The sequence below is a fragment of the Lactiplantibacillus modestisalitolerans genome, assembly GCF_005405425.1.
GTDB lineage: Bacteria > Bacillota > Bacilli > Lactobacillales > Lactobacillaceae > Lactiplantibacillus > Lactiplantibacillus modestisalitolerans.
This window is the reverse complement of the sequence record NZ_BJEA01000019.1, coordinates 1-54,608: the sequence shown is the minus strand read 5'-3', so window position 1 is coordinate 54,608 and position 54,608 is coordinate 1. Positions and strand designations below refer to the sequence as shown.

The 54,608-nt window shown below is 49.0% G+C and carries 47 protein-coding genes, 1 pseudogene and 1 riboswitch; of the genes and pseudogenes, 9 read left to right on the top strand and 39 right to left on the bottom strand.

From position 1 onward, the window contains the following. Positions 1-492 precede the first annotated feature (492 nt). The 12 genes from lysS to pth form a co-directional block, all read right to left on the bottom strand. Positions 493-1,989, bottom strand: a complete 1,497-nt coding sequence (gene lysS / locus FFM79_RS11005; protein WP_137643528.1) for a lysine--tRNA ligase — start codon at positions 1,987-1,989, stop codon at positions 493-495. A gap of 105 nt (positions 1,990-2,094) precedes the next feature. After that, positions 2,095-3,096, bottom strand: a complete 1,002-nt coding sequence (gene dusB / locus FFM79_RS11000) for a tRNA dihydrouridine synthase DusB (protein ID WP_137643527.1) — start codon at positions 3,094-3,096, stop codon at positions 2,095-2,097. Beyond that, positions 3,096-3,983, bottom strand: coding sequence for an Hsp33 family molecular chaperone HslO (hslO, locus tag FFM79_RS10995; RefSeq protein WP_137643526.1), 888 nt, complete (start codon positions 3,981-3,983; stop codon positions 3,096-3,098). Before hslO ends, dusB begins: the two co-directional genes overlap by 1 nt. Before the next feature lie 134 nt (positions 3,984-4,117). Beyond that, the gene (gene ftsH, locus FFM79_RS10990; protein WP_137643525.1) at positions 4,118-6,340 is read right to left on the bottom strand and encodes an ATP-dependent zinc metalloprotease FtsH; all 2,223 of its coding nucleotides are present in this window, start codon (positions 6,338-6,340) and stop codon (positions 4,118-4,120) included. Between the two features lie 100 nt (positions 6,341-6,440). Beyond that, positions 6,441-6,980 carry a hypoxanthine phosphoribosyltransferase gene (gene hpt, locus FFM79_RS10985; protein WP_137643524.1) on the bottom strand — a complete coding sequence of 180 codons (540 nt, stop codon included), beginning with the start codon at positions 6,978-6,980 and terminating at the stop codon, positions 6,441-6,443. A gap of 19 nt (positions 6,981-6,999) precedes the next feature. Further along, positions 7,000-8,319, bottom strand: coding sequence for a tRNA lysidine(34) synthetase TilS (tilS, locus tag FFM79_RS10980; RefSeq protein WP_225424444.1), 1,320 nt, complete (start codon positions 8,317-8,319; stop codon positions 7,000-7,002). Positions 8,320-8,491: 172 nt separating this feature from the next. After that, positions 8,492-9,022: a S1 domain-containing RNA-binding protein gene (locus FFM79_RS10975; protein ID WP_137643522.1), complete on the bottom strand. Its 531-nt coding sequence runs from the start codon at positions 9,020-9,022 to the stop codon at positions 8,492-8,494. Positions 9,023-9,146: 124 nt separating this feature from the next. Continuing rightward, complete coding sequence (locus FFM79_RS10970) at positions 9,147-9,545, bottom strand: FtsB family cell division protein (RefSeq protein WP_137643521.1); 399 nt, start codon at positions 9,543-9,545, stop codon at positions 9,147-9,149. 133 nt (positions 9,546-9,678) lie between these two features. Continuing rightward, entirely contained in the window at positions 9,679-9,960 is a 282-nt protein-coding gene (locus FFM79_RS10965; protein ID WP_170177450.1) for an RNA-binding S4 domain-containing protein, read from the bottom strand. A gap of 2 nt (positions 9,961-9,962) precedes the next feature. After that, positions 9,963-11,567, bottom strand: coding sequence for a polysaccharide biosynthesis protein (locus FFM79_RS10960; RefSeq protein WP_137643519.1), 1,605 nt, complete (start codon positions 11,565-11,567; stop codon positions 9,963-9,965). A gap of 19 nt (positions 11,568-11,586) precedes the next feature. After that, on the bottom strand, positions 11,587-15,120 hold the full coding sequence (gene mfd, locus FFM79_RS10955; RefSeq protein WP_137643518.1) for a transcription-repair coupling factor: 3,534 nt from the start codon (positions 15,118-15,120) through the stop codon (positions 11,587-11,589). Between the two features lie 14 nt (positions 15,121-15,134). Further along, a complete protein-coding gene (gene pth / locus FFM79_RS10950) occupies positions 15,135-15,692 on the bottom strand; it encodes an aminoacyl-tRNA hydrolase (RefSeq protein ID WP_137643517.1) in 558 nt (185 codons plus the stop codon). A gap of 343 nt (positions 15,693-16,035) precedes the next feature. Here pth and FFM79_RS10945 point away from each other — a divergent pair, with 343 nt between their 5' ends. The 3 genes from FFM79_RS10945 (at position 16,036) to cbpA (ending at position 19,944) form a co-directional block, all read left to right on the top strand. Beyond that, positions 16,036-16,995, top strand: a complete 960-nt coding sequence (locus tag FFM79_RS10945; protein ID WP_137643516.1) for an L-lactate dehydrogenase — start codon at positions 16,036-16,038, stop codon at positions 16,993-16,995. Positions 16,996-17,755: 760 nt separating this feature from the next. After that, positions 17,756-19,150 carry a L,D-transpeptidase family protein gene (locus FFM79_RS10940; RefSeq protein ID WP_137643515.1) on the top strand — a complete coding sequence of 465 codons (1,395 nt, stop codon included), beginning with the start codon at positions 17,756-17,758 and terminating at the stop codon, positions 19,148-19,150. 155 nt (positions 19,151-19,305) lie between these two features. Then, on the top strand, positions 19,306-19,944 hold the full coding sequence (cbpA, locus tag FFM79_RS10935; RefSeq protein ID WP_137643514.1) for a cyclic di-AMP binding protein CbpA: 639 nt from the start codon (positions 19,306-19,308) through the stop codon (positions 19,942-19,944). 134 nt (positions 19,945-20,078) lie between these two features. Here the strand turns inward: cbpA and FFM79_RS10930 are convergent, their stop codons facing one another. From FFM79_RS10930 to FFM79_RS10885, 10 genes are all read right to left on the bottom strand, one after another. Then, positions 20,079-20,597 carry a QueT transporter family protein gene (locus FFM79_RS10930; protein WP_137643513.1) on the bottom strand — a complete coding sequence of 173 codons (519 nt, stop codon included), beginning with the start codon at positions 20,595-20,597 and terminating at the stop codon, positions 20,079-20,081. A 7-nt stretch (positions 20,598-20,604) separates the two neighbouring features. Further along, positions 20,605-20,649: riboswitch (PreQ1 riboswitch) on the bottom strand. A gap of 206 nt (positions 20,650-20,855) precedes the next feature. Further along, positions 20,856-21,254 carry a type II toxin-antitoxin system PemK/MazF family toxin gene (locus tag FFM79_RS10925; RefSeq protein WP_137643512.1) on the bottom strand — a complete coding sequence of 133 codons (399 nt, stop codon included), beginning with the start codon at positions 21,252-21,254 and terminating at the stop codon, positions 20,856-20,858. A gap of 370 nt (positions 21,255-21,624) precedes the next feature. Continuing rightward, positions 21,625-22,752, bottom strand: a complete 1,128-nt coding sequence (gene alr / locus FFM79_RS10920) for an alanine racemase (protein WP_137643532.1) — start codon at positions 22,750-22,752, stop codon at positions 21,625-21,627. Next, a complete protein-coding gene (gene acpS, locus FFM79_RS10915) occupies positions 22,752-23,114 on the bottom strand; it encodes a holo-ACP synthase (RefSeq protein ID WP_137643511.1) in 363 nt (120 codons plus the stop codon). The genes alr and acpS overlap by 1 nt, the downstream gene beginning before the upstream one ends. 618 nt (positions 23,115-23,732) lie before the next feature. Next, a complete protein-coding gene (cshA, locus tag FFM79_RS10910; protein WP_137643510.1) occupies positions 23,733-25,307 on the bottom strand; it encodes a degradosome RNA helicase CshA in 1,575 nt (524 codons plus the stop codon). 253 nt (positions 25,308-25,560) lie between these two features. Beyond that, positions 25,561-26,949, bottom strand: coding sequence for a UDP-N-acetylmuramoyl-tripeptide--D-alanyl-D-alanine ligase (locus FFM79_RS10905; protein ID WP_137643531.1), 1,389 nt, complete (start codon positions 26,947-26,949; stop codon positions 25,561-25,563). A 335-nt stretch (positions 26,950-27,284) separates the two neighbouring features. After that, positions 27,285-28,073, bottom strand: coding sequence for a hypothetical protein (locus FFM79_RS10900; RefSeq protein ID WP_170177448.1), 789 nt, complete (start codon positions 28,071-28,073; stop codon positions 27,285-27,287). Positions 28,074-28,142: 69 nt separating this feature from the next. Continuing rightward, positions 28,143-29,039 carry a zinc metalloprotease HtpX gene (htpX, locus tag FFM79_RS10895; protein WP_137643508.1) on the bottom strand — a complete coding sequence of 299 codons (897 nt, stop codon included), beginning with the start codon at positions 29,037-29,039 and terminating at the stop codon, positions 28,143-28,145. Positions 29,040-29,056: 17 nt separating this feature from the next. Continuing rightward, the gene (locus tag FFM79_RS10890) at positions 29,057-29,611 is read right to left on the bottom strand and encodes a LemA family protein (RefSeq protein WP_137643507.1); all 555 of its coding nucleotides are present in this window, start codon (positions 29,609-29,611) and stop codon (positions 29,057-29,059) included. A 114-nt stretch (positions 29,612-29,725) separates the two neighbouring features. After that, on the bottom strand, positions 29,726-30,439 hold the full coding sequence (locus FFM79_RS10885; RefSeq protein ID WP_137643506.1) for a class A sortase: 714 nt from the start codon (positions 30,437-30,439) through the stop codon (positions 29,726-29,728). Positions 30,440-30,625: 186 nt separating this feature from the next. On the opposite strand from FFM79_RS10885, the gene FFM79_RS10880 reads away from it, so the two are divergent. The 3 genes from FFM79_RS10880 to FFM79_RS10870 all read left to right on the top strand — a co-directional run bounded on the left by FFM79_RS10880 (position 30,626) and on the right by FFM79_RS10870 (position 32,914). Next, positions 30,626-31,771 (top strand): baeRF6 domain-containing protein, encoded by a 1,146-nt coding sequence (locus tag FFM79_RS10880; RefSeq protein WP_225424443.1) that lies wholly within the window; start codon positions 30,626-30,628, stop codon positions 31,769-31,771. A gap of 152 nt (positions 31,772-31,923) precedes the next feature. Continuing rightward, on the top strand, positions 31,924-32,256 hold the full coding sequence (locus tag FFM79_RS10875) for a PadR family transcriptional regulator (RefSeq protein WP_137643505.1): 333 nt from the start codon (positions 31,924-31,926) through the stop codon (positions 32,254-32,256). Continuing rightward, on the top strand, positions 32,249-32,914 hold the full coding sequence (locus FFM79_RS10870) for a DUF1129 domain-containing protein (protein ID WP_137643504.1): 666 nt from the start codon (positions 32,249-32,251) through the stop codon (positions 32,912-32,914). The genes FFM79_RS10875 and FFM79_RS10870 overlap by 8 nt, the downstream gene beginning before the upstream one ends. A 523-nt stretch (positions 32,915-33,437) precedes the next feature. Here the strand turns inward: FFM79_RS10870 and FFM79_RS10865 are convergent. The 6 genes from FFM79_RS10865 to FFM79_RS10840 all read right to left on the bottom strand — a co-directional run bounded on the left by FFM79_RS10865 (position 33,438) and on the right by FFM79_RS10840 (position 39,590). Next, positions 33,438-33,683 carry a type B 50S ribosomal protein L31 gene (locus tag FFM79_RS10865; RefSeq protein ID WP_137643503.1) on the bottom strand — a complete coding sequence of 82 codons (246 nt, stop codon included), beginning with the start codon at positions 33,681-33,683 and terminating at the stop codon, positions 33,438-33,440. 122 nt (positions 33,684-33,805) lie between these two features. After that, positions 33,806-35,098 carry a transcription termination factor Rho gene (rho, locus tag FFM79_RS10860; protein ID WP_137643502.1) on the bottom strand — a complete coding sequence of 431 codons (1,293 nt, stop codon included), beginning with the start codon at positions 35,096-35,098 and terminating at the stop codon, positions 33,806-33,808. 35 nt (positions 35,099-35,133) lie between these two features. Beyond that, complete coding sequence (gene murA, locus FFM79_RS10855) at positions 35,134-36,414, bottom strand: UDP-N-acetylglucosamine 1-carboxyvinyltransferase (protein WP_137643501.1); 1,281 nt, start codon at positions 36,412-36,414, stop codon at positions 35,134-35,136. Positions 36,415-36,707: 293 nt separating this feature from the next. Beyond that, positions 36,708-38,318 (bottom strand): CTP synthase, encoded by a 1,611-nt coding sequence (gene pyrG, locus FFM79_RS10850; protein ID WP_137643500.1) that lies wholly within the window; start codon positions 38,316-38,318, stop codon positions 36,708-36,710. A gap of 175 nt (positions 38,319-38,493) precedes the next feature. Beyond that, positions 38,494-39,105 carry a DNA-directed RNA polymerase subunit delta gene (gene rpoE / locus FFM79_RS10845; protein ID WP_137643499.1) on the bottom strand — a complete coding sequence of 204 codons (612 nt, stop codon included), beginning with the start codon at positions 39,103-39,105 and terminating at the stop codon, positions 38,494-38,496. Between the two features lie 44 nt (positions 39,106-39,149). Then, positions 39,150-39,590 (bottom strand): YwiB family protein, encoded by a 441-nt coding sequence (locus FFM79_RS10840; protein ID WP_137643498.1) that lies wholly within the window; start codon positions 39,588-39,590, stop codon positions 39,150-39,152. 229 nt (positions 39,591-39,819) lie between these two features. Between FFM79_RS10840 and FFM79_RS10835 the strand changes: the two genes are divergently transcribed. From FFM79_RS10835 to yidA, 3 genes are read left to right on the top strand one after another with little or no spacing between them, the layout of a single operon-like run. Further along, the gene (locus tag FFM79_RS10835) at positions 39,820-40,626 is read left to right on the top strand and encodes a lipoate--protein ligase family protein (protein ID WP_225424442.1); all 807 of its coding nucleotides are present in this window, start codon (positions 39,820-39,822) and stop codon (positions 40,624-40,626) included. A 23-nt stretch (positions 40,627-40,649) separates the two neighbouring features. Continuing rightward, the gene (locus tag FFM79_RS10830) at positions 40,650-42,002 is read left to right on the top strand and encodes an HD domain-containing protein (protein ID WP_137643497.1); all 1,353 of its coding nucleotides are present in this window, start codon (positions 40,650-40,652) and stop codon (positions 42,000-42,002) included. Between the two features lie 21 nt (positions 42,003-42,023). Next, complete coding sequence (gene yidA, locus FFM79_RS10825) at positions 42,024-42,833, top strand: sugar-phosphatase (RefSeq protein WP_137643496.1); 810 nt, start codon at positions 42,024-42,026, stop codon at positions 42,831-42,833. 471 nt (positions 42,834-43,304) lie between these two features. Here yidA and FFM79_RS10820 read toward each other — a convergent pair whose 3' ends face one another. The 11 genes and pseudogenes from FFM79_RS10820 to FFM79_RS12860 form a co-directional block, all read right to left on the bottom strand. Continuing rightward, positions 43,305-44,306, bottom strand: coding sequence for a hypothetical protein (locus FFM79_RS10820; protein ID WP_137643495.1), 1,002 nt, complete (start codon positions 44,304-44,306; stop codon positions 43,305-43,307). An 80-nt stretch (positions 44,307-44,386) separates the two neighbouring features. Further along, positions 44,387-45,412, bottom strand: a complete 1,026-nt coding sequence (locus FFM79_RS10815; RefSeq protein ID WP_137643494.1) for a YdcF family protein — start codon at positions 45,410-45,412, stop codon at positions 44,387-44,389. 79 nt (positions 45,413-45,491) lie between these two features. Continuing rightward, on the bottom strand, positions 45,492-46,475 hold the full coding sequence (locus FFM79_RS10810; protein WP_137643493.1) for a ribose-phosphate diphosphokinase: 984 nt from the start codon (positions 46,473-46,475) through the stop codon (positions 45,492-45,494). Between the two features lie 530 nt (positions 46,476-47,005). Then, entirely contained in the window at positions 47,006-48,388 is a 1,383-nt protein-coding gene (gene glmU / locus FFM79_RS10805) for a bifunctional UDP-N-acetylglucosamine diphosphorylase/glucosamine-1-phosphate N-acetyltransferase GlmU (protein WP_137643492.1), read from the bottom strand. Between the two features lie 68 nt (positions 48,389-48,456). Next, on the bottom strand, positions 48,457-49,293 hold the full coding sequence (gene purR, locus FFM79_RS10800) for a pur operon repressor (protein ID WP_137643491.1): 837 nt from the start codon (positions 49,291-49,293) through the stop codon (positions 48,457-48,459). A gap of 444 nt (positions 49,294-49,737) precedes the next feature. Continuing rightward, positions 49,738-50,535, bottom strand: coding sequence for a metal ABC transporter permease (locus FFM79_RS10795; RefSeq protein WP_170177449.1), 798 nt, complete (start codon positions 50,533-50,535; stop codon positions 49,738-49,740). After that, entirely contained in the window at positions 50,528-51,229 is a 702-nt protein-coding gene (locus FFM79_RS10790; RefSeq protein ID WP_137643489.1) for a metal ABC transporter ATP-binding protein, read from the bottom strand. The genes FFM79_RS10795 and FFM79_RS10790 overlap by 8 nt, the downstream gene beginning before the upstream one ends. Positions 51,230-52,004: 775 nt before the next feature. Continuing rightward, positions 52,005-52,949 (bottom strand): alpha/beta hydrolase, encoded by a 945-nt coding sequence (locus tag FFM79_RS10785; RefSeq protein WP_137643488.1) that lies wholly within the window; start codon positions 52,947-52,949, stop codon positions 52,005-52,007. Between the two features lie 147 nt (positions 52,950-53,096). Further along, a complete protein-coding gene (gene ispE, locus FFM79_RS10780) occupies positions 53,097-53,963 on the bottom strand; it encodes a 4-(cytidine 5'-diphospho)-2-C-methyl-D-erythritol kinase (RefSeq protein ID WP_137643487.1) in 867 nt (288 codons plus the stop codon). A 128-nt stretch (positions 53,964-54,091) separates the two neighbouring features. Next, positions 54,092-54,343, bottom strand: coding sequence for a Veg family protein (locus FFM79_RS10775; RefSeq protein WP_137643486.1), 252 nt, complete (start codon positions 54,341-54,343; stop codon positions 54,092-54,094). A gap of 175 nt (positions 54,344-54,518) precedes the next feature. Continuing rightward, positions 54,519-54,608, bottom strand: a pseudogene (locus tag FFM79_RS12860) (IS200/IS605 family transposase); the annotation flags it as partial.

Here is a 54,608-nt window from a genome sequence, read left to right as displayed (position 1 = left end):
TCTCGATTCAAAATCAAGAGACCCTACACATTTGATTCGTCGAAACTTTGTTCAGTTTTCAAAGGTCTAATTTGTTAGTTGATTACCTCAACGCAACTTAATCATCATAACAAGTAGCAACTAATTTGTCAACCACTTTTTATTTTTGATTTTCGTTGAAACGCTCGTGGCAACTGCTTTGTGCGCCTCAACAACGTATATTAATTTACCAATTATCCAGCCAAATTGCAAGCAAAAAATCGTAATTAAAACCAGTCATTATTACCACGTTTAGTCACCACCAATTTTAATGTCCGGAATTTCATAGCAATCAACTCTCAGTAATTGTATTTATCCCCCGTTATCCACTATGCAATCCACAATTTCCTGATTTTAACTTAAATTATAAGCATAACATTCGGAAATGGAGTTTTTAACTTTTTTGAAAATAAATTTAAAAAAGCAGTTTTGAAACCACTTGCATGGTTTCAAAACTGCTTACGCATTCTAATATTAGTCTTCTTCTGGACGCATCGTTGGGAATAATAAAACGTCGCGAATTGAATCAGCATCAGTCATTAACATGACTAAGCGATCAATTCCGATCCCCAGACCACCAGTTGGCGGCATCCCGTATTCTAGGGCTTCGACGAAGTCTTCATCAATATGTTCCGCTTCGTCGTTTCCGGCCGTCCGTTCTGCAGCTTGAGCTTCAAAACGTTCACGCTGATCGATTGGGTCGTTAAGTTCACTAAAGGCATTCGCGTACTCGTTACCTAAAATAAAGAGTTCGAACCGGTCCGTAAACCGCGGATCCTTTTCGTTCTTCTTCGCAAGCGGTGAAATTTCAACTGGGTGCCCGTAGACAAAGGTTGGTTCGTTCAGCGTATCTTCAACGAATTCTTCGAAGAACGCGTTAATGATGTGACCGACCTTCCAGTATGATTCATACTTCACGTGGTGTTCATCCGCCAACTTCCGCGCATCTTCAATTGACATTGGTTGCCAGAAATCGATACCCGTCTTCTCTTTGATTGCGTCTACCATGTGGATTTGCTTAAATGGTTGGTTAAAGTCCACCTTTTGGTCGTGATACGTCACGATACCATCTTCACTAACCGCATTGGCAGCGGCTTTAAAGATGCCTTCGGTTTCTGCCATGACGTCGTGGAAGTCAAAGTAGGCCACGTACGTTTCCATCATTGTAAATTCTGGGTTATGTTCGCGGTCCATCCCTTCGTTCCGGAAAACCCGGCCGATTTCATAAACCTTTTCCATCCCACCGACAATTAGCCGCTTTAAATGTAATTCAAGCGCAATCCGAAGGTATAGGTCAATGTTTAAGGCGTTATGATGCGTTACAAACGGACGCGCCGCCGCACCACCAGCCTGGTTATGCAGCATTGGTGTTTCAACTTCCGTAAATCCTTGGCCATCTAAGTGGTGCCGAATGGCAGAAATAATTTTAGTCCGCTTCAAGAAGCGGTTAAAACTATCCCGGTTCGAAATTAAATCCAAATACCGTTGACGATAAATCTGTTCAACGTTTTGAAGGCCGTGGAACTTATCTGGTAATGGCCGTAACGCCTTTGAAAGGAACGTTAACCCAGTAACCTTTAAAGTTAACTCACCAAAATCAGTCTTAAAGACTTCCCCGGTAATTCCGAGAAAATCCCCAATATCAGAACGTTTAAAAATATGGTAGGTATCTTCACCAACCACGTCTTTACGTACGTATAACTGCATCTTACCCGAGCGGTCCCATAAATCTGCGAAACCAACCTTACCCTTACCACGCTTGGCAAGCATCCGGCCCGCAATCGTTGCGGTTACGCCCTTATCGTTGAGTTCGTCTTTATCCATTTCCCCGTACTTATCTTGTAAGTCCTGGGCGAGGTCGGTCCGTTCAAAACGGTGACCAAAGGGATCGATTCCCTCTTCACGTAGTTCATTCATCTTTTCGCGACGAACTTTAAGTTGATCATTCATCGGTTGTTCTTGTCGTGCCACTAGTGTTCCTCCATTCCTAGCCAGGATCCGCCAAACGGCCCTGACCAATCACTACATGTTAATTTTGACAATCCGTTTCCAAAATTGCAAGTTAATTCTTCATTTTCACGGTCGGGCGTTTAAATACGCCTCCGTTTGGTGCGCAAATTTAGCGAGTAACGCTTGCATGGCCGCCGCGGATTCCGCCTCCATAATTGCCACTTTGGTGCGCGCTGACCGGGGGATTCCCTTTAAATAGTAGGGCGCCTGTTCCCGAAACTCATGGCAGCCACCCCGCTCACCCTTTAAGGCGACCAGTCGTTGTAAATGAGCTTGCGCCGTTTGCATTTTTTCCATCGGCGTCGGTTCCGATAATAATTCACCCGTTGCTAAGTAATGGGTGGTCCGCCTCAGCATCCACGGATTGCCTTCAACCGCCCGGCCAATCATGACCGCATCCGCACCGACTTCTGTCAGCATTCGGCGCGCATCTTCCGGCGTTCGAACGTCGCCGTTCCCCATCAACGGAATCGTGAGGGCGTCCGCAACGCGCTTCAGCACGTCCCAGTCCGCCTGACCACGATACATTTGTTGGCGGGTCCGGCCGTGCATGGCAACCGCCTGAGCACCACCCCGCTGCGCGGCTAACGCATTTTGAACCGCAAGCACGTGTTGATCATCCCAACCAGTCCGCATTTTAACCGTGACTGGTTTTTGAACCGCCGCCGTCACGCTAGCAACCATCTCGTACACTTTGTCCGGAGCTAGTAGCCACTTGGCACCGGCATCCGTCTTCGTGACCTTATTGACCGGACAGCCCATGTTAATATCAATAATATCAGCACTCGTCTGCTGGTCAACAAATTGCGCTGCTTGCACGAGGGTTTCCCGCGAACCACCGTAAATTTGAATACTCATCGGGTGTTCCTTAGGGTCCACGAACATCATTGCCAACGTCTTGGGATTCTGATACATAATACCCCGATCAGAAATCATCTCACAGACCACCAATCCGGCCCCAAAGTCCTTACAAATCACTCGAAACGCCGCGTTGGTAACCCCGGCCATCGGCGCAACGACGACCCGGTTGGGAATCGTAACGTTGCCAATTTGCCACGTCGGCGTCATTAATCCTTACCCGTTGAACGTGCGAGAACTGCTTCTAGCTCCGCTTCACTAAATTGATACTGGTTGCCGCAAAAATGACAAACCGCCGTGGCACCGTGATCCTCGTCAATCATTTCGCGGACTTCGTGCTTTGGCAATGCCATTAACGCCTCAGCAAACCGTTCCTTCGAACAATCACATTCAAACTTGACCGGCATCTTGTCCAAGACTTTAACGTCGTCATCAAATAACAAGTTCAAAATATCTTCCGGCGTTTGACCGTCGCGGAGTGATTTTGACACTAACGGCATTGCTTTGAGCTTCGCTTCCAATTGGTCGATTGCGTCGTCGGTCGCGTTTGGTAGTACTTGCACCAGGAAGCCCCCGGCAACCCCAATCGTATTATCGTCCTCGACGAAAACAGACAAACCAACCGCGGACGGGATTTGTTCCGATTGCGCTAAATAATAGGTGAAATCTTCACCAAGCTCGCCGGAAACCAACCCAACCGTCCCCGTAAAGGGATCGCCAACGCCCTGGTCTTTGGTTACCGATAAAAAGCCTTCGGTCCCAACCGCACCCTTAACGTCAATCTTATGCTGTTCATTCAACGGTAAGTGCACGTGGGGATGTTGTAAGTAGCCCTTAACCGTGCCGTTGGCGTTACCATCAACGACAATCCCACCAACCGGACCATTCCCGTTAATCTTGACCGTCATCCGTTCGTCACCCTTTAATACGGACGACGCCAGGAGTAGGGTTCCGACTAAACTGCGGCCCAATGCGGCGGACGCCGCACTCCAAGTATCATGTCGTCGCTGGGCTTCGGCTACAATGCCGGTCGCATCGACGGCGTACGCCCGAAACATTTCGTTTCCAGCCACGCTCTTTACTAAATAATCTGCCATTAAATCGTTCCTACCTTCTTCATTCAATTCAACTACTCATGGGCTGACCCCATTACGAATTGGGCTCTGTCATATCATACCGCACAAAAAGAGTCGAGACAAAGTCTCGACTCTTAATGACGTATTGATCAACGCTAGGCCTGGCTATCGTGATTCGAATCGTCAGCTGAAGTAGCCGCACTATCGGCTGCTTCGCTTGACGCACTAGTGTCGGTGTCAGCTTCACTGACCGCAGTTGTTTCCGTAGAATCAGCTGAGGTTGCAGTTGCCGAATCCGCACTGGATTCACTTGGGAAACTTGGTTCCGAATCCGCACTCGTTGGTGCCGCTTCAGAGCTAGCTTCATTTGCCAAACTGTGTTGGTGATCCGCTTGCTTTTCAGCTTCGCGGCGTTCTAATTCACGCTTAGATTCTTCAAAGGTGGCCGCTTTTTCACTTGGAAATTCGCTAGCGCTATCCTTCTTCGGCATCTTACCAGTCTTAAATAAACTAATAATTTGCTTTTCATCCAAGGTTTCATATTTCAACAACGCTTCCGCAATCACTTTGTGTTGTTCACGGTGGCTCTGGATAATATCCGTTGCCGTTTGATGTGCTTCAGCAGCTAACCGCCGAATTTCATCATCAATTAATTGCGCCGTATGTTGTGAAAAGGCACTGGAGCCCATTCCTTGTTGATAAGCCGCCTGTTGGTTAGCGTTTTCCAATTCAACCGGTCCAAGCTTCGAGCTCATCCCATACTGGGTAACCATGGCCCGGGCAATTTGAGTTGCCTGTTCAAAGTCATTAGAAGCCCCGGACGATTGGGAATCGAAGATAATTTCTTCGGCAGCCCGGCCACCCATTAAACCAGCCATTTGTTCCTTAGCATCGCGTTTCGACATTAACATTTGGTCTTCACGCGGGAGCATAATTGCGTAACCGCCAGCGCGGCCCCGCGGAACAATGGTTACCTTATGAACAACCCGGGCGTCATTTAAGACTAACCCAACAATCGTATGCCCAGCTTCGTGGTAAGCCACGGTTTCCCGTTCACGCTTACTGATTGTGCGATCATGTTTAGCTGGCCCGGCAATGACCCGGTCTTCCGCTTCATCCAGATCGGAAGCTTCCACCTGCTTCTTATTGCGCCGCGCCGCTAATAACGCCGCTTCGTTCAATAAGTTTTCAAGATCGGCCCCAACGAAACCAGGGGTTTGCTTTGCAATTTCCTTTAAGTCAACGTCGTCGGCTAACGGCTTGTTTTTGGCGTGAACCTTCAAGATGGCTTCACGCCCCTTCACGTCGGGACGCCCAACCAAGATCTTCCGGTCAAAACGACCCGGACGAAGTAAGGCGGGATCCAAAACGTCAGAACGGTTCGTCGCCGCCATCACGATAACACCTTCGTTACCCGTGAACCCATCCATTTCAACCAGCAACTGGTTCAAGGTTTGTTCACGTTCGTCATGGCCGCCACCCATCCCGTTACCACGTTGCCGCCCAACGGCATCGATTTCATCGATAAAGATAATGGAAGGTGCATTCTTCTTGGCCTGTTCAAATAAGTCCCGGACCCGGGAAGCCCCGACCCCAACGAACATTTCAACGAAGTCTGACCCGGAGATCGAGAAGAACGGCACGCCAGCTTCACCGGCAACCGCCTTGGCAAGCAAGGTTTTACCAGTACCAGGAGGCCCCTCTAGGAGTACCCCAGATGGGATCCGGGCGCCAAGTGACACGAACTTACGCGGATCTTTCAAGAATTCGACAACTTCGACCAATTCTTGTTTTTCTTCTTCTTCACCGGCAACGTCGGAGAACCGAACTTTGTTTTGTTTACTATCGGCTGGTTTAGCCTTCGTTTTACCAAAGTTCATGACCCGGTTGTTACCGCCACCTTGACCCGCTTGTCCCATCATCATATAGAATAGGAATACAAAGAGGATCAACGGTGCAATGTACATCAATAACGTGACCCAGATACCGCTAGATTCTTCAGCCTTAGCCGTTAAATTAACGTTGTGTTTGGTCGCTAACTTGGAAACGCGATCCACCGTTGCGTTGTTTTCCAACATGGTCGTTGAAAACGAGGTGGTCTTCGTGGACGCACTCTTGATGCCGAGCGCGTTGGCGGAAGAAACCGTTTGTGCTTTACGGTAGGTACCCGTTACCTTGTAGACGCCGCCACTAGGCTGAATACTAACGTTCTTCACGTTATCTTTGTCTAACTGTTTGACAAATTCACTATAGCGAATATTTTGAGTTTGCGAACTGGAATTATTGCCAAAGAAAAAGTAAATAATTCCCATCAAGCTAAGGAAAACCAAAATATAAAATAAGCTATTGCGAAAGAGCCCATTGCGTCGATTATTCATATGTGCCTCCTTCATCGAAACTTATATATACTATTATTAGCGTAATACTAATCCTTCGATAGTCTAAATAATAGCACATTTGACTATCATTGACCAATCATTAATGCTCGTAAATTGCTGGTTTTAAAATTCCGACATACGGGAGGTTCCGGTAACGTTCTGCATAATCCAGACCATAACCGACGACAAACTCGTTCGGGACTTCGAAGCCGATGTAATCCGCTTTAATATCGACCAAGCGCCCAGCCGGCTTATCCAGTAACGTGCAAACCTTAACTGAATTGACATTCCGTCCCTTCAATAGGTCAATCAAGAACTTCAACGTCCGACCAGTATCAATAATGTCCTCAATAACCAGGACATCGCGACCCGTTACGTCAGCGTCTAAGTCTTTCGTTAATTGAACTTGACCACTTGAAATGGTTTCATTCCCATAACTAGAAAGATTGATAAAATCTAGATCCGCATAAATATCCATCTCACGAATAATATCCGTGGTGAATAAGACGGCACCCTTGAGTACACAAATAATTAGTGGGTTCTTACCAGCATAAGCGGTCGTGAGTTCTTTACCTAACTTTTGTGCAACTTGGTGGATTTGCTCGCGACTATAAAGTACTCGTTCAATGTCGTTGTTCATCTTTTGAGATGTACTCCTTTCAACTCCTGTGTTTTAAAGCCAAAAATACGGTGTGGGCCCCAAACGTCGGTGAGCGGTAACTAAATTTATAGCCGACGACCCATAAAACGGACCCCTGGGCATTCACTAAGACCCTGACTTGGTCCCGCACTTCTACGGGAACCTTTTGATCAATCAAAATTCGACGTACCGGCTGGTGACCGCCGCCTTTCAAGGCTAAGCGGTCACCAGTCTGCCATGGTCGCCAGCTTAAGGGCCAGTCCGTCGCACTAAGGCGAAAAGGCTGGGCTGTGGGCACTGGCGCCTGCGTAAAGAGACCAACCGTATCAGTTGCCGTAATTTTCTGCCATTGGTTTAAGTCTACCATAATTTTTTGACCGGGCATTAACTTTTTAACCCTTTTTTTAGCGGGTGTAAGCGTCACCCGGCCGGCGCGTTTCACCAGCTCATAATCCCGCCCAAGCGGAAGCTGACCGCTGGGATGTTGCGGGTTAACGAGCCAGCGCATCACCGGCGTTAACTTCGTCGCACTAATCAGTTGCGGTTGGCAGTTGATGAGCCACCCCCGCAAAACCGGCCGCTGCCACAACGGCGGCAGTTGTTGCCAGGCCGCTAAATCTAGAGTGGCCCCCGCCGTAACGGTCGGTAATAACGTCGTTACCATTTGACGCTGGGCCGCGTACAAGTCGGTCAACTGCTGCTCATAACTCGCAACGTGCGTCAGCAATTCCGGGTTGACCATCATTAATTCCGGGACTACGCGCTGCCGAATGCGGTTACGGGTCAGGTGGACGTCTTGGTTGGTCGCATCCTCAAAGAACGGCAATTGCTGCACTTGCGCGTACTGTCGAAGCTGGGCCTTTGACCACTTTAACAATGGTCGAACTAACTGCCCGCTTAAGAAAGCACGCTGAACCGCAATCCCCGTTAACTGGTTCAACTCCCCGCCGCGGGCCAGCTTCATCAGGTACGTTTCCACCTGATCGTTGGCGTGGTGCGCGGTCATTAGGGTTTGCGCCTGATAGTCGTGCATCAGCCGGCCGAAAAAGGCGTACCGAAACGCCCGCCCGGCCGCTTCGATACCGGTCTTGGGGTGATCACGTTGTTGCCAGTCCGCCACTTCCAACGTTAAATGTCGCTGCTGGCAATATTTCATTAAAAATGCCACTTCATCCGCACTCTGCGCCCGCAAATGGTGGTTAACGTGCGCCACCACCAACCGCGGCCGCTGCGCCGCCGGCAAGTCTTCCAATAAATGCAATAACGCCATCGAATCGACCCCGGTCGACACCGCCACGATGACCGTTTCCGCCGGGTCCAAAACGTGGTAGCGGGCCAAGACCCGGTTAAACTGCTGAATTGGTGTGATGGTTACCGCCTCCTAACTCCTAGCCTAACTTCCAACAATCTCCGCATCGTCCCGAAACTAAAAAAAGCCCGGCCGCAACTCCGCGTCACGACCGTGCTGATTTTTTTAACTAAATTAATGGCAAATCCTTCCATCGGATGGCTTAGCTCCGCCGACCACCACGGCCGCCGCGCTTGCCTTCAGTATTCCGTTTCAAAGTTGCCAATCGGTCTTCACTTTCTTTTAAGAAGCCCGACATCAGGGAATCGAAATCCTGCTTCTTGTTTTCATGTTGCCGTGATTGGAAGCGGCCCCCGCCGTTTCCGCCACGACTATGGAAGTTATTCGAACGTTCACGATGGTTACCACCGTTTTGATGTTCATTACGTTCTGGCCGCCCGTGGTTATTATGACCTTGATGCGGGTTGTGATGATCATGCCGCCGTTCGCCCTGCGGATGGTCAACGGCTTTTCGAATCGATAAGCCGATCTTACCATCGTTACCAACGGATAACACTTTGACAGTGACTTCATCGCCAACACTCAAAACGTCATGAATATCTTTAACGAACCCATCGGAAACTTCGCTGATGTGTACCAGTCCCGTCTGATTATTGCCCAGGTTCACAAACGCACCAAAATTAGTGATCCCAGAAACCTTACCAGTGACTTTCGTACCTACTTCAATTGCCATAAAAAAAGTTGTTCCTCCTATGAAATAATGGTTTTAGTATAGCATACTTTGTAAATCATCGAGTGACACATTTTAACGACCAACAAAAAGTGGTCTACCCTTAAAAAGCAGACCTTAATCCTAGTTAATTAGCAGTTACGTCCGACGCATTGTCATTTGGTAAGCTATAAACTGTTTCGCCACTCTTCGTATAATCGTACTTAGATCGCAATAATTTTTGTAAGTAATCCTTATTATTGAGTTGCTTGATTTGTCCTTCAAGCTGATCATTTTTTTGCTTTGCTCGGTTAAGATCAACTTGGCTGGTGGCCACCTGCCGATTGACACGTTGCAAATTAGCATGCGTGTTGATCAATTGAAAGCCAAAAAATAAGAGCAACGCGCCAAAAACAGCAATAATCAAGACAAACCGCCGGCGCCGCACCTGACTAACACGCTGTTGTTGCCCACGCTGATCAGTCGCGACTTGCCGGGTATACCCGTTGTCTAATTGTCTAATTTTGCTACGTGAACCGTTCGTCATGCTGGTCCAGTCCTTTCAAGTTGGGTTGCCTAAATTATAACAACTTCCACGGTGGGTGTAAACGAGTACATTTGGTTTATATCAATGTTTATGACCAACTATTTTGACGTAAAGGGTCACACCAACTAACCGGCTAATCGCTAAATGGTTGCCGGTAATCCTCTTTATAAGTCTCGCTAACGATGTCGTACATCAAGGCCGCATCGTTTTTCTTGGTCGTTTCCAACAACTGGGTCACTTTGACCGTTAACGTTTTGTTCCCAAAGGCAATGATCAACTCATCACCCACACTAACGGTACTCGAAGACTTCGCAACTTTACCGTTAATTTGAATACGCCCCTTATCAGCGATTTCTTTGGCGACCGTTCGCCGCTTAATAATTCTCGATACCTTTAAAAATTTATCTAACCGCATACTCATGAATGATTTTCCTTTCCTTTTGCAACTGCCTTAATTAGGCGTTTGCCGTACGGCAGTACCAGCCACTCCCGAATGGAGAAAAGCCGGATCACTACGGCGCCGGCCACGAAGACGACGACACCGACAAACACACCGGCCAACGTATTGAGGCCGGCCATACTCCGGCTGTTAGCCATCACCGGACCCACTAAGGCGCTAATTTGATGATTCGTAAATAGGACGGCTAGGCCCATTGCGCCGCTTAAACTAACTAATTTGATTAAATAACCACTCTCTAATAAGACCTTTTGAAGCATTTCGGGAGAACCAAGCCACATCACCGCAAACATCACGGTCAAGCTGAGAACCGTGACCAGGCTAGCGCCGTTAATGCCGTAGTGCACCACTAGCACGTAATTAAAGAGTAGCTTAGTCGCCAACCCGGCAACGATCCCAACGATCAAGGCCGCGTACTGATCCATACTCTGGAGCACACTGGTATAAGTCGTAATCAGCGCCGCCACTAAAATACTCAGAACGTACACCCGGAGCGCAGTCGTCCCTTCGATCGACCCGAACAATAGCCGGTTGATTTCGGGCATAAGGACCACTAAGCCCACCGTTGCGGCCATCGAAAGTGCCAAGCTCACGTGGACCATTGCCTGCGTCTGCCGCTTAAACTCAATCGCTTTGCGCTTAGCTAACGCATTGGTCAGTGCCGGTAATAGCGTTGCCGAAAACGACGTTGCAATCACTAAGCCGAGTTGAACGAGCGGCTGCCCGCGGTCGTAGACCCCTTTCAGTGATTTGGCAATCTCCACTGGCAAACCTTGCCGCAATAGGCCGCGCATGACGGAAAATGAATCAATCAACTGCAGTAAGATTACGACCGCTGCCACTAAGCACAGCGTGCCACCTTCCACAACGAAGCGCTTAATTAACTTTCGGTAGCTCGGTAACGGCCGGGTTGCGGTTGGCGCCGGTGCCAGCAATTTTTCCAACCCAAAACTCAGAAAAATAACCGACGAACAAATGGCAGCTAACGGGGCCGAAGTCATTGCCCAGGTCCCCATGTGGTAAGCGTCCCAGCCGCGATGCAGGCTAAAGTACGCCGCCATAATAATGACGCCGACCCGCACCACTTGCTCAACCAATTGGGAGACGGCGGTCGGGCCCATCAGGAACTGTCCCTGATAGTAACCCCGGCCACTCGCCAACCATGGCATAAAGAGGAACATCCACGAAACGGCCACGATAATCGGGGCTAGGTTGGGGTCCCCCATTCGGACCGCGATCCAGTGGGCGCCCAACTGAAGACCAATGAAAAATAGCAACGACAGGCCACTCAAAATATGAAAGGCGCGCCGAGTAACCAGCGTCTTGCTAGTGGCATCCGGCTGTTCAGCGACTAATTTCGAAATGAAGTTTGGAAATCCGTTCAGGGCAAAGGTCATTCCAATCCCGTAAATCGGATAAATTTGTTGATAAACGTAAAAACCAGTATTACCAACCATGTTTTGTAACGGAATCCGGTATACCGCACTCAAGATCTTCGCCACTAACGACGAGACGGATAAGATCAAGGCACCCCGGAACATGGTGTTCAGGTGATCTTTTGGCATTGCAAATCCCTTCTACCGATTATTTACTCGGTGCTGCGGCCCGTTGTGCCGGTGTTAGAATTTCTCCTAACTGCGTCACAAACTGAGCCAACTGCTCCAACCAAACGCTTTGTTGCATCCGTGGTTGGATTACTAATTTAACCTTCATTTTATCATCATCAATTCCGACTGTCGCTTTTAATTTCGTTTTTGCCAACGCCTTAAAGATATCTTTAGTATCCAATTTAGCCGTTCCCTGCTTCGAAAGCGTTAAATGTAAGTTATCATCGGTACGCTGAATCTTTTCAATCAAAGCGTCATCCGCTAGCATCTTCAACTTACCAACTGCTAACAAACTTGCCACTTCTTCTGGATAGTCGCCGAAGCGGTCGATTAAGTCAGCCTGCACTTCCAAGTACTGGTCGTTATTTTCTAACTGGCGAATGCGCTTATAGATTTCAATTTTTTGGCGTTCATCCGCAATGTAAGTAGTCGGTAAGTAAGCTTCAACTCCCAACTCAATGGTTGCGTCCGTGCGCACTTTCGCTTGCTGGCCGCGCTTCTTAGCCACGGCTTCGGAGAGCATCTGAGTATATAAGTCGTAACCAACCGAATCGATAAAGCCATGCTGTTGCTTACCAAGTAAGTTTCCGGCCCCGCGAATCGACAAATCGCGCATTGCAATCTTAAAGCCCGACCCCAGTTCGGTGAAGTCCTTGATGGCTTGCAGGCGCTTTTCGCCAACTTCAGTCAGCACCTTGTTTTGCTGGTAGGTAAAGTAGGCGTAGGCTACCCGGCTGCTCCGGCCAATTCGGCCCCGGAGTTGGTAAAGTTGGGACAAGCCCATCCGATCCGCGTTTTCAACGAACAACGTATTGACGTTCGGAATGTCGACCCCCGTTTCAATAATAGTGGTCGTCACCAGCACGTCGTACTCGCCACGGATAAAGTCATACAAAATACCTTCGAGTTGGGACTCGGGCATCTGGCCATCAATGTGGGCGACCGCCGCGTCGGGCACCAACGCCTTGATCTGTGCGACCACTTTATCAATGTCGTGCACGCGGTTATGCAGGTAAAAGACCTGCCCGTTACGTTGCATTTCGCGCTCGATTCCCTCTTTAATAACGCCGAAGTTTTGTTCCATGACGTACGTCTGAATTGGGTAGCGGTTAGTCGGCGGCGTTTCAATCACGGAGAGGTCCCGAACCCCGAGCATTGACATGTGCAGCGTTCGCGGAATCGGTGTCGCCGTCAGGGTCAACACGTCAACACTTGCTTTCAGGGACTTCAGCCGTTCCTTATGCTTAACGCCAAACCGTTGCTCCTCATCAATAATGAGTAATCCGAGGTCAGCGAAGCTAACGTCCTTTGAGAGCAGGCGGTGGGTGCCGACAACAATATCCAGTTCACCATCTTTCAATTGCTGAACGGTTTCCTTCATTTCCTTAGTCGTCCGGAACCGTGAAAGCATCCCGACGTTCACCGGGTAACCTTCAAACCGGTTCAGCATCGTTTCGTAGTGTTGTTGCGCTAAAATTGTTGTTGGAACGAGGAACGCCACCTGCTTACCAGCTTCAATCGCCTTAAAGGCCGCCCGTAACGCCACCTCAGTTTTCCCGTAACCAACGTCACCGACCAATAGGCGGTCCATCGGTTTGGGCCGTTCCATGTCGTGCTTAATTTCATTAATACTGCGCAACTGGTCGGGCGTTTCCGCGTACGGGAATTCATTATCAAAATCATCCTGATAACTATCATCCGCCGGGAACGCGTACCCCTTTTCGGCTTCCCGCTTGGCGTACAAGTCCACCAGTTCGTCCGCGATGTCCTCAATCTTCGCGGCAACCTTGCGCTTAGCCTTCGTCCACTCGGTTCCACCTAATTTATTGATCTTCGGCGTCTTAGACTCCGACGAAACGTACTTTTGCACGAGGTTTAACTGGGTAACCGGAATAAAAATCTTGGCATTGTTCTGATAAGCAATCGTAATGTAGTCCTGATGGACCCCGTCCACTTCCAAGGTTTCCATCCCAACGTACTTCCCAATCCCGTGATTGACGTGAACCACGTAATCCCCCGGTTTGAGATCGGTATAACTCTTTAAGCGCTCCGCATTGGCCAGCGTCTGCCGCCGGGGGCGTTTCTTGGTCACTTTTTTAAACATTTCCTGTTCAGTCACCACTACTAGGTGGCCGTCCGGAAATTCAAACCCGTTTTGCAAGCGCCCCTGCACAATTTGGACGATGCCCGTCTGCAAATTAGTCGCCTTGGTCATCGTCGCTTCAATTTCAAAGTCATCGAGGGTGTCACTGACCTTTGTTAACCGCTCAGCCTCGGAAACCATCAGCACCACCGTCTGTTTTAGCTGCCGCCACCGGTCGAGTTCCGTTTTAAGCGTTGGTAACTGGCCGAAGAACTCCTGCATCGGCCGGGTCCGCACGTTGGTCACCTGCGCGAGCTTCACGTTCCCAATCCCCTTTTGGAAAAGTGAGATCAGTAATTGTGCGTGCCGGTCTTCGCGGAGTAAGTCGCGAATTTCATTGCCATACGTCGCCGACGACAGCACTTGGTGGTGCGCCAGCTGGTCAGTCACCCAGTCGGCCTCCTGCGTCAATAACTGTTGCTCACTATCCAGAATCCGGGAATACTCGTCAAAGACGACGACCCCGTTCTGGTTCACGTAGTCCAGCAGGCTCGTCTTTCGCTCGTATAAATAATCACCATATAATAGTAAGTCGTTGCTGATCAGACCCTTTTGCATATCCGCAATCGGCTGCGCCAAGTTGTCCATTAACGCCTGCTGATCAGCTGGTTTTAACTGCTTTTTTTCAGTTTGCGCGGCCGCTTTGAGCCGTTCAGCCCCCCGTTGGAGCATCGCCGTCGTTAAAATCAAATCAGTTGCGGGCAACACGGTAAACTCTTGCAAGTTATCAATTGAACGCTGCGTCGCCGGATCAAAGTATTTCAGGGTATCGATCTCAGTGTCAAATAGATCCAACCGCAACGGATAATCCGCATCAAGTGGATAAATGTCCACAATTGATCCCCGGACCGCGTAATCTCCGGGTCGCGCTACGAGTTGTTCTTTGGCGTAGCCCATGTCGTGTAAACGAACCTGCAACTTAGCCAGATCAACGTCGTGGCCAACCTGTAAGTTTAAGGTTGCCGCTTTAAATTGATCAACCGGCGGCAAAAAGCGTCGAGCTCCGGCAACCGACGTTACAACGATGGCCGGGGTCGGCCGCAACAGCGCGTTCATGGCTTGCACCCGTTGCGCGCGGTATTCCGGCGAACTCGTCGCCACCTCAGCCGCAATCATTTCTTCGGCCGGGAAAAGGTAGACCTGATCATCCGCCAGTAATCCCGCTAAATCGTCCACCATTTGGCTCGCATGAAAGCCACTGTCCATCACGATTAACACCGAGTGATTCAGCTGGTGAAAAAGGGCGCTGACATACGCCGTCCGCGCCGAGCCGTTTAACCCGGTTACCAGTTGGCGGCTACCGGGACTAATCGCTGCTAAAATGCTCTGAAAATCGGGAGTCGTCTGGATAATTGTTTCAATGTTCATAAAAAGGTCCCCCGTTAGTTATACTGATTCATGACCGCCGCAAAATCATTAGTTGTTAGCCAAGCATCGACCGCGGCCAGGGTCGTCAACTTAGCGTCCTCAAACTGTTTTAATTCCGCCGGGCTAAACTTACCCAGCACGTAATTGACAACGCTCATCTTTTGCGGATGATCGATGCCGACTTTCGCCCGTTTAAACTGCTGGTCGCCTACGTGACTAATGATGCTTTTAATGCCGTTATGACCACCCGCAGAGCCCTTCTGTTTTAAGCGGACCTTTCCGAGTGGAAGGTCTAAATCATCGTGGATGACTAGTAAATCGGCGGGGGCAACGTTGTAATAACTCATCAGTGGTCCGACCGCCCGACCAGAATCGTTCATGTAAGTTGACGGTTTCACAAGCAGGACTTTTTCACCCGCTTGAAAGGCCGTTGCGACCTGGGCTTCAAACTTACTCGTCTTAAAGTCCGCGTTTAACCGCTGGGCCAATTCATCAATTATCATAAACCCAACGTTGTGGCGCGTCTGGGCGTACTTGGTTCCAATATTTCCTAAACCGACAATCATTTTCATTTCAAGCAATTTCTCCTATAACTTTGGCATACGAAACAGGGGGTTGAGACGGCCGTCCCAACCCTGTTTGTCTGGATTTTAGCATGAATCCCTTTAAACGAGATTAACCGTGCTAATTTTAACGATTACGTTCGCACAAATCAACTATGCGCGCGTGCGGTAAGTAGCAGTGCGAATTAAGTGCAGTTAGTATACCACAAACCAAATGTAAACGCCCGTGACAAATACTTTGTTAATTACATAACAATTTCATTAAAACCCAGCGATTTTTGACGACAATTAAGCGGTTACCATGGTATAATTTACCCGTTAGGAAACAAATTTCATTACGAGAGGATGACCTATTTTGTCAAGCACAAACCACCAAAAAGTTGTATTAGTCGGCGACGGCGCCGTTGGCTCCAGCTACGCCTACGCAATGGTACAGCAAGGACTTGCTGAAGAATTTGTAATTGTCGACGTCATTAAAGATCGGACCTTGGGCGACGCCCTCGACCTTGAAGATGCTCAAGCTTTCACCGCTCCAAAGAAAATTTATTCCGGTGAATACTCAGACTGCAGTGACGCCGACGTCGTTGTTATCACTGCCGGGGCACCTCAAAAACCAGGCGAATCACGGTTAGACTTGGTTAACAAGAACATGAAGATCCTTTCTTCCATTGTTAAGCCAATCGTTGATTCCGGTTTCGACGGTATCTTCGTAGTTGCTGCTAACCCAGTTGATGTGTTAACTTACGCAACTTGGAAGTTCTCCGGGTTCCCAAAGGAAAAGGTTATTGGTTCCGGGACTTCCCTCGACTCATCCCGTTTACGGGTTGCTTTGGGTAAGAAGTTTAACGTTGACCCTCGCTCGGTTGACGCCTACATCATGGGTGAACACGGTGACTCCGAATTTGCAGCTTACTCAACTGCAACGATTGGGACAAAGCCCGTTAAAGTTCTTGCTAAGGAAAAGGGCGTTTCTGAAGACGACTTAGCTAAGTTGGAAGATGACGTTCGGAACAAAGCTTACGAAATCATTAACAAGAAGGGCGCAACCTTCTACGGTATCGGGACTTCCCTGATGCGGATTTCTAAGGCCATCCTCCGTGATGAAAATGCCATCTTACCAGTTGGCGCTTACATGGACGGCCAATATGGCTTGAACGATATTTATATCGGGACACCAGCCATCATCAACAGTAACGGGATTGGCGAAATTATCGAATCCCCACTTTCAGCTGATGAATTAAAGAAAATGCAAGACTCCGCCGCAACCTTGAAGAAGGTCTTAAACGACGGTTTAGCTTCACTCGAAAACTAAACAGTTTTAAATTACGGGAAGCCGGCGGATGCCGGCTTCTTTTTTTAGAGTGCTCGGGACCAGCGGGTTGACCTTGAGCATTGCCTAGCTAAGGCGTTGTCGCGGGCTATGCGATGGCGGCTTAGCGTAGCAAGCACAGCCGTCAGCTGGCCCCGAGCACGTTTCGGCCATAAGGCATAGGCGCGTCCGGGGTTTGGCATTATGTTCTTAGCGTAGTAGGCGCAGGCATCAGCTGGTCCGAGCACGTTTCGGCTGTAAAGCATAGGAGCGCCTGGGCTTGGATTGTTTGACTTACGGGGTTAAGCGGAGCCGGCTGACTTTTGGTGCACGTTTCGGCTGTCTTGCAGATATTGAGGCGTTGTCGCGGGCTATGCGATGGCGGCTTAGCGTAGCAAACACAGAGGTCAGCTGGTCCCGAGCACGTTTCGGCCATAAGGCATAGGCGCGTCCGGGGTTTGGCATTATGTTCTTAGCGTAGTAGGCGCAGGCATCAGCTGGCCCGAGCACGTTTCAGCAAGCAACCGCCATTAATATTTTATCTAAAAATAAGCAGCAACTAATAAATCGAACAATCTCCGACCCGGGACCCCCGTTAAGAGCCCCCCTTCACTTGACGGGTGCGGTTCCCAGCCCCTTTCATCCAATTATCATTATATTAATATTTACGCCATTTTCATCACGGTTTCCAGCCCTAGAATTTGCACTGTTTCGCAATCTGTTATATGGTGAGATTATTAATATTACTGGAGGCAATCATCCCATGAAACATAAACGTGGGCTCGCCATTACCGGTAGCATCTTCGCCGTCCTTTTGCTCGGCTACGTTGCCACTAGTCTCGTTTGGCAGCACCAACAAACCTTTCTGGCACATACCGAAATCGCGGGTGTGGACGTCAGCGGCAAAACGGCTAAAGCCGTCGCGCCGAAAGTCAACCGCGCCCTTGAACACCGCACTTATCGAATCGTTGAAAACGGTCAAACCAAGTACTCCTTTACCAGCCATTCAGCGGGCATCACCATTAATACTCGCCAAGAATTAACCAAACTCGTCAATCATCAAAATTATTGGCGCTGGCCACTTTCCCTACTTGCCACGGCACATGCCGATAACGCCGATACGGTCGGTCAATTAAATATCGGTCAACAAAGCATGCAAACGTTGATGCAAAAAATCAACGCATCGGCCAACCAGACGAACCGAACTCAAACGCAAAACGCTAAGTTAGTTTATCAAAACAACCGGGTCGCAATTCAAAAAGAAGTTCAAGGAACTGAATTAGACCAAGCCAAATTGCAGCGCGTGGTTCTAAAAGCCATTAGCAGCGGACAAAGTCAGATCAACTTGAAGGACGCCTACGTCACACCAACCATCACGAGCACCAATGCTCATTTGAAATTGGCCCAGCAGAAGACTCAGCCGTACGCCCAAGAAACCGCAACGTACAACATCAATGGGCATAAATTCAACGTACCGAACGCAACCATTTTAAGTTGGCTTCAAGTCAGCAAAGATGGCAAAGTCAGCCTCGACAACGCCGCCGTCAAAACTTACGTTAACCAATTGAATGATAAGTATCATACTTATCATACGACCCGGACGTTTAAGAGTACCAACCGCGGGGCCATTAAAGTTAGTGGCGGTTTATACGGCTGGACGATTCGGACGGCCGCTGAAACGAAAGCACTGAGCGCCGAAGTGCTAAAAGGTAAGTCCTTTAGCCGCTCACCGCTGATCAACGGTTCTGGGTATAATAACCACGGCACGGATATTGGCAACACCTACGTTGAAGTTGATAAGACTAGTCAGCACATGTGGGTCTACGTCGACGGTCAGGTCAAAGTTTCAACCGACGTCGTGACCGGGAAACCGGGCGGCCACGAAACCACGACCGGGGTTTGGTCGATTTGGAACAAGGAACGCAACTCAACCTTGAAGGGTCAAAATGACAACGGCTCGAGTTACGCGCAGCCCGTTTCCTACTGGATGCCGTTTGATGACACGGGTCAGGGCCTTCACGACTCCCCGTGGCAGCCCAAATACGGTGGCACTTGGTATAAAAGCCACGGTTCTCACGGGTGCGTTAATACGCCCCCTTCGGCAATGAGTAAAGTCTATAACGCCGTACCAGTGGGCACCCCCATTGTCATTTTCTAATTTAAATTTAATATTCACTCAAGCCGTCCTAAAACTGATTAGGACGGCTTTTTGATACTAATCTTAACCTCAGCAGAGCCAATCTGCCCCACTAATGGTTGCGTTTTATGGTATCATTTATTAAAACAAACTAATAAATCTGGGGGATCAACACTATGCTATTAAAAACGCTCGTTAAGCCTAAAGAACGCCTGACAACCGTCACCGCCGACGCCACTTTAGAAGAAGCCTTAAAAGTCCTCGAAGATTCCGGTTTTCGTTGCGTTCCGATTTTAGACGAAACTGGTCACATCTTCCGTGGAAATATTTACAAGATGCACATTTACCGGCATAAATCTCGGGGTGGCGACATGTCGCTCCCGGTTACCGCGCTCCTCAAGAACGCTACCAAAACGATTCAAGTCGACGCCGCGTTTTACAACGTCTTCTTCTCAATCAAGGACTTACCGTACATTGCCGTTTTGGATGAACACGGCTACTTTTACGGCATCCTAACGCATACTCGCCTACTCGACATGCTTTCCCAATCATGGAACGTTAACGTCGGTAGTTACGTCTTAACGGTCGTTTCGATTGGTGAACGTGGTGACCTTGCCGCAATGGCCAAAATCATCACTAAGTACACTTCAATTGCCGGCTGTTTAACGCTGGACGTTCAAAACGGTACGCTCGGTCACCGGACGCTCTTTACCCTTCCGGAAGACGTCGACACCGAAAAGTTAAAACGGATTACCGACAACTTAAACCGCAAGCAGTTTAAAGTTATTGAAGTCGAAGACTTACAGGCTGAATAGTTTAATCGCAAGTACCAAAAAAGCTCGAGCAGTCGCTCGGGCTTTTTTTGATACTTTATTAATGTGGTGTCCCAGTCAGCTAGTTACCCCCGCCACTGGTGGCAGTGTAAACTAACAGCCGTTACCACTTAAATTTAGCGCGTTGAAGCTTGCATGCGGTCACTAAAATGTAAGACCCGGTCAAGCGCGTACATAATTGGTGCCGTAATGGCCATGATAATAAATTCAGACAGGGCGGTCGTCAAATACGTCGGCCAAAAAGCAACCCCGCTACTCATTAACGTAATCATCAACGCAATCATAAACATTGAAACCGTGAATAGGAGCACGTTTAACACCATTCGTTGCCCCACCGTTTTCAGTTTCGGTGCAATCCACGTTAAAACCAATAACGATAATAAGGACTGGCCGCCACCAAACAACACGTTTAACAGACTCGCTCCCGGGCCAAACGCATCGAATAAAATGACACCGGCAACGATGCCCCAGACGTACTTGCGATTAAATACCGCTAAGTGGTTCAGGCCTTCCGAGACCCGAAATTGAATGGCCCCCGAAGCTAAGTTAAAAGCCGCTGGCCCCACCGACAAAACGATGTACATTGCCGCGACCAGGGCGTTAATAATCCATGGGCGAATTTTTGATTCAGTCATGCTTGCGTTCCTCCTAGTTTTTTTCCGTGGGATGGTTCCGAACCACGCTAAATGCAAAACGGTTTTCATCGTAGCACGCTCACCAGCCGGGCGCAAGCGCCAATCGCCGCCGGAACCGCCTTCACGACAAAAAAAGTTAGTCCGCTCAGCGGACTAACTTTTACCTGCGAGCCTTTGACCAGCTCCCATGATACTTCGGCGGCTACCAAAGCACCTAATATGTAAAACGAACTACCACTCCAACCAAAATCCGGCACCCTAAGACTGGGCGCTACGTTGCGGCCGTGACCGCCGCCGACGTCGATCAACGAGCCCGACACTGATTTGCAAGGCACTGTCGACCCGCCGCATCGTTTGTTCGTCTAGGTGCGTAACCCGATCCTTTAACCGTTGCTTATCAATCGTGCGAACCTGTTCTAACAGGACGACCGAATTTTTCTCGATCCCGGTATGCGCTGCGTTGATGTTGACGTGCGTCGGCATCTTCGCTTTTTGAACCTTCGCCGTAATCGCAGCAACGATTACCGTTGGACTGTAATGGTTCCCGACATTGTTTTGCACAATCAATACCGGGCGCATTCCGCCCTGCTCGGACCCGACAACTGGTGATAAATCGGCATAAAAAATATCACCCCGCTTAATGTCAGTTGCGGCCATCGCCTCATCTCCCTTTATTCTGGCGTGCAAAACGCCATTTTCCAGTATTTCACGCTGGCAACCGACCCCGTACGCTTATTCTTGCTAATCATAATAGCATGAAGTTTCCGTACTTAGCAACCGTTTACTAACGCTAACAATCCGTTCAATATTACTCACTGAACGGTTAAATATTCAAAATACTTATATTAACACTTCTATAAGTGTATCATAATGACCACAAAAAGCGGCGGTTTTCGAATTAATTTACATTGGTTAACCAGTTTTCCGGGCCTACCGGCAATTAATTTCTTAATAAAAAAAGCGCCACAACGCCCCCCGGCAGTTGTAACGCTAACTTGCTAACCAGCCCACGTAAGCCGGAAGCGTACTAATCTTGATAAATGCGTGGAACCCGTGGCGCTAGCCCACAAGCGATTTCGTAGTGAATCGTGCCGCAGTAATCCGCAACGTCTTGTAAAGTAATCTCATGGTCACCGTCTCGGCCAATCAATGTAACCTGGGTTCCAACCGCTACTTGGGCTGGTAACCGCACCATTAATTGATCCATGCAGACCCGGCCAATCACTTCACAATACTGGCCATTCACCAGCACGTGGAATCCTTGTAATCGGCGTTCGTAACCGTCGGCATAACCAATCGGCACCGTCCCGACCCACTCGGCTCGATCAGCCGTATAAGTTGCCCCGTAACTCACCGATTGGCCCTTCGCTAAGCGTTTCACAAAACTCAACTGCGCCGTCAAACTTAGTGCGGGGGCTAACTCGTACGGTGCCGCTAACGCCGTCCCGGATGGATTCAATCCGTACAAAGCGACCCCAAACCGGACGACGTTTCCGTTGCAGGCCTGGTGCCATAAACTCGTCGCCGAATTGGAAACGTGAACGTAGCGGGGAAGTTCCCCGACCGCCGCGATCAGGCGTTTCCATTGGTTAACTTGGTGCGTGAAGTAAGTGTCGTCTGACTGATCAGCCGTTGCGAAGTGGGTAAAGATGCCCTCAAAATCAAACTGTGCCGTGTGCGCCCGTAACCAGGTGACCGTCCGCGCTAAATCCGCGGGAGTTTGAAAACCAATGCGGCCCATGCCGGTATCAAGTGCCAGGTGGACGTGGATTGGGTCCGGGGTTGCGTTTGCCGTCAGAATTTTTTCCGCCGTCTGTAACCAATCAAGTGAACCAACCGCTACCGAAATGCGCTGCTCCGCAATTAACGGTGCGTATTCCGGTTCCGTGATTCCCAACACTAGGATTGGTTCCGTAAACCCGGCCGCGCGCAGTGCTAAGGCCTCGTCCAAAATTGCCACGCAAAAGCCGGTCGCCCCGGCCTGTTTAGCTGCCTGCGCTACCTGCAAAATCCCGTGACCGTAGCCGTTCGCCTTAACAACGGCCCACAGTTCGGTCAGCGGATCCTTGCGCGCCATTTCCATTTCAACGTTATGCTTAATTGCCTGCAGATCAACGGTGACCTGCGTGTGGCGGTGTTCCCCAATTACAACCATCACGAATTGCCTCTTTCTAAAATGACTTGGGTCATCACAAACTGATCCGTATGCGAAATCGAGATCCACGCGGGTCCCGAATACGGGTGGCGGGTGATGACTGGCTTGCCCGCCGGATTATCTAAAATTTCAATGTCTTGAAAGCCAACTTGCGCACCAATACCAGTGCCGTAAGCTTTACTATAGGCTTCCTTCGCAGAAAAGCGGCCCGCTAAAAATTCCGCCTGGCGCTTAGGACCGTAGCCCGCAAACACCCGCTGTTCCGCTGGGGTTAGGACCTTTTGCGGAAACTTAAGCCCGGCAGCCACAATTTTTTGGATCCGTGCAATTTCTGTTAAATCAATGCCAGTACCGTAAATCACGGGACCGCCACCTTTCCGTTCTAACTTTTAAACAATGGATGTTTCCAATGTACCACAGCCACCGCTAGGTTAAAAGGGGCCGTAAACGCAACCTTTTCACATCAAGGTGAAGGCCGTTTCACCAGCGGTGGTCGCTTTTAGTGGCGCTGTACTAATTTTCGGGGGCCTTGCCGCCAGCAGCGGGTGTAACCGGGTGGCTGGAACACTGCGGGCATCGATTTGAGCTCACTCAGAAAAACCACTGAGCAATCTCAAATTCGAGCCTTATTCTAAGCCGGAAGCAGCCCACTTCCGGCCAAGAATAATTTCGCAGTTGAGCCATGGTTACACCCGCTGCTGGCTAGATTTACCTTCATATGAAGTTTTGCGGCGTAATTTAATAAATCTCAATTGATGAAGCTGTTTCCGTAGAACGATTACTAAATTTAACGTAATCTTGCTTGCTATTTTGCTAGTCACAACGAACTGATTGGCAGTCTTCTTAGCAAATTAACACCAAATATCACAGACCCCTTTTAGTTTAGCACGTCCGCCCACAAAAAAAGCCGAGCTCACGCTCGACTTTTTCCGTTTCAAGCGGAATCAACCGCCTGCATTTGTCATTTCAATTCGTTAACTTTAATCGTTAGTCCGAATCGTGTAGCTCCGCTTAGAACTTTGCTTGCGGCCGCTATCATGGTTCCGGTTACTGCTGCGGTTATCATCGCGGCTCCGACTCTTGTAGCCGTTGCTCTTCCGACCGCCGCGACCGTGGCCGCCGTTCCGATCGCGGTTCCGCCCATTATGGGAATAACCACCGCGACCATGGCCGCCACCATTCCGATTCCGGTTACCCCGGTAACCGCCCCGTCGATTACCACCGCCCTTATGGCGTGGTAATGGACGTTCTGGCGTAATCTTAACTGGAACGGCGGAAGCGTCGTCCTTCGTTAAGTCGTTTAATAACGCGGCAACCAAGTCAGTTGCATCATACTTTTGTAGTAATTCCGCAGCTTGTTCAGCGTACTTGTCAGTTGACGTCTTCGCAACCAGCGTATCAACATCCGCTTCTGCGGCAACTAATTGGCCGGCAAACGCTTCTGCTTCAGTTGGTGGCTTCAATGGTAACATCCGCTTCTTGGTCAATTTTTCAATGACCCGCAAATATTCCATTTCGTTTGGCGTTACGAACGTCAGGGAAACCCCTTTGTGTCCGGCCCGACCAGTCCGGCCAATCCGGTGAACATAACTATCTGGATCTTGTGGAATATCGTAGTTATAGACGTGGGTCACACCAGAGACGTCCAGTCCCCGGGCAGCAACGTCAGTCGCAACTAGGATATCTAACTTACCAGCTTTAAATTGCCGCATGATTTGCGTCCGGCGTTGTTGACTTAAATCACCGTGAATCCCAGCGGCGTTATAGCCCCGCGCTTCAAGGCCCTTCGATAATTCGTCGACCCGGCGCTTCGTCCGACCAAAGACAATCGTTAATTCTGGCGCCTGAACATCGAATAAGCGCGTCATAATGTCGAACTTTTCGTATTCCTTAGCCTTAACGTAGTATTGGTCGACCGTATCAGCGGTCATTTCTTTAGATTTAATTTTAACGTGGTGCGGTTCATTCATGAACTGAACCCCGATGCGCTTGATTTCTGGCGGCATCGTTGCGGAGAACAGCATCGTTTGGCGTTCATCCGGTACTTGTTTAATAATTGATTCAATGTCTTCAAGGAAGCCCATGTTTAACATTTCGTCGGCTTCATCAAGAACTAACATCTTAACGTGGTCCAACTTAACAGTCCCACGCCGGATGTGGTCTAATAACCGACCAGGGGTCCCAACGATGACTTGGGGATGTTGTTTTAAGTTTCTAATTTGGCGACGAATGTCCGCGCCACCATAGACAACTTGGACTTTCGCCCGTTCGTCCTTACCCAAACGGAAGATTTCTTCTTGCGTTTGGATGGCTAATTCACGCGTTGGTGAAATAACTAACGCTTGGATATTATGATTATCAAAGTCCAAACGTTGTAGGATTGGTAATGCAAACGCGGCGGTCTTCCCAGTCCCGGTTTGTGCTTGTCCAATCACGTCTTTTCCTTCCAGCACCATCGGAATGGTTTCGGCTTGGATGGGAGTGGCTTCTTCGTAACCGGCCCGCTGAACTGCTTTAAGTAGGCTATCGGTTAAGCCTAATTCTGTAAACTTCAAATATGTTTCCTCCTAAGGATGACACCATGGGATTACTGACAGCTAGGAAAAAATCCGTTCCCCGTAAGGCGCTATCATGTAAGCCAACGGTCTGACTTTCAAATGGTACAACTGAATCATCATACACCGGTTATCTTAAATAAGCAAGCAAGACCACTGACAGGAAGCGGTTACGCAACGCTAGCCTAAATTTTGTTAGCGTCACCATCGCCGTTTTCCTGCGAGCGGTCTTGTTAAAAGCACGGTTTAATTTTTATTTTTCGGCGTGGTCAACTAATGCGGCCAGCACGTTTTCTAAGTGAATCCCGTGACTCCCCTTCAATAAAACCAGGTCGTCTGCGTTCACCGCCGCGGTTAAGTCGGCAATTAGTTGGGGCTGCTCCGCCGTTGGATAGTAATGGATCGCCGTTTCTGGATAAGTCGATTGCAACGCCTTAGCAAGCGCCTGCATGTGTTCCCCGTTCAGGTACACACTTTGAATCGTCGTCGGGTCCAGCTCACTCGCTAGACTCACGTGTAAACTGTCGGATTGGTCCCCCAGTTCCAACATGTCACCAAGTACCGCAATCCGCTGACCCTTAGCTGGAACCGCACTAAAGGCGGCTAACACGCGCCGAGCCGCAGTTGGGTTGGAATTATACACGTCACTCAGAATAGATTCACCCTGCTGCCCCGCTAACCATTCCGTCCGGTTTTCAGTTGGGACAAAGCTAGCCAGCGCTTGCTTAGCCGCGTTCGGGCGGATGTGGAACGTATCGGCAACCAATAGCGCCGCCAACGCGTTATTAACATTATAAGCACCCATCATGGGAATCGTGTACGGTTCATCCGGCCACAGGCTCGCGGTAAACTGGGTCTGCGACTGACTCGTCGTGACCGCACTCCCCGCCAACGTATTGCTTGCGTCTAAACCAAACGTCCGTTGATGTTGTTGCACCGCTTGGGCCCGCGTTTGGAGTAGGGGTTCATCCCCGTTATAGATAAAGGTGCCGTCTTCTTTCAGGCCGTGCACAATTTCCATTTTCGCGTCCGCAATCTTATCCCGGGTCCCAAAAAACTCAATGTGGGCTTCGCCAATCATCGTAATAACCGCAACGTCCGGCTGCACAAGCCGGCTCAGGAAGTCGAGTTCGCCGAAATGGTCCATCCCCATTTCAACGACGACCACTTCGGTATTCGGTTCCATACTCAGTAGCGTAATCGGAACCCCAATCTGATTATTAAAGTTCGCGTGCGTCTTGGTGACGTTAAATTGGGTTGCCAAAACGCTCGCAATCATATCCTTGGTCGTTGTCTTCCCGTTACTACCCGTAACCGCAACCACCTTCGGATTAATTTTCTGTAAGTAATAGCGTCCTAATTGTTGCAACGCCGCCAGCGTATCGTCTACTAAAATCACCGGCAAGTCACTTGGTGCTTGGTCAGCGTGGTCGTTAGCCCAGAGGGTCGCCACGGCGCCGTGGTCAATCGCACTCTGGATAAATTGATGACCATCGTTAGCGCCAACCAACGGAATGAATAAGTCGCCGGATTGGAGCTTGCGACTATCAAAGGACACCCCCGTCACGTTGACGGTTGGCCAAGCCTGTTCAGCATTGGTGGCCTGAACGGCTTTAGCGATTTCGGTAACTTGCATCTTCATATAAATTAAACGCTCCATTCGTGGTTCCCACTTCTGCGGGAACCCTTTTTTGACTAAAGTTGCCACTTTCTCGAAAGGTAACCTACTCACAGGTTACTCGCAATAGAATTATACCACTTTCATTTCAAGAATGTTGCCGCTACTGGCGGATTCGCGCCAGAACGGGGCTACCTAGCGCCACTACCTTGTTCAGTGAACAACAAAATGGTCACCGTCCTAAAGGACAATCACCATCCGTATTCATCAGACTATTATAATATTAGTTGAACTTGACGGTATCGCCCGCCCATGAAGAAATTCAAATCCCCTCTTAATATGCCCTTCAGGCCCAGCTCTTACAAGTGGTCCTCAAACGCGTGCTTATCGTGGATTTGTAAGCCCCACTGACTGGCAGACAAATTGAGGGTTAAGGTCGCAACGTTGTGAGTCTTACGCCGTTCATCCGTTCGACTGGGATCAAAGACTTCAATCGTATCGTTGATAGTCTCCGTATGGACCGGTACTAGTAACTGCCGCTGGCGAACCATCGCCTGATCAAAATAGATAAAGAGCCCGTCTGGCATCAGTTTGACCAGTTGTTTTAAAATGGCTTCCGGGACAACCGGTACCTTGAGCGAACGCATAAACATCCGGCGACCATGGTACGCCGCCAACGCGTGGCGCACGATTGCCGCACTCAGAACGTGACTAAACGCTGAAATATAGTAAAAATAAACCTTGATACCGCCGTTTCGTTGTTCCAAGAAAACGTAGTGGTTCCGTAATTTGTAGTTAAACGGCGAACGAATTGGACGATTCATATGGCCTAAGTACAATAATTCCGCAATTTCAGTCGCGGTTAAAAAGTCCAGGTCCCCCACTTCGTCGTAGTCTAACCATTTCACTGGTAGCTCATGGCGTTGTAACAGGTAGCGACGAATCTCGTTTTCGTCATTGATCACGTTCAGACCGGTGTGAGCGTTAACGGCGTGCTCTTCATCATCAATCCCAACGAGCGAGACAAGGTTGGCCGGCAACCGTTTAATGCCGTGCACAAAATCACTCTGGTCAATCCCGTATGCAAAGACTAAATTATCAAGTTTTTCTAAATTGGCGTAAATATATCTGCGTTGCAACCGTCTCACTCTTTCAACTGTCTATTTAATCTTATTATAATCCGATATTACATTAATCGCAGTTATTTTATTACCTATTTACATTTTTCTTAACCGGGCAATTCGGTCTGCCGTATCCGGATGCGTCGCAAAGAGGTGCGTCCAGGAACGCTTCTTAAACGGATCCGCAATGTAGAGGGCCGCACTACTTGGATCAGCCTGTTGCATTGGCTGACTCGCGTCAATTTTCTCCAGGGCCTGAATCAAGCCCAACGGGTTACGCGTCAGCTCAACCGCTCCGGCATCCGCTAAGTATTCCCGGTTACGTGAAAGGGCGAGCTGTACCAAGCTCGCTGCCAGCGGCGCCAACACAATGACCAGCACTGCTAGTACCAGAATCAGCACTTGCATCCCGTTACCGCCTTCGCGATCATCATCCCGGCGCCGACCGCCGCCCCACCAAAAGGCGTTTAAGCCCCAGTTAACCAACAGGCTAATGGCGGCAGTTAATGCCAGCGCAATTGTTTGTAGCCGAATATCATAATTGCGTACATGGGTCATTTCATGACCAATGACACCTTCCATTTCTTCGCGGTTCAACCGGGCTTGAATTCCAGTGGTGACCGCAACCGCCGCGTGAGCCGGATTATTCCCGGTAGCAAACGCGTTCGGGCTTTCATCCTCGATAATAAAGACCCGGGGCATGGGCACTTTGGCAACCAGTGCCATGTCCTCAACGATGTGCCAAAGTTCAGGGTCATCGTCAGCCGAATGAAGTTCGCGGGCGTGATTCATATTCATAACAACGTCGGTTGATTGGCTAATCATGAAGACCATGTAGCAGACGGCTACGATGGCAGCCATAAACAACCCGGCCCCAACGCTATTAAAAAAGACGTAACCAACCGCGGCCCCAATTAACGCGACTAACATAACAAAAGCGGCCATCACGTACAGTGTGTGCCGCTTGTTACGGGCAATTTGCTCAAATAGCATGGGCAAGAACCTCGATTCTAAAACGAAACATTCGGTGCCGCCTTTTCAGCTTCCGGTACGGCCAAAAATTCGGCCGCTTGAAAATGATGCACGTTGGCAATCAAGTTCGATGGGAACTGTTGAAGCTTCATATTATAGCTCGCCGCACTCGAATTAAAGAGTTGCCGGGAATAGGCAATCTTGTTTTCCGTATTGGTTAATTCTTCCATTAGCTTGCCAAATTCTTGGTTGGCTTTCAAATCAGGGTAACTTTCAGCTAATGCAAAAATGCTCTTTAACGAATTCGTTAATTGATCAGAAACGGCCATTGCCTGTTGGTGATCCGAACTCGGAACTTCCGTTAATTGATTACGGAGTGAGATAACTTCTGCGAGCGTACTCTTTTCATGCTTCGCGTAACCCTTCACCGTGTTAACCAGATTAGGGATCAAGTCCGTCCGCCGTTTCAATTGAACATCAATTTGACTCCACGCTTCTTGCGTATACATCCGCGCTTTAACCAGGCCGTTATAAATAACAACGTAAATGGCAATTAGCACTAAGACGACCGCAACAATAACTAAGGTAACCATTAAGTAACCTCCTCTAAGTAAGTGACTGACGTACAAACAACTGTACGTGCTAGCTAATCTTATTGTACCGTGAACGAATTGGAAACGATACGCTTTTACAAAAATGTAACAATGTTAATATTTGTTATTAAAATGACTTGAAAACGCCTTCTGAACGGTTGCCGGGGCGCGGTTAAAGGCCCATTTTTGGACGTAAGTCCCCTGAATCATCAACCGCCCCGCACCAGTTTTATCGCACGTAATCAGGGTCACTAGCCGCTTCCCAGCCACATCGTTAATCACTTGAACATCGGTGGCTTTAATGAACTGGCGCGTCGTCGTCTTATACGCGTAAATCGTCGTGGCGTCGGTCAGGTAAATCATCTGCCCCACTTCACTTCGATAGTAGAGGGGACTGAATAGCGCGCCGTGCTTGACCATGTGATGCCCAGCTAACGCATAGTTGCCCGTCCCTAACTGCTGATCAGCCTTCATCGTCCCCGCTGACAACGCTAACGTTGCGTTGCTAACGCCGCGACCAATTGGCAGGTACAGGTCAATTGAAGGAATCGCAATTGAACCGACTACGTTAACCGCCTGCTTATCAATGCGGGCCTTCGCCACCGTTTGGAAATCCAGCGACTTAACCTTCGAAAAATCATAATCTGCTTGCCGGGTCTTCTTCTGCTTATTCTTTTTCACCGTCGTTTTCGAAACCGTTGGTGCGTACGAACTCACCATCCAGCTTTTAATTTGCTCGTTAAAAATCAGGACCAGTGAAATGGCGACTAAAATGACGAAGACGCCCCGCCCAAGCCACTTTAATCCGGAATGTTTTTTCTTCTGCACACGCCCGCCTCCCAGCGAATAATTCCAGTTAATCTACAGTCACTATACCTTAATTTCCAATCCGAAGAAAGTCAGATTCTCGACTTTTTGCAATTAATTAACACTTATAAAAATCATAATATTTGCACTATTTATAATTTATCACGTATAATGTCCATAATCTTAAACAGAAAGTAGGTTGACCCGATGACAACCATTAAAATTCAAACGCGCCATTCCCTCAACACGCTGATGCAGCAACGGGATACCGGGCCGTTCGTTTCACTCTATGTCAATACTGTTCCCGGCCTGCAAGCCGCTAACCGGCAGCGTTTACAGTTCAAGCAACTGATTAGCACCGCTGAACAGCTGTGGGGCCGCCACTTTCCGCAAACGGACTTTACACCTTACCGTGAGCAATTAACCGCCCTGCGGCGTAGTCCTGATTTTTGGAAAGAACACGTTCAGGCGCAGGCCGGCATTATTGTCAACGCTGAACAATGCTTCACCTTTGATTTACAGTACCCCACGACTGAACAAGTCATCGTCAACCGCATGCCCGCAATTCGCCCGTTACTAGCCGACCGGCAGCATCAGTTTGACTTTGACCTTCTCGCCTTAAGTGAAGACCGCATCCAACTCTACCAACAACGGCACGGTCAATTCGCAATCACCGAACTACCGGCGGACGCGCCGGTAACGTTGCGGGGAACCCTGGGGACTGAAAAACGCGGTGGCGACCTCAACTTTAATTCCAGCCCCGTCCACGGCGTTAATTATCACGGTCACAACGCGAAGGCCGAAGAGCGGGCCGTTGATCAACGCAACTACTACCTGCAAGTTGCTAAGTTTATGGACAATTGGTCAAAACGGACGCAGCGTCCCTTAATATTAATGGGGTTACCGCATAATCAGGCCCTTTTCCGGCAACTAACGCAGAACCCCCACCTGTCGGCCGTTCTCAAAATTGACCAGTCGCCCAACAATTTAAGCCCAGCCGCCGTTCTAACGGCCACGACACCGGTTCAATCGCAATGGCACACCCATATGGCTGACATCTTGCTTGCGCGTTACGATCAAGCGATCGGCCAAAAACGCGCTCTCGCCGATCCGTTTGATATGATTAAACCCGCCTTAAACGGGCGCGTTTCAACCTTAATTGTGGCCGCGGACGCTCAAGTTGACGGTACGATCCCGGCCACCGACGTAATGCTCACCGAGCCGCTAGCGTTACCAGACAACTTAATCGACGACCTCGTCGACGTGGTGATGGCCGCTAACGGGCAAGTCCGAATCATTCCAGCCGAGCGGATGCCGGCTAATACCAGCGCACTCGCAATTTTGCGGTACTAGTGCTAAGCAGAGACCGTGTCTTTTGGCACGGTCTTTTGTGTGTCTCCGAATATTAATCGTCAAAACGGGCGTTACTAGTTTGCTTTACAACCTAGTTAACTAATGCTACACTAACTATGTTCTTAAACAACCTAGTGAAAGGTGGCGATTTATTGAAACAGAGCCAACTTATTAAGGGCGTCCTGGAGGGGTGCGTTTTAGCGACCATTTCTCAAGGCGAGGTTTACGGCTATCAGCTCATTCAAGCCCTCCGTCAACACGGCTTCGACTCGTTAGTCGGTGGCACGCTTTACCCGCTCCTAGCTAAGCTCGAAAAAAACGGGGCCGTTACAAGCGTCATCAAGCCGTCGCCGGATGGTCCGAACCGTAAGTACTACACGTTAACGTCCGCTGGCCTGACCGCGTTACACGCGTTCGAGCAACAGTGGACCCAACTGAAACACCATACTGATCAAATTCTAGCCGAGGTGCAATCCAATGACTAACAACCAGCAAACGCTAACCCAAATTAACCAATTAAAACAACGGTTAGCCGCAAACGACCAGCGTTATTTCGACGACTTACAATTATACCTCTCAACCGCGGGCCTTTTTTACAACGAAACACAGCTCAATCAACAACTTTTAAACATGCTCCTCGATTTACGTGACGCCAACGCCGACGGTCAAAGTGCCATTGACTTTTTTGGTAACGATCCGCAGACGATGAGCAACGAAATTATTAAACAGTTACCGACGCCTAAATTACGTGATCAATTAAGTTTTATTAGTATTATCATCGGGATTACGTGGCTATTTCAATTGCTGTACAGTCGCAATACCGCTGCCGGGATGCACTTAAACATCATTGCACTAGTAATCGTACCCATCATTGAAGTTCTGGCAATTATGCTTATTTTTCGCGTTTTACACCACAGCGTTTACGGGGCGCCTAACCGGAAGTGGCTCGGCTACGTGCAAACCGCGTTAATTTTTAGCGTAACGGTGGGCTTAATGTTGGCCTTCACTAACCTGATACCGTTGGGGTGGACTTTGCTCATTCCGAGTCCTTGGAACAACTTACTGTTAACTTTGATTGCAATTATTGCTACGGGAACCCTGGTCTTCGTTCTCTCCCGGTACCAACACCGTAAGAACCACTAAGGATGAGAGTGTGCCAAAAGTCGGTTAGCTGGTGAGCATTAACGGCGTAAGGCGAATAATCCCGGGTTTGGATTGTTTGACTTACGGGGTTAAGCGGAGCCAGCTGACTTTTGGCGCACGTTTCGGCTATTAACATGAGGCAACGCACAAGAGGCTATACCAATTGCAATTGATATTGCCGCCAGCAGCGGGTGTCACCGGTTGGCGAAAACACTGCGGGCATCGATTTGAACTCACGGGGAAACCCACTACTGGCTAGACTGGTCATAATACTGAGTACCACGGATGACTTTTCTACGTCTTGTCAATAGGAATACTGTTAGTACGTATTAATCAGTGAAAATGCTTTTTGCGGAACGCTTACTACATTTAATTAGATTAAACATAATCTTACCTGTTTATTTTGATAATTACAGCAAATTTGGCGAAAGTTCAACTGATGACCTTCTTAACCGACCAACACCACATATCACAAAATACAAAAAAAGCCCTCCAGCAAGCTGGAAGGCTTTTATTCGTATACTTATTTGAGACCGTATTTCTTGTTGAAACGATCGACCGCACCATCGGCTTTGGTGAACTTTTGCTTACCAGTGTAGAATGGATGTGAGTCGGAAGTAATTTCAACCCGGATCAATGGGTACGTGTTACCGTCTTCCCATTCAACCGTTTCAGCTGACGTTGCAGTTGAACCAGAGATGAATTGCTTACCAGTCGTTGAATCTTGGAATACGACTTGGTGGTAATCTGGATGAATTCCTTTTTGCATTGTATTTCGCTCCTTTGCCCTGAATCATTTGCTGAAACAGAGATTATCATTGTTTTAATCAACGAGTAACATAGTAGCATGCTAACGCGGTCCGCGTCAAGCAAAATCCGGTTTGACCGGGGCTAACGTCGCGGCCGGCGGGAACTTTGCCCGTTAAATTTCAAACCGGCTAAATCGTGTAAAAACTCAGTATTCGTCTTAGTATGCTTCAAAAATTGCAGTAGTTGTTCGGTGTATTCCAACGCGTTGCCGGTCATCGAACGTCGAATTTGCCAAACCGGCTCAAGCGCCGCGTGCCCAACGAGTAGCTCTTCTTTCCGGGTGCTGGATTGCTTAATATCTAACGCCGGGAAGACCCGCCGGTCCGCGAGTTCACGCGATAACTGTAGCTCCGAGTTTCCAGTTCCCTTAAACTCTTCATAAATCATATCGTCCATGCGACTACCAGTATCCACCAGGGCGGTGCCCAAAATGGTCAAGCTACCGCCCTCCTCAATGTTCCGCGCGGAACCAAAGAAGCGCTTCGGCTTGTAAAAGGCCGTCGGGTCAAGGCCACCGGAGAGCGTCCGGCCGCTTGACGGAATGACCAAGTTATAGGCCCGCGTTAACCGCGTAATTGAATCCAGTAAGATAATGACATCCTGCTTATCTTCAACTAAGCGGCGGGCACGTTCTAAGACGAGCTCAGCAACCCGCACGTGGTTTTGCGGCTGCTGGTCAAAGGTGGAACTGACCACTTCTCCCTTGATTGACCGTTCCAGGTCGGTCACTTCTTCCGGCCGCTCATCGATCAATAACATAATTAACTTGGCATCTGGATAATTTGTCATAATACCGTTAGCAATGTTTTTCAACAGGGTCGTTTTACCAGCCTTAGGCGGTGCAACGATCAGCCCCCGCTGACCAAAGCCCAGTGGTACGAAGGTGTCAATCAGCCGCGTCGACAAAATGGTACTGGTTGTCGATAATTTAAGCTGACGTTGCGGATAAAGCGGCGTCAAAGCCGGAAAATGGGGGCGTTGCTTGGCTTCGTTCGGGTCCTTCCCATTGACGGTTCCGACCCGCATTAAACCGTAGTACCGCTCATTGGTTTTGGGCGGCCGGGCCTGCCCAGCAACGTAATCCCCGTTTCGAAGACCAAAGCGGTGGATTTGCGACTGTGAAATATAAATATCTTCCTGCGAAGGGCCGTAATTAATCGGACGTAAAAAGCCGTAGCCTTCCTGACCAATAATTTCGAGAACCCCTTCCATTTGGACAAATCCCCGTCGCTTATCTTGGGCCCGGAGCACGGCTAACGAGAGTTCTTTCTTATTCATCTGGGAATAATATTGAATTTTGTAGTCGCGAGCAAAGCCGTATATTTCCTTCAGCGTTTTCTGCTCAAGGTCATGCATCGTTAAAATCTTTTCCATTAGCACTGCTCTTTCTAACTTGGTTGCGGTTGTTACTAACCTTCTGGGACTTGTTCGTCAGCGGCAATTTCAACGTCCGCTCCTAGGGAGTGGAGTTTATCAATTACCCGGTCATAACCACGGAGGATGTTATCCGCCCGCGTAATTTGCGTCGTCCCGCTGGCTGCCAGCCCAGCAATCATCAGGGCCGCGCCTGAGCGAATTTCTCCCGCTTCAACGTGCGCCCCTTGCAAGTGCGACGAGTGGCCGACAATGATGAGGTTATCTTGAAGTCGGATGTCCGCCCCCATCTTGCGCAACTGTTCAATGTGTTGCGTCCGTTGCGGATAGATGGTTTCCAGCACAACGCTGTTCCCGTTGGCCCGTAATAATAAGGGAGTCATCGGTTGCTGCAAATCCGTTGCGAAGCCGGGATAAGTTGCCGTTTTAATCCGCACCGGCGTTAAATCGCCACAGCGCGGCACGTAAATACTATCTTCGTTAATCTGTAAATCAACGCCCATTTCCAGCATCTTAGCCGTAAACGACTCCATATGTTCCGGAATCACGTTTTTCAGCAAAATACCGTCACCAACCGTGGCCGCCAACGATAAATAGGTCCCGGTCTCGATGCGATCCGGAATAATCGTGTGGGTCGCGCGGGAACGCAACGAATCCACGCCTTCAATCCGGATAACGTCCGTGCCGGCCCCCCGAATCTTAGCACCCATATTGTTCAAAAAGGTCGCCAAGTCAATAATTTCGGGTTCCTTGGCAGCGTTTTCGATGGTGGTTGTCCCGTGGGCCTTGACCGCCGCCAAAATAATATTAATCGTCGCGCCAACGGATACTACGTCAAGGAAAATCCGGGCGCCGTGTAGGCCTTCCGTACCGGTCGAAATAAAGACCGAGTCGTTTTCCTCCACAACGTTGGCCCCAAGCGCCTTAAACCCCTTAATATGCTGATCAATCGGCCGCGGGCCAATGTTATCACCACCAGGGAACGTGACCGTTGCCCGGTTAAAGCGCCCTAAAAGCGCCCCCATAAAGTAATAGGAAGCTCGTAAACTTTTAATTGCCCGGCTAGGTAGTTCGGATTCTTCAATGTGGGTTGGATCAATTGTTAAAACATCATTTTCAAAAGTGGAATGAACGTTCATTGATTTGAGAATAATTTGGAGATTATGAACGTCAAGAATATGCGGAACCGTATCGAATTGGACCGGAGTGTCTGCTAGAATCGCAGCAGGAATCAGTGCGACGGTACTATTTTTTGCGCCACCGATCGTTAATTCCCCAGAAAGTCGTTTTCCGCCATGGATAATCATTTTTTTCATAACATAACTTTCCTCGCTAAATAAGTGTCACACTGTATCATACAATCATTAACCATAATAAAGAATGTCATGCAAAAAAACAACCAATATCAGGAAACTGTAATCTTTTTGCGTCACAAAATTATCAACTTAACAATATTAATCGCTTTCATTGGGTGGTTAATTGTTCTTAGTATGGTCGTGACTAAAAAAGTGTTCAAGCTCCGAGGCTTGAACACTTTAGTTAACTTACTACCTATTTAACTTCGACTGGAATCCCTATTTCACAATGGGTTTTAGTTGCAATTCAAGTTCTACTTAACTTGACCGGTTTCGTTCGCCGCGTCAATAAAGGCCTTGAATAACCCTTCTGGGCGGTTTGGCCGGGATAAGAATTCTGGGTGGTACTGAGAAGCCACGAAGAAGCGCTTCTTCGGCAATTCAATCACTTCAACTAAGCGGTTGTCCGGTGACGTTCCAGAAAAGACCATGCCCTTAGCTGCAAAGGCTTCCCGGTACTTGTTATTGAATTCGTACCGGTGACGGTGCCGTTCCATAACAACTTCTTCGTTGTTGTAGGCAGCTGCCGCCACAGAACCGGGCTTCAACTTGCAAGGGTAAGCCCCTAAGCGTTGGGTCCCGCCCATGTTTTCAACGTCTTCTTGGTCAGCCATCAAGTCAATGATGTTATCCGGCGTATCGGGATCGATTTCAGCGGAGTTCGCATCCTTCAATCCTAAGACGTTCCGCGCAAATTCAACGCTTGCCATTTGCATCCCTAAGCAAATTCCTAAGAACGGCACGTCGTTTTCACGGGCGTAGCGAATCGCGGTAATCTTACCTTCAATCCCCCGGTCGCCGAAGCCACCCGGAACTAAAATCCCGTCGGCGTCACCAAGCAAGTCCTGAACGTTATCCGGCGTCACGTCTTCAGCTGAAATCTTTTGTAAATCAATTTCGGCATCATCCGTATAACCGGCATGTTTCAAGGCTTCAGTAACTGAAATGTAGGCGTCTTGTAACGCAACGTACTTCCCAACCAAAGCGATTTTAATTTTACGTGAAAGGTGTTGAACGTGATGTTCCAAGTCAACCCATTCGCTCATATCCGCCTTCGGTGCGTCAATACCAAAGTGGTCTAAGACAATTTGGTCCATGTTTTGCTTCTGCACGTTCAATGGAATCGAGTAAATTGTCTTAACGTCTAAGGATTCAATAACCGCTTCTGGTTCCACGTCACAGAATAACGCAATCTTATTCCGCATTTCCTGCGTAATTGATTGTTCCGTCCGAACGACTAACATATTCGGCTGAATCCCATAACTCCGCAATTCCTTAACGGAATGTTGCGTTGGCTTGGTCTTCATTTCGCCAGCCGCCCGCAAGTACGGAATTAAAGTCGTGTGGATATAGAAGACGTTGTCTGAACCGAGGTCACTCTTCATTTGACGAAGGGCTTCGATAAATGGCAAGGATTCAATATCCCCAACCGTCCCACCAATTTCCGTGATGACGATGTCAGCATCGGTTGTGGTCCCGGCCCGTAAAACCTTTTCCTTAATGGCGTTCGTGATGTGTGGAATAACTTGCACCGTCGCACCGAGGTAATCTCCCCGCCGTTCCTTTTGTAGAACTTCTGAATAAATCTTACCGGTCGTAACGTTGGAATACTTGTTCAAATTAATGTCAATGAACCGTTCGTAATGCCCTAAGTCCAAGTCCGTTTCGGTCCCATCATCGGTTACGAAGACTTCCCCGTGTTGATAAGGACTCATCGTACCAGGATCAACGTTAATGTACGGATCAAACTTTTGAATGGTGACCTTTAAGCCCCGGTTTTTTAATAACCGCCCTAACGAGGCCGCAACGATCCCTTTACCAATTGACGAAACAACGCCACCAGTTACAAAAATATATTTGGTCATGTGATAACTCCTTAAAGATTTATTTCGTGGGGTGTGGATAAAATAAAGAAAACTCCCTATTCCATCCAGAATAGGGAGCTAATTTCGTTCGTTTGTCTCTGACCATCAGACCAGAGAGCCCAAATAAGATAATACAAGGAGATTGCCTATTCGTCAAGGCAAAAACTTAAAGAATCTATTTGTTCTCTTCGTCATCATCGTCATCGTAGTCGTCATCATCATCGTCATTTAATTCTGATAATTGACCTTCGATACCGTCCGGTAACGCTTCGTCGGCCGCGTTGTCATCGTCATCGTCGACCCCAGCAAGTTCATCATACTTACCATTGCCTTCAGAATCGTCCGCGTCACTTGACTGTTCGTCATCGTCCTCATAATTATCGTCGTCTTCCGGATCATCGTCGTCGTAATCAATGACATCGTCATCGTCGCCGGCGTCAGCCAAGAAGGCGTTGACCTTTTTACGCTTTTTACGTTTTGGCCGATCATCGTCTTCATCATCATCAGTATGAATAACGGCCTCATCGATCGATTCGAATGGGTACCATGCACGCAGGCCCCACATATTGTCACCGAGTGAGATGAAACTACCGTCGATGTTCAGATCGGTATAAAATTGTGATAAACGCTCCCGAATTTCTTCGTCGCTTTTACCCAAATAAGATTGCACGGCGTTGGTTAGATCGGCAAACGCCATTACATCGCCATGTTGTGACAAAATTGCATGGGCAACCTCAATTAAAGATAATTCGGACTTCTTTTGTCCATCAAATTGTTTTAGTTCCAAACTGGTGCACGTCCTTTCCGCAGTTTACAGTTCATCATACCAAATTAAGCAGTGAATTGCAATCGCAACTTATAGTTCCCTAACAGCTGCTCACCCGCGTATAAATCGTAGTCCACGTTCACCGCACCGGAGAACGGCCGTTCACGTAAACGGACTTGTAACATTGGCGTAACGGTCTCCACCGGTAAGATGCCCATTGGAGTTTGGTAGTGCGCCCGCACCCGCTTACCGTTTGAGAAATGTAATCGAAGCCGGTTTTCGGCGCTCCGAGTCAGCACAACGTCGCCGTTCGCCGCTAACTTAATCGTTACTGGAATCGGGTCGGGCTGGTCATCACTAACTTCTTTATACCGTAAATAAAAAGCGCTCCCCATTTGTACGAGCTGACCGTCAACATCGAGCGCATAATCAGCCGCTTCACCGTCTTGTACGGCCCGCGTTTCTAAGTGAATTGCCACGGGCACGCCGGTTGTTAAATCATCCATGCTTGGTTCCTCCTATATCGACCAGTCGGCCAGGTGGTTACCGACTGGTTGCCACAAGTTTTTTTATCAACAGGACCCGTCACGGTCACTGGTCAACTTCCCCCTAATTATAAGCCATTCCAATTAAAATGCCCAAAAATCCACCTAAACTACCGTCAGAACTGCGAGGCGCCCCGATAACGAGTATAATAATGGTATGAACCGATTATTTTGTCCGGGGTGATTTATTTTGACGCAACCAACCATTGCAACGCTCAGCCAACAATACGAGCCGGCGGCAATGTTAGATAGCTTTGCTTACACTAACGCGCTCCTTTGGCTCACTGCCAACCGCGCCCAACCAATCGTGCACTTTTGGCAATTATCCCATACCGTAATTTTAGGGTTACTTGACCAACAGCTCCCACACCTACAAGCCGGGCTCACCACGCTTCATCAGGCCGGCTACCAGACCTTACTACGTAATTCCGGCGGCTTAGCAGTGGTCGCCGACGCCGGCGTTTTAAACGTTTCGTTGTTTATTCCGGCGCCCCGCGACCGCTACTCAATTGACGCGGCCTACCAGTTAATGGTCGATTACGTGCGGGCGGTTTGGCCAACTTTACCGATTGAAACCGGGGAAATTACCCAGTCCTACTGCCCAGGCGACTACGACCTCAGCATTCGGGGGAAAAAGATTGCGGGTATGTCGCAACGGCGGACCGCCGACGCACTGGTCATTATGCTGTACGTTAGCATTAACGGCAATCAGGATCAGCGGAGCAACCACGTCCACGACTTCTATCAGGCCAGCTTAGCTGGCGCTAGCGATCCACGTTTTCCAACCGTTGATCCCGCGGTCATGACGACCGTTACCGACCAGCTTGGGCAACCCCTCACGGTCGCAACGGCTGAACAACGCTTCCGCGCCGTCCTCGCAACGCACGGACAGGTCGATTCAACCAGCCTACCGCGTTTAACTGAGGAACCCGAATTTCAGGCACACCTCAGCCGGGCTTACCAAGACATGCAACGGCGCCAGCAGCGCTTGCATTAATCCTGACGAACGGAGGAATTAACGTGACTTATCGTCAACAATTACTACCAATGGAAAAGGTCTTTCGCGACCCCGTTCACGACTACGTGTACGTCCAGCACCAAGTTATTTTAGATTTAATTAACACGTCGGAGTTCCAACGTTTACGGCGCATCAAGCAACTCGGAACCACCTCGCTAACCTTCCACGGTGCGGAGCATTCCCGCTTCGGTCACTGTTTAGGCGTCTACGAAATCACCCGCCGGATTTGTGACAACTTCGAACGCAACTACCCGAGTCAGCACCCGGGTGACGGCGGGTGGGACGATCACGAACGCTTAGTCGCACTGTGCGCTGCGCTTCTGCATGACATCGGCCACGGTCCGTACTCCCATACGTTTGAGCACATTTTCCACACCGACCACGAAGCGCTAACGGCTCAAATTATTACTTCGCCAGCTACCGAGGTCAATCACGTTTTACGGCAGGTAGCACCCGATTTTCCCGAACAGGTAGCCGCCGTCATTCAAAAAACGTACCCCAATCCGCAAGTTGTCCAAATGATTTCAAGTCAAATCGACGCGGACCGGATGGACTACCTGTTACGCGACTCCTACTTTACGGGAACCAACTACGGTAACTTCGATTTGACCCGCATCTTGCGGGTGATGCGCCCCTACCGCGGTGGCATCACCTTCGCCATGGAAGGGATGCACGCGGTCGAAGATTACATCGTCAGCCGTTTTCAGATGTACATGCAAGTCTACTTCCACCCGGTTTCACGCTCAATGGAAGTGATTTTAAACCACCTCTTGGAACGCGCTAACGAACTCTATCAAAATAAATCGGTCGATGCCGAAGCGACGCCGCACATGCTACTCCCATTTTTCAATCACCACTTCACGCTTGAAGATTACCTCCGGTTAGATGACGGCGTTTTAAACACGTATTTTAACCATTGGCGTGACAGTCGTGACAGTATTTTAGCCGACCTAGCAACCCGCTTCCTAGACCGCCGCCCATTGAAATCTGCCCGGGTGACCGCGCTCACGCAGCCAGTCATTCCCGAACTTCAGCAGTTAATCGAACAGGCCGGTTTTGATAGTCACTATTACACCGACGTCAACGATAGCTACGACTTACCGTACGACGCCTACGATCCCAAAATGAAGAAGCCCCGCACACAGATCGAATTAATGCAAAAGGACGGCTCGCTACTCGAACTATCGACCGTCAGCGACCTCGTTCGGGCCATCACCGGGAAGGTCTCCGGCGATCAGCGCTTCTTCTTCCCGAAGGAAATGCTCGGCCAAAACGCCGATAGCGACCTTTTTAAGCCCGTTTACCAAGAGTTCCAGCAGTATATTTTAAACGACCGCCTCGTTTTACCACGCTAACTAAAATTTGGAGGAACCTACATGTCAATCAAAATTATTGCCATCGATATGGACGGCACCCTATTAAACGAACACAGCGCCCTGAACCCCGCCACGATTAAAGCGGTTAAAGACGCAAGCGCCCAAGGCATCAAAGTGGTCATTTGTACCGGCCGGCCCCTAAGTGGGGTGACCCCGTTCCTTGAGCAACTGGACTTACAAGGCGATGACAACTACGTGATTACGTTTAACGGCTCCATGGCGCAAACCGTCACTGGTAAAATCATCACGAGCCATACGGTTACCCACGAAGATTACATCGACATCGAAGCGCTGAGCCGTAAGTTAAACATTCACTGTCACGTGGAGAGTGAAGATCACATTTACACGGCCAACCGCGATATCAGCCCCTACACGGTTGGTGAAAGCTCACTAGTTAATATGCAAATTCGCTACCGAACCAGTGAAGAAATGCGACCAGACTTGCCAATCGTTAAATGTATGTACATTGACAAACCTGAACTACTCAGCGCGGCAATCAAGCAGATCCCTCAAAGCTTCTACGACCGCTTCTACATCGTCCAATCCGAACCATACTTCTTGGAGTTCATGAACGCTAACGCAAGTAAGGGTCAAACTCTAAGCGCCCTCGCCGATTACCTTCACGTAAACGTGGACGAAGTCATGGCGATTGGTGACCAGGGAAACGACCTCTCGATGATTGAATATGCCACCCACGGCGTGGCCATGGGCAATGCCATCCCAGCAGTTAAGCAGGCCGCTAAATACGAAACCAAAACCAACGTTGAAGACGGCGTCGCCCACGCCATCCGGACTTGGGCGTTGAACTAAGGTGCTATGCCAATTAGTGTTAATATGCCGCCAGCAGCGGGTGTCACCGGTTGGCTGGAACACTGCGGGCATCGATTTGAGCTCACTCAGAAAAACACGGAGCAATCTCAAATTCGAGCCTTATTCTAAGCCGGAAGAACGGCACTTCCGACTAAGAATAATTTCGCAGTTTAGCCATGGTGACACCCACTACTGGCTGGACTGGCCCTTATTACTGAGTTCCATGGGTTACTTTAGCAAACCTCAATTAATGCAGATGATGCTTAATAGACTAAATTAGGCGCAGACTTACTCGCTGATTTTGATCATCGCAGCAATTTTATTGGCAAATTCAACTGATGACTTTTTTGCAAATCAGCAGCCCCTATCATAAAGCCAAACAAAAACGCTCAGTTCGCGGCTAATTGCCGTTAACTGAGCGTTTTTTTGGAAATCCCGCGCCCCTGACCGGGGGCGGTTCCGCGTCTTTTTTCAATAAGCTTCAAAATCGCCAGCTTCGTTTTGCTTCGTTACCCGCCCGCTATCTGGGTAGTAACGGTAAGTGTCGGTCGTCTGCGACGCCGATTGACCCGTTTGATCCGCGGGAATCACGACGATTTGATAATATTCCGGCGTTTGCTTAGTCAGCTCGAACTCGGTATCGTTGGCAAAGTTGCCTCCGGCCGCGTCCTGAAACTGCTTCACAATGTCCGCCGTTGTCAACGTTTGGTCACCACTAGTTGTCGAACTTGAACTCGTTGCATCCGCAGAGCTCGTCGCCGTACTACTGGTTTTCGACGATTGCGTTTCGCTGGCCGTTGAACTAGTCACGCTCGATGACGTCGAATCCGCCACCGCTGAACTGGTACTCGATGAGGCGGACACCGTCGAACTTGGTTCCGTTGAACTCGTTGATTGCGACGCCTCGTAGTTCATAATTGCTTGTTTCATGGCCAACGCTTGTTTTTGTAGCTGTTTAATTACCGGATGCACACTGGCTAACCGGTCTAATTTATCGATATTGTTCTTAGCAGTCGTTAAATTGTGCATACTTAACTCATCGCGGGCCGCGTTGTAATAACCGTTAGCCGCTTTAACCGCTTGATATTGACGTTCTAACTTCTGACGGGCATTGATAAAGGCCGCATCATCCGTTTCTTGATAACTACTTAAGGTTGCAAAATAACCCTTGGCGGTACTGAGCTGGTTTTGATCAAGTGCATCGGCCGCTTGTTGATAATAACGCAACCCGGTTGCTAAGTTCGTAACCGCCGTACTTGGGTTTGAAGCTTGCGCCAACGTTTTTCGCGCAGCGGCGACCTTTCCACGTTCAATCTGCTGATCCGCCTTCGTCAGGACCGCGCTTGAACGTCCGATCGGCGTTGCCGAAGTTGTGGTTGCACCACCGGTAGTTTTGGTACAACCTGAAAGCATCACCACCCCAATCAGGGCGATGAGTACTAAGTACCAAGGTGATCGATAGGCTCGTTCCACGGCAAACCCCTCCTTTTATCCCGTCTATTATACCATTATCTGCGTTCAAACGATTTTTATTTCCCGCAGCCCCCATGATTTTAAACTATCTTTAAAAACAATAAAACGTACCAGCTACTCAACGCAACGACGATACCCAGATTAGGCCAGCGGTACAGTAAAATCAGCGCTAAGTATTCTCGAAACATTGCAAATGGCAGGTAATACCACGGCGTTGGCGCCCCAATTCCCCTTAAATTGAGGTGTAGTTGCCGCGCAAAGATATTCGCCCGTAACACGTGGTAATTACTCGTTACAAAAACCGCCCGGTAAAACGGGTGCCGCCGCACAATCAACTGGTGCGAAAAGCGTAAGTTCTCAAACGTCGTGGTCGACTGATCCTCTTCCTGAATCGCATCCCGCGGAATCCCTTGACTGACCAAGTATTGGCGCATCGCTGTACTTTCCGCCATCACCTCATCACTGCCCTGACCACCCGAAACAACGATGGTCATCGGGTGGTGGTACTTGGCCCGCTGCTTACGGTAGTACTTCGCCGCCGTATTCAACCGGTAACGCAGCGTTGGCGTTGGTTGGCCATCCGGCATCAAACCGGCTCCCAACACGATGATCTCGTCAATTTGGTGCCGGCGGCCCAGCCGCGTCGTTAGGCAGGCCACCAAGTACGCAAAGAAACTAAAGGTGAAATAAACGGTCAACACAACCGCTAACCCCAAGACTTGCCATAACTTAGTTGAATGCCACCGGCTCAAATTAAGTGCGGATAAAGCCAGCATTCCGACCATTACCGCACCCACGAGGGCCAGCAAACTGTAGTGAAAGAGCCACCCTTCTTTACGAATGAGCCGGTAACTGTAACGAATAAAGCTAATCCCAACAATTAGGACCACTAGTGGGAATAAGCCGTACGCAGCAACCTTGACCCCCACCAAGAAAAATTGCCAAAGCGGGCTGGGCTGCTCGTTCAAGTGGCGGTAAGCCACCCAAATAAAACTTAATCCCGCAAATAAAAACAAGTGTCCGGTCAGCCAGTGCCGCCGGTCAGTTAACTGAAGCGTCACCGCAGCCGCTAACGCGACGCTTCCCCAATAAAATATCCAGTCCATTGCAACCCCCTTTAATTTTTAAACCCGCGTCAAAAAAGCGCCAAGCTGGTCACCCCAACTTGACGCTCTCATTAACGACTTAGTGTTGTTCCTCGTTATGGAACCGGTTCTTAAATAACGGACTAACCGGCTTGTTTTCGTGGATAAATTTAATGGCTTGACCCATTAACTGACCAACGGAAACTTGCACGATTTTGTCAATTTGCTTTTCAGCAGGTAACGCAATTGAGTCCGTCACAATTAACTTTTTAATTGGCGACTTTTCAATGCGTTCGATTGCGGGACCCGAAAGGACGGGATGAGTACAGCTTGCATAAACTTCAGTTGCCCCAGCATCCATTAAGGCTTGCGCCCCAAGGGTAATTGTCCCGGCCGTATCAATCATATCATCAATCATGATGGCCCGTTTGCCCTTAACATCACCAATGATGTTCATGACTTCGGCAACGTTTGCCCGTGGCCGCCGCTTATCAATAATGGCAATTGGCGCCTTCAAGAATTCAGCGAGTTTCCGTGCCCGGGTCACCCCACCATGATCCGGCGAAACAACAACGGCGTCTTCATCCAAGTGATGGTTCAGGAAGTAGTCAGCCAACAGTGGCGCACCCATTAAATGATCCAATGGGATATCGAAGAAGCCTTGGATTTGAGCAGCATGCAAGTCCAGCGCCAAAATCCGAGTTGCGCCCGCCGTTTCCAGCATGTTCGCAACTAGCTTAGCAGTGATTGGTTCGCGAGAGCGGGCCTTACGATCTTGACGCGCATACCCGTAATAAGGAATAACCACGTTAATCGTCTTAGCACTGGCACGCCGCAACGCGTCAATCATAATCAACAATTCCATTAAATTGTCATTAACCGGTGCGGAAGTTGATTGAATGATGTACACTTGGTCACCACGAATACTTTCCTCAATGTTAATGCGAATTTCGCCATCACTAAAGCGATCAACCGAGGTTTTACCTAATTTAACGCCCACGGCCTCCGCAATTTTTTCTGCCAATGGTTTATTTGAATTCAAAGCAAAAATCTTTAACTTTGGATCAAAATACTGTTCTGACATAATTTCCTCCATTCGAAAACTTATTACTTACTAAATAATAGGCATTTTAGCGTTGAAAATCAAGCCCTTGCATGAGTTATAAATTGCGTGAGACTGGGCTAGATGCGCGACTGGGCGCATTCCAGCCCAACTAACCGTATAAAAGATTAAAGTTTCGTGAGCTTTCACGGGTTAACCGGTTGCCCAGGCCCGAATCCGAACGTTATCACCAATGGTAACGCTATCCTTCATCCCTAATTTAGTTTCGACTATCAAGGGCATTTTTTAGCAGGCCGTCGTTTTTTTTAGCAAAAAACCGTTCAAACGCACCCTAATTCGTGGTTGAACGGTTCTTTATGATCTTATAGGCGTTGCTAGTCCGCTGGCGTGTTACCCCAGCTGGCTAGCTCCGCAACGTTTCTCGGCCTTATAGCCGAAACGTGTTCGGCCCAGCTTGGTCCTGCGGTTAGCTACGCCAGCGGCACCATGCACAACCCGCACAGCGCCGCTGGCTAGGCTAATTCTCAGATCAACCCGCTGGGCCTCACACTCTACATATTTTCCTTCTCATGCGGCAACTTTTTCCAATAATCTGGCTTATTCGTCTGCCGCGCCCGCGCAATCGCCATATCATGGAAGTTCACATCGTCCGTAATCGTCGATCCCGCCGCGATGAACGAATGGTCCGCCACCTCAACCGGCGCAATAATGTTCGAATTACTCCCGATAAAGGCCGAATCACCCACGTTTGTATGGTGCTTATTAACCCCATCATAATTGATGAAGACCACCCCACAACCAACGTTGATATCCTTACCAAGCGTTGCATCACCCACATAAGTTAAGTGACCAACCTTCGTCCGTGCACCAATTTGAGCCTTCTTCACTTCCACAAAGTTACCTAAGTGAACGTGTTCGCCAATTTCCGCCTGCGGACGCAAATGACTATAAGGACCAATGTTACTATCTTGATGCATAATCGAATCTTCCAGGAAGGAAGCCGTTACCCGAACGCGATCCTCAATAACCATATCGTGGATTTCAGAGTGCGCGCCGATGAAGCAATCTTCACCAATCGTTGTCTTTCCCTTAATAACGACACCGGGTTCAATAATCGTATCGGCACCAATCTTAACGCCCGCATCAATGTAAGTTGCATCGGGGTCAATAATTGAAACGCCGTCTTCCATGTGCTGTTCGTTAATCCGCCGTTGCATGACCTTCGTCGCCGTTGCTAACGCGGAACGGGTATTGACACCCATGGATTCATCAAAATCAGCCATCCGGTAAGCCGCAACCACGTCACCCTGGTCCTTCATGATTTGAATCACGTCAGTCAGGTAATATTCCCCCTGGGCGTTATCGTTCGTCACTTGGTGGAGGGCCGCAAACAACTTCTGGTTATCAAAGCAATAAACCCCGGTGTTGATTTCGTGGATTTTCCGTTCCTCTTCACCAGCATCCTTTTGTTCAACAATTTTTTCAACAATCCCTAAGTGGTTACGAACAACCCGGCCATAACCTTGAGGATCCGGGGCGTCGGAAGTCAAAATCGTACCGGCCGCACCCTTAGCTTGGTGGTATTCAAATAGTTCTTCAAACGTTTCCGCCCGAAAAAGCGGGGTATCACCACTGACGATCAGTGTCATACCGTCCGCATCTTTTAAAAGTGGTTCTGCTTGTAATACGGCGTGACCAGTCCCCAACTGTTCCGTTTGCGCTGCGTACTTCGTGCGCGCACCCAACGCCCGTTCAACGTCATCCGCACCGTGACCAACGATGGTGACAATGTTATTCATGTGCGTCGCTTCAACCTGGGTCAAAACGTGGTCTACCATTGATTTTCCACAAACTTGATGCAAAACTTTTGCTAATTTTGATTTCATCCGGGTACCCTTACCGGCTGCCATGATGATTGCGTTCTTAGTTGTCATTGAAAAATATCCCCTTAGTTTCTAGTTAATTCCATCATACCAAAAAATTGGTCTGGGTAACATATCACTTATGCTTCAAGCCCAAAAACCTTTTCCAAATAGTTCCCAGCAACGACTTTAATGTCCTTATCACTATCATTAACACTCGTTACTCGTAACAAAGAGGTATAGTCGTCAATTAACCGGTTACCGGCAAAAGCTGCCTCAGCAAACACGGTAATCCCAATCAAATTAGCGTCGAATTCTTCAATCAACGTCTTCATCCCGTTGATCGTGCCGCCACCCTTCATGAAGTCGTCAACAATCAGCACGTTTGCACCCTCTGAAAGACTGCGTTTGGAGAGCTCCATTTTCTTAATTCGTTCGGACGAACCAGACACGTAGTTCACGCTAACCGTTGAACCTTCGGTAATCTTAGAATCATTCCGCACGATTACAAACGGTACGTCGAGGTAGGTCGCAACGCTTTGGGCAATCGGAATCCCCTTAGTCGCAACGGTCATCACGGCATCAATCCGTTGGTTTAAATACTGAGTCGCAATGACCCGGCCAACTTGGCGCAAAATGTCGGGCTGACCTAAGATGTCAGACAAATACACGTAACCGCCCGGCAAAACCCGGCTCTTGTCGGCAACTTTAGTCGCCATTTCATCAATAAAGGTTTGCGCTTCTTCCTTTAAAATATAGGGAATGAACCGCGCCCCCCCAGCAGCACCAGGAATCGTTTCTAAAATCCCGGTTCCGCGCATTTGGAAAACCTTCTTCAAAATTGTTAAGTCTTCACTAATAGATGATTTAGCTGATTCGTATCGTTCCGCAAAAAATGTTAATGAGACCAACGTGTGTGGCCGTTCTAGTAAGTAACGCGTCATATCGATCAAGCGCTCACTTCTTCTTACTTTCATGTTGTTCTTCAACCCCGTTCATATTTTTCAAGTCTAGTCAAAATCATAACACAAACGTTCGGAAATTAGGTAACTTTTTGACACCTTTTTCGTAAATAGTCGGAATCTATCCGGATTTAAGATAAATTTAGTAAAATCAACCATCGATTATAACTAAATTGAGAACAATAAAAATACTATTGACTAAATACAGCATAAATTATGAAGGACCCAAAAAGTGAGTGTGCCAAACGTCGGTTAGCTGGTGAGCATTAACGGCGGAAGACGAATAATCCTGGGCTTGGCTTGTTTGACTTACGGGGTTAAGCGGAGCTAGCTGACTTTTGGCGCCCGTTTCGGCTATTAAGATTCGCAACCCAAAAAAAGACCGCGACGAAAGTCACAGTCTTTTTGGGTCTCTGAATGGTAATAATCGAAACGGGTAGTAGAAGTCAGCGAAACCCGCTAACTACCGACGTGTAGGCGCTGATAACCTAACGCGCCGAAATAAAAGAGGCATTCAATCGCGGCAATGAAGAAGCTGACTGGTAAATTAGTCACGTAACTGAGGTACAGTCCGAGCCACACACCAATTAGCGCAAAACCAATCGCTAAGAAAATCATTTTGCTGACGGTGTGCACGAAGTAGCGGGCTGCGGCCGCCGGTAAGGTCAGCAGAATAAAAATTAACAGTGACCCCACGATTTGCGCAGCAACGCTGACGCTCATCGCAACTAACACTAAGAAAACCACCGAAATCGCCGTAGTCCACAAGCCGCTGACCCGCGCGCCAATCGCGTCAAACGAATCAAACTTAAGTGGCCGGTAAAGCGCCAGCATCACGACTAGCACAATCGCGGACAGCACGGCCACACGTAATACGTCGGTATTCGCGATTCCAATCACACTCCCAAACAAAATGCTGGTTGCATAACTAGACGTTTGTTTCGAAAGCGAGAGAAATAAAATTCCCAGCCCGATAAAGAGCGCCGAAATCGCTGAAATCGAAGCCTCGCGCCGAGATTGTTTAACACTCATTTGGCCCACAATCACGGAACTAACGACCGTAAAAATCAGCATTCCGCTAAGGGCGGTCCAGCCCATAAAAATCCCAAAGGCGGCCCCGGCAAACCCAATTTCTGATAAGGTATGCGTCAGAAATGAAAGGTTACGGGCAATGACAAACACCCCAATCGTGCCACAAATAATGGCAATGAACGTCCCAGCAAAGTAGGCGTTGCGCATAAAGGCTAAACTAAACATTGAGAGCATCGCTGGCCTCCTTCAACTGTTCCACGGACATGTCCGCCACCCGACCGTATTCTTGTTGCCCCGGTCGCAAAGCCAAATAGTGTTTACCATACTTCTTAGCTAGTGGCAAATCGTGGGTGACAAACAGGACGGTAATTTGGCTCGTCTGATTTAAATTTTGAACCAAATCAAGCAATTCATACTTCATTTCGTTATCTAAGCTCGCGGTTGATTCATCCAAAATCAAGAGTTGAGGTTGTTGCACAATCGCCTGCGCGAGGTAGGCCCGCTGCTTTTCGCCCCCCGACGCCATTCCGAGCGGGCGTTGGCGAATTTTTTTCAGGTTGGTCACTGCTAAGGCTGTCATTACTTGGCGGTGTTCCGCCTTTGATAGCCACGGCCGCCAGCCCTTTAAATTCAGCCCGACGAAGTCTTCGATCGTCAGCGGATATTCTTGGTCTAAGTTCCGAAATTGGGGAACGTAACCAATTTTGATGGCCTTTTTATTCGGATAATAGTTGATTGCGCCCGCGGTGGGCTTTAATAAGCCAAGCAGCGCGCGAATCAGGGTCGTTTTGCCGACCCCGTTTTCCCCAATCACGGTCAGGAAGTCACCGGTTGGGATGTCAAAATTTAAGTCCTTAAACACGTGGTTATTTGGAAAAGTAATTGCTAGGTGCTGGACGGCAATTAAGGGTTCCGTCATCTTGTTACCCCCATCTTTCAAAGTAAATAGTAATCATTACTGTTTTAGTTTACCTGAAAGTCGGTATTTGTCAAGAGTGTGAGGCCAGGCGGGTTGGTATTGAGCATTGCCTAGCTAAGGCGGTGTCGCGGGTTATGCGATGGCGACTTAGCGTAGCAAGCGCAGATGCCAGCCTGGCCGAACACGTTTCAGCTATAAGGCAGAGGAGCCGTCGCGGGGTTGTGCATGGGGCCGCTGGCGTAGCTAACCGCAGGACCATGCTGGGCCGAGCACGTTTCAGCTATAAAGCATAGAAGCAGCGCGGGTTATGCGATGGCGGCTTAGCGTAGCAAGCGCAGATGCCAGCCTGGCCGAACACGTTTCGCAAGAGTGTGGAAGACCAACGGGTTGACGCCGAGCACTGTCTAGCCATCGGCATGACGTGGGCTGTGCGTCGTGTCGGTGGCATAGCAGGCGCAGGCGTCAGTTGGTCTGGAGCACGTTTCAGCTATATTGCAGAAAATCCGCAAGCTCAAACACACTTCAACATTCACCATCTAAAAAGAAAGCGAGCGCGGCCCCCACCATATCGTTGATTATTATTACAGATTAAAAAAGAAGCTGTGACCTTAGTCACAACCTCTTGTATCTCGCCGAATCTTAATAGCCGAAACGCGCACTAGCCAACCGGCTACACCCGCTGCTGGCGGCAATCGCAACCCTAATTAACTAAATGATTACAGCTTTAAGGTCCAATTAAATTTACATCTTATCATTTAAGCAGTCCCATTCAATTTCAAGCCAAACCAACTTCTTCACGCAAAAATTCGTCAACCACGTCCTGATACCGACTCGGATGGGTCCGAATCGCTTGAACGTGACCCGCCTGCGGATCAATATAAAGCCCTTTTTGTTGCGGTAATAAGTCGTATAAGCGACGGGCGTTTCGAACCGGAACGGTTTTATCCAGTCCACCGTGAATCATTAAAATTGGTAAACCACTCGCTGCAACTTGGTGAAGCATCTGCCCATCCGTGAACGCGTAGCCGGCGCGCATCCGGGCAATCCGGTTAGCCATCGGCATGATTGGGTAGACCGGTAAGTGAAATTTATGCGCAACCCGAAACTTCGCTTCATCGTAAAGATCCGCATAACCGCTATCCTCAATAACGGCCTTAACGTTAGCGGGGAGCGGCTCACCACTGGCCGCCATGACGGTTGCAGCCCCCATTGAGATTCCCATTAATACAATTTCAATTTGCGACCCGAGCCGGTTAACCGCCAAGGTAACCCACCGCTGATAATCTAAGCGGTCAAGCCAACCGTAACCAATCGTGTGGCCCTCACTATCCCCGAAGGAACGCGCATCGGGCATCAGAACGGCGTAGCCCAAGCCCATAAAAATCCGCGCATACGGAATCATTTGTTCCCGGGAGTGACCCAGGCCATGGGCCAAAATTACTAACCGCCCTTTTGACTGGGGATTAGGTAAGTAAGTGGCAACCAGCTTCAAACCGTCGTGTGAACGAACGGACCAACTTTCCTTCGGCTGCTTCTCGTACCAAAAATTTTCAATCTCCGTATTTTCGGCGTGTGACAACCACTGACCACGGCGTTTTTGATCATCATTAACGTGCATCGCCGCCCGGTAGGCGATTGCGCCTCCGGCCAGCGCTCCCGCGTAAGCCGCAACTCCCGCAGCGCCCGCAAGTTTTAATCCTAATTTCGTTGTTAACTTCATTAGCCCACCCCATTTCAAGAACAACCACTTCTAATTGGTTGCGTTTCCATTTGCTTTAATTCTAGTTAAGCACAGATAGCCGGCGAACGCTCGTGAAACGAACGTTACAAAGCAAAAAATGAGCCCGCACGCTTGCCGACTCACCGTTTAGTGCTCGATTAAATTAATTGGCCGAACTAAGTAGGCCTCGCGGCAAAAACCCTTTAGCGAGTTATAAACCCGCTGTGCCCGCGACTGCTTACGACAAATGCCGAAGACGGTCGGACCAGTCCCACTCATCTGAGCAGCGTCCGCACCAAACGTTAGCAATTGCTGCTTAATCGCCATGATTTCTGGATAGCGTTTCGCCGTAATTGGCTCCAGCACGTTACCCATATTCGCGAAAATCTGATGGGCATCGCCAGCTTCAATTCCAGCTAGTAACGCCTGAATATCGGGATGCGTCGTTAACTGATCGTAATCGATTTGCCGTAAAATGTTCGGCGTTGAAACGCTCATTTTCGGCTTGGCAACCACAATCCACATCGGCGGTAATTTTGGCAATGGCCGCACCACCTCACCCTTCCCAGTGACGTGCGCCGTCTGACTGTAAACGCAGTACGGAACGTCCGAATCAATTTTTAACCCGAGTTGTGCCAACGTCGGTAAGTCGAGGCCCAGGTTCCACATTCGGTTTAGCCCGCGTAACACGGCGGCCGCATCCGAAGAGCCCCCACCCAAACCGGCGGCAACCGGAATGACCTTTTTGATCGTAATCCGGACACCCGTGTGAACGTGGCAGTGCCGCTTGAGAACGCTGACCGCTTGAAACGCCAAGTTACGCCGATCATTCGGTAAAAAGCCGCTATCCGTTACGACCTCAATCCGGTTCGTTGGGAGCGTCTCTAACTGAACGTAGTCGGCTAAGTCGACCGAAGCCATCACCATGTCCCATTCCTTTTCGCCACTCTGATGTTCAAATAACGTATCCAGTCCTAAGTTAATCTTGGCTGGTGCTTTTTCGACAAGTTGCACGCGTCTCACCCTCTTCCATGACCGCGGTGACCGGGTCGTTGGTTACTTTGATACAATTATACTAATATCAAGGCAAAATAAAAAGACCTTGCTGGGGGTCTTAATATTGAGAATTCACGTGACGCGAATTAGGCTTCAGTTGTTTCGTCGTCGAAGGCGATTTGAACGTTTTTAGTTAAAACGTCGGTGTAACTATAGGAGACCCGTTCAAATGCGTTTTCTTGTTGATCTAAATCTACAACGAATACGGAACGGTAGGTTTCCCGTAAAACACCGTGACGTTCAGTGGTCTTCTTACGCCCGGCTTGCGCAACGACTTTCATTCGTTGGCCGATCCGCGAGTCGAGTTTATCTTTAATTGCAGCTAGTGAAATTGGCATTCAGAATCCTCCTCATGAAAGTAACTATACTAGCTTTTTTCAAAAAAGTCAATATTATATCACAAGGTTTTCCAATGTGCAACTATTTTATGACGGAGCCTAACTCCCACATCTCAGTAGCCAAGGCGCAAGCTCGGTACTTTAGTGCCGAGATGAAGCCAAACGAAAAGTAACGTTAGTTGCCCTTCTTAGAGGGACGGCCAGCGTTGCTTTTTTCTGTACGTTGATTGTTAATGTATTCTTCGACAACTTGCTTAGACATTTC

Coding starts and splice junctions, on each gene's coding strand:
- FFM79_RS10880 (WP_225424443.1), top strand. CDS start 30,626: ATGACAACCATTAAAATTCAAACGCGCCATTCCCTCAACACGCTGATG.
- hslO (WP_137643526.1), bottom strand. CDS start 3,983: ATGGCAGATTATTTAGTAAAGAGCGTGGCTGGAAACGAAATGTTTCGG.
- FFM79_RS10965 (WP_170177450.1), bottom strand. CDS start 9,960: ATGCGGTTAGATAAATTTTTAAAGGTATCGAGAATTATTAAGCGGCGA.
- htpX (WP_137643508.1), bottom strand. CDS start 29,039: ATGCTATTTGAGCAAATTGCCCGTAACAAGCGGCACACACTGTACGTG.
- purR (WP_137643491.1), bottom strand. CDS start 49,293: ATGAAAGTAAGAAGAAGTGAGCGCTTGATCGATATGACGCGTTACTTA.
- murA (WP_137643501.1), bottom strand. CDS start 36,414: ATGAAAAAAATGATTATCCATGGCGGAAAACGACTTTCTGGGGAATTA.
- FFM79_RS10810 (WP_137643493.1), bottom strand. CDS start 46,475: ATGTCAGAACAGTATTTTGATCCAAAGTTAAAGATTTTTGCTTTGAAT.
- pyrG (WP_137643500.1), bottom strand. CDS start 38,318: ATGACCAAATATATTTTTGTAACTGGTGGCGTTGTTTCGTCAATTGGT.
- FFM79_RS10930 (WP_137643513.1), bottom strand. CDS start 20,597: ATGACTGAATCAAAAATTCGCCCATGGATTATTAACGCCCTGGTCGCG.
- yidA (WP_137643496.1), top strand. CDS start 42,024: ATGTCAATCAAAATTATTGCCATCGATATGGACGGCACCCTATTAAAC.
- FFM79_RS10815 (WP_137643494.1), bottom strand. CDS start 45,412: ATGGACTGGATATTTTATTGGGGAAGCGTCGCGTTAGCGGCTGCGGTG.
- FFM79_RS10960 (WP_137643519.1), bottom strand. CDS start 11,567: ATGCCAAAAGATCACCTGAACACCATGTTCCGGGGTGCCTTGATCTTA.
- FFM79_RS10970 (WP_137643521.1), bottom strand. CDS start 9,545: ATGACGAACGGTTCACGTAGCAAAATTAGACAATTAGACAACGGGTAT.
- pth (WP_137643517.1), bottom strand. CDS start 15,692: ATGAAAATGATTGTCGGTTTAGGAAATATTGGAACCAAGTACGCCCAG.
- ftsH (WP_137643525.1), bottom strand. CDS start 6,340: ATGAATAATCGACGCAATGGGCTCTTTCGCAATAGCTTATTTTATATT.
- FFM79_RS10795 (WP_170177449.1), bottom strand. CDS start 50,535: ATGTTTAGTTTAGCCTTTATGCGCAACGCCTACTTTGCTGGGACGTTC.
- mfd (WP_137643518.1), bottom strand. CDS start 15,120: ATGAACATTGAAACAATTATCCAGACGACTCCCGATTTTCAGAGCATT.
- FFM79_RS10925 (WP_137643512.1), bottom strand. CDS start 21,254: ATGGCCGCAACTGACATTAAGCGGGGTGATATTTTTTATGCCGATTTA.
- FFM79_RS10865 (WP_137643503.1), bottom strand. CDS start 33,683: ATGCAAAAAGGAATTCATCCAGATTACCACCAAGTCGTATTCCAAGAT.
- FFM79_RS10840 (WP_137643498.1), bottom strand. CDS start 39,590: ATGGATGATTTAACAACCGGCGTGCCCGTGGCAATTCACTTAGAAACG.
- FFM79_RS10940 (WP_137643515.1), top strand. CDS start 17,756: ATGAAACATAAACGTGGGCTCGCCATTACCGGTAGCATCTTCGCCGTC.
- alr (WP_137643532.1), bottom strand. CDS start 22,752: ATGGTTGTAATTGGGGAACACCGCCACACGCAGGTCACCGTTGATCTG.
- rho (WP_137643502.1), bottom strand. CDS start 35,098: ATGGAAAAGATTTTAACGATGCATGACCTTGAGCAGAAAACGCTGAAG.
- hpt (WP_137643524.1), bottom strand. CDS start 6,980: ATGAACAACGACATTGAACGAGTACTTTATAGTCGCGAGCAAATCCAC.
- FFM79_RS10975 (WP_137643522.1), bottom strand. CDS start 9,022: ATGGCAATTGAAGTAGGTACGAAAGTCACTGGTAAGGTTTCTGGGATC.
- FFM79_RS10890 (WP_137643507.1), bottom strand. CDS start 29,611: ATGGTTACCTTAGTTATTGTTGCGGTCGTCTTAGTGCTAATTGCCATT.
- FFM79_RS10905 (WP_137643531.1), bottom strand. CDS start 26,949: ATGAAGATGCAAGTTACCGAAATCGCTAAAGCCGTTCAGGCCACCAAT.
- FFM79_RS10785 (WP_137643488.1), bottom strand. CDS start 52,949: ATGAAGTTAACAACGAAATTAGGATTAAAACTTGCGGGCGCTGCGGGA.
- FFM79_RS10870 (WP_137643504.1), top strand. CDS start 32,249: ATGACTAACAACCAGCAAACGCTAACCCAAATTAACCAATTAAAACAA.
- cbpA (WP_137643514.1), top strand. CDS start 19,306: ATGCTATTAAAAACGCTCGTTAAGCCTAAAGAACGCCTGACAACCGTC.
- FFM79_RS10790 (WP_137643489.1), bottom strand. CDS start 51,229: ATGACGGAACCCTTAATTGCCGTCCAGCACCTAGCAATTACTTTTCCA.
- glmU (WP_137643492.1), bottom strand. CDS start 48,388: ATGACAACTAAGAACGCAATCATCATGGCAGCCGGTAAGGGTACCCGG.
- FFM79_RS10775 (WP_137643486.1), bottom strand. CDS start 54,343: ATGCCAATTTCACTAGCTGCAATTAAAGATAAACTCGACTCGCGGATC.
- dusB (WP_137643527.1), bottom strand. CDS start 3,096: ATGACGCCGACGTGGCAAATTGGCAACGTTACGATTCCCAACCGGGTC.